Source organism: Imperialibacter sp., assembly GCF_040222385.1.
Classification (GTDB): domain Bacteria; phylum Bacteroidota; class Bacteroidia; order Cytophagales; family Cyclobacteriaceae; genus Imperialibacter.
In genome coordinates, this window is the sequence record NZ_JAVKDF010000038.1 from 1 (window position 1) to 45,323 (window position 45,323).

Consider the following 45,323-nt stretch of genomic DNA (forward strand, 5'->3'; position numbering starts at 1 on the left):
GAGACTGTTCAGAAAAGTGTGTCATAAGTATAAGTAAAAATAAAATGAGAACTTATGACAGAAATGGAATCAAAGAGACCACCTCGGAGTGAGTTGGAGCAACTTTTCGAGGAAGCATTACAGACACTTAAGTCGGGCAAAAAGCTTGAAGGTGCAGATGGCGCCATTAGCCCGATAATAAAACGTCTTCTGGAAGTTAGCCTGGAAGGTGAGATGGATAATCATCTAGCTGAAGGGCGTCCCAATCGACGTAATGGTCATGGGAAGAAGAAGTTAAAAACGAGCTTTGGTGAGGTTGATGTGGATACCCCCAGGGATCGTGATGCGACCTTTAGCCCTGAGCTGGTACCCAAACGTCAACGGAGCTTAGGCCCTAGCTTAGAGAGTAAAATTCTACACTTGTATTCGCTGGGGATGAGCTACCGGGATATTTCTAACCACATCTATGAGATGTATGGAATGGAGTTATCAGCAGCGCAGCTAACAACTATAACCGATCGCATATGGCCTGAGATAGAAGAATGGCGTAACCGGGCACTGGATCGAGTTTACCCTTTTGTTTGGTTGGATGCACTTTTCTATAAAGTCCGTCAGGATGGTCAAATACGCAGCATGGCAGCCTATTTGGTTCTAGGGATGAACAAGGAAGGCGAAAAGGATTTGTTAGGCATTTATTTGTCGGAGAGTGAGAGTTCTAAGTTTTGGATGCAAGTGCTTAGTGATCTTCAAATTCGTGGGGTAGAAGATATTATTATCGCCTGTATTGATAACCTGAAAGGGTTTAGGGAAGCCATTATGGCTATGTTTCCAAAGACGGACGTGCAGTTGTGTATTGTTCACCAGATAAGAAACTCCATCAAGTATGTGCCCGATAGCGATCGCAAAGAAGTCATTAGAGATATGAAATCGATCTACAAGGCCAATAACTATGAATCAGCAGAACAATCACTCGGGCAATTTGAGATTAAATGGGAGAAGAAATACCCAGCAATGATCCGATCCTGGAAGAACAATTGGGAAGGCTTAACAAGCTTTTATAATTATCCAGAGGAGATTAGGCATATAATGTACACTACTAACTCAATTGAAGGGTTTAATAGGCAAATAAGGAAAGCCACCAAAGCTAAGGGTGCTTTACCATCTGAAAGAGCCTTATATAAACTCCTTTATTTAGTCAGTTCAAAGGTTCAAAAGAAATGGTCCAGACCGGTATCATGGACCAAGGTGATAAGTATACTAACTATGACATATCCCGAAAGACTTGAACCCAACTTTTAAAAAATGACACACTTAACTGAACATAACCCCTTTTAATGCAATATTGAATTGGCTTAGTCCTATTCTTCAAACTAATTGTCCCACATCCGTCCAATCCCCTTTGAATGGTCATAGTATTTTGGCAATTTATATATTGATCTCAACCTGATTAATTGACTAATCAATAGATGCGACTCGCCTGCCTTACCTGCACCTTGTTTTGCCTATTCTTTTCCTTGTCCGCCCAGCCGCCTGATTTCGAATTGATCAGGAAGGATTTGGAGAAGGTGGATTCGCTGATTTTTACGCTTAATCAAGAGAAAGCATATCCCATCATCAAAAACCTGCGCAAGCAGCGCTTGTCGCATGAGGCCGGGTTGTTGCTGGATGTTTACGAAGCTCGAACACACTTTCACAACAGAGAGTTGGAGAAAGGACTGAAAATGCTCAGGACTCTGAAGGAACCGGTTGAGAGGAAAGGTGATGCTTATCTTAAAGGAAATTGGCTATTGGCTAAGGGTATTTATCATTTTAGAGAACGGGAAAATGATAGCGTTGTTGTCACTTTGAACAGGGCGGAAATAGTTTTAAGGCAGTCTTATACGGAAAAAAAGGTTCCACTTTTTTTCGCAGTTCACTACAAAGTGCTGACGTACTGGTGGCGACTTGCTAAAAGCAGAGAAGGGTTGCGGGAAGCTGAAAAACTGATGGATCTCGTTAGGTCGCATTCACCAAAATCGATTTTCTATGCCGACGCTTCCTACTCGCTCGGAACTCTCTATCAGGATAAATATGACCTTGAAAGTGCTAAATCTTGTTTTTTGGAGTCCCTCTCGATTGCTCAGAATAACCAGTGGGGTCAGCTTGTCAATGATTGCCTCGTGGCGTTGGGTAACCTCTATTACAACGCTGAACGTTTCGGTGACGCCACGGATTTTTACGAAAAAGCGATTGATCAGGAAATTGAAAGAAATGGCGTTAATAGTAGAAGTTTAATCAACTATTATAACAATTGTGCCAGTGGCTATAAAAAAGCCGGGGTGCCAGATTTGGCTTATCAGGTGCTCCAACGTGGTAAATCTTTGGCGGCCCGGGTTGCAGGACAAAAGTCTCTGGAATCGTCATGGTTTAGTTTGAATTTGGCAAATTTCTTTCTGGATCAGAAAAATTACGATTCTGCACGCTATTATTTTAACGAAAACCTATCTCTGAAGACATCCCTTGTTGGTTTAAAACACGATGATGTAGGGTGGGCATATGGCGGATTAGCTGAGTTCCATCACAAAATGAAGAATAATGATTCGGCGCTCTACTTTATTCAAAAGGCGATTGTTGCGGCCCACCCTACCTTTGAAAACTTTGGAGTTAGCGAAAATCCTCCCTTTGACACTGTGTTATATAGTAATAGCCTATTCACCTTTATGTATCGGAAAGGGGTATACCTTCACAAGAAAAGCCTCGAGAGCACAAGTGGTGTCTTAAATGATGATGTGTTTTTCTATTACAACGAATTAGAGAACTTACTCTTGTCAAGAAGAGAAATCTATTCTGGAGATATGACAAAGATGTACATGTTCAGTGACATGAAGAAGGTGTTTGAGCTGGGCCTCGACATATGTTATGCTCGCATGGCTATTGCATCTGACCGTAAACGGATGTTGGAGAGGAGTTTTAAAATACTTCAAATGAGCAAATCTGTCCAGTTATTGGAAGAAATACTTTTAGGAACAAGAAGGGAAGGAAATGGCGTCGAACCAGGCCTGCTCGACTCACTTAAAAAGTATGAAACCTTGTGGGCGACATTTGAGGACTTGTCAACAGAAAAAACTATCAACAAGCCGATGATTGTGCGAAGGCAGTTTGTAAGGAGCAAACTTGACAGTATTTCTACCGTCCTTTCATCTAACTATCCACAGTTCAGTAATATTGATTTGCAAAACAATCTTGGGAGTCTTGACCAGCTATCCAGCTTTTTATCGTCGTCTTCGTCTTACTACGCAGAGTTTTTTTGGGGGGCAAACTCCATTTATTGCATGTCTTATGATGGTGACGATTTTGTTGTAAAAAAGGTTGCTGATGTCAATCAAGTGGGCAGTGAGCTGGCCACAGTGCTGGGTATTTTGACGGCAAACAAGCAGCAACCAGAACTTTTCTCTGCATCTGCGTTTAAGTTATCCTCCATGCTATTCAATAACGCCTTTCTCGACCATCTTGAGTTTGCACAAGTTTTATATCTGGTTCCAGACGGACCCCTGGCTTTTTTGCCATTCGAGGTACTACTCACTGCTGAGCCAGGTTCAAGTGATGGATTTAACACCTTCAAGTATTTGTTGTTTGCTGCTCCAATCGCCTACTCCTTCAGTTCTCAATTGATGATCGCTTCAGGCCATGAGCGGGTGAGCGCTGAAGAAGTTGTTGGGTTGGGATACTACAATTTGTCAAAAACCCGCACCAATAATCTTCCGGGATCAAAGAAAGAGCTTGATTTAATACGACGATACTGGGAAGGCGAGTTCGTTTATGACGCATCTCGGGACGATTTGCTTAAGAATCTCAACACAAACAAAATCCTTCATGTCGCAGTACACGGAGGCACAGACACTTTATCTATTTTTGGCTCCTATCTAAGTTTTGCTAACAAAGAAGGTCGGGAATTGAAGGTTTATTCGAATCAACTACACAATGAAAAAACGAATTCCCCGCTTGTGGTGCTTAGTGCTTGTCAGAGTGGTTTTGGAAAGTCGGTTAAAGGGGAGGGTATATTAAGCTTGGGAAGGGCCTTTAGATTATCCGGGGCCAGGGCGGTAATTCAAAGTCTTTGGAGAACTGATGACGATGCTTCGGTTGAAATTATGGGTGCGTTCTATCGAGCGATGCGAACTGGCGAACCACCGCTAATGGCGCTATATGAAGCAAGAAAGAAACTGGTCTCGAAATCTGATTACAAAACAGCCCATCCGGCAAGATGGGCTTCATTTGTTTATTATGGAAATTTAGAAGAAAGGGACTCTCACCCTCTCTTTATTATGATGGCATTAGCTTTGGCAGGTCTTCTATTTTTTCTTTACATCATACGCAAGAGGTAAAACCCGCATTTTGCCGTCAAGGGGAAATCTAACCCGACCAATTTTGTATGAAACGCTATCCTTGAGCGATACTAATACGCCTGTGGACTTTAGAAACATGAGTGTTGTGTCACCAAAGGACACCATGCCGTATGGATTGGCGTTTCCATAAATCAATCCATCGGTATAGGGATCTTCAACTATCCCGAATCTGTCAGGGCTATTGTTGGTTATTATTTTTATCTCGTCAGGCAGAACGGAGTGGGGGTGCCTACATTGAGACCCATCTTCAAACTCGCAGAGATCAAAGGCAATTGTCATTGGGTGATCCTGAGCTAGCCCCTTTAGTATGGTAGTTCTCACTACCATGGAGTAGTTCTTGGTCGTAAACTGGAGATTGGGAAGATTTCCGTTGTTTATTCCGGGAAGCAGAAAAGTGTCTGCCGTCGAGTCATATGTCGTCAGTGCATACACATATTTATGTATTCTTTGAGCTGAGTCTGTGGTCGATTTTTTATCACATTTCGAGCACGGGTTATGTACCTCTCCGTTAATATGGGTTCTGCGACCTTTTTTTCTCAGGCCTTCCAGATCAAGGTCCGGGTGATAAAAGATCAGCGTGTCAACCGTGCTTTCGGAGTTATCTGTTGACTGTCGGCTGCTCCCACAACTTGCCCCAACAATTGCCAGTAAGATGATGAAAACACTGGGATTTGTAATTGAATGCTTCATAATGGTAAGTATAGGTTGAAAATAAAGTTTATATAGCCTTCAATATAGCCCGACTCCTCTCCTCATAAGCCGTGCCCGACTCAGCCAGCACCTCAAATAACTCTTTCGCTTTCTCCTCCTCTTCCAGCTTTAACCAGGCCAGGGCCAGGTACCATTGCACCTGTGTTTTGTAGTCCATAGCTTCCTTGCTCAATGGCTCCCAGATAGCCGCCGCTTTGTCGGCCTCATCCTTTGCCAGGTAGCTCATGCCGAGGTAAAACAGGGTACCTTCATCGGGCTTTTGAATACTTTCAAAGATTTCAATGGCCATGTCATAATCCTCGTCGGCATATCTCCTAAAGGCCAGGTCTTTTGCTGTGAGGCTGTCTTTCGCACTGCTGTCCCGGTAAATGGGTGCTTCCACATTGGGGTAAACCTCAAAGTATTCGGCATAAAGCGCCTGTGGTTCCGCACTTCTCAGCAAAAAGAGCCACGCAGCCACTACCATCAGCGCCACCGAGGCCGCCACCGGCAACCAAACCTTCCAGTTGAAAGTGGCCGCTCCGGTAGGTGCCGTGTCGACAATGTCGGCTTCTGCCGCCTGAATCGCCTTCCAGGCTTTCTCCAGTTCTGCTCGTTCCAGTCCTTTCTGTAAGTATCGCACATCCTCAAACAGTTGTGCGAAATCTTTTTCTGCCGCCAGCCTTTGCCGGAATTCTTCTTCCTCGCTTTCTGAAAGCTCTCCACTGAGGTACCTGTCGATTAGTGCTATGTCCTGCTCTTCCATTTACCTCTATTAAGCTAAAGCCATTTGAATCTTTTCTTTTTGCAGCAGCTCTCTTAGCTGTTGCAGGCACTTGTACTTTTTATTCTTGGCTGTTGCTTCGTTTTTGTAGCCAAACTCTTCCATCAGCTGCCTGATGCTTGCCCGGAAATAGTAAAACCGTGTAAGCATACTCTGGCACGGATCGCCCAGCTTTTCGATGGCCTTTTTGGTTGCCTCCAGCAAACTTTCTTTCAGCAGCGCTTCGTCGGTTGCTTCCTGACCTTCACCTCTGTCATCCACCCATTCCAGGGGATTGCTGCTCAAAGGTATTTTCATGTCTTCTCTCACCATCTCCTTGTACACATTGAGCCCGATACTGAATAGGTAGGGCTTTATGCTGTCGTGCATCATGGTCATTTTTCCCTTCACCACATTGTTGTAAAGCCGCAAAGTAGCTACCTGATAAATGTCCATGGCGTCGTCGTTGCTCATCTTATATTTGGCCCGGATCATGCCGATAAACTCCTGTCGGTATTTGCTGTATAATTCGCCGAGGGCCTGCATGTCTCCGTTTTTAAGCGAAGCGATCAAGGTTTCATCCATTCCGGTTGTAGTATAATGATTGAAAAGACTAAAGGTCACCTAAAATACCTAAATATAAGTAGCAGCAAAAAATTACAGATAGTGCGGTGACCTTTTCTTGGAATCGTCATAAGGTAGTGTATTAAAAATGAAACTATCATGACCGAACAAGCCAATCCATTAACGAGAAGAGAAAAGGAGATCATTGAGCAGTTGTCGTTTGGCTACAGCGCCAAGCAGATTTCGGACATCCTTTTCATTAGTGAATTAACCGTAGCCAAGCACAAAAGCAACCTGTTTATGAAGCTGAATGTGAATAATACACCGCACCTGGTGAGCCTGGCCCTAAGGGAGGGACTGATATGCTGATTTTTTCTTTGAATAGCGCAACAACGAAAACTAATACGTAGAATCTTTTAGTTAGGTACACAGATCAGTGGAAAGCCTGGGGTAGATAGCCCCGGGCTTTTTTGTGCAGACAACAATGTTTGGAAAACTGCTGGCAAGGCTTTCAGGTCACGGTACAGACACAGAAGCAGGGGCGAGATCGCTCACCAGGTACCTGGCTGAGGCGGCGCATGAGGACAGGAACCTTTCTAACTACCTGCATGAGATTGGCAGCTATTCCAGATAGTGGTAGCGGGTGCCCTTTCTCTCTCCAATCTTTAACAATAAACCTTCATTGACCAGGTAAGACATGTCTTTCTTCAGGGTGTTTCGTGAGTAGGCTTTAAATGCTTCTTCGATTTCACTCATGCGTGCTGCCTTCTGCTTTTTGATGAACTCCAGCACTGATTGCTGTCTTTCGTTCAGCTCTTTTGTCAGCTTGCTATAAACCTCATATTTTGCTTCTAAGCGCTTGATAAGTGTAGACAGACAATCCAGGAAAAATAAGATCCATCTGTCTATCTTTTCGGTTTTCTTGTACCGGTTTTTCTGGCCTTCCATCAAAGCCCTGTAGTAGTCTTCTTTCCGCTCTTCAATGATATGCTCAAAAGATACGTACTGAACGAAACCATACCCTTGTTGCAAGAGTAGCAAAGTCGTCAATAACCGTGACAACCTTCCGTTTCCGTCCTGATAGGGGTGGATGGATAAAAATTCGTATACAAAAGCGGCTGTAATCATCACCGGATGCATATCTGCTTTTGTCAGGCGTTCGTCAGCCCAGTTCAACAACTCTTCCATTTCCCTGGAAGTGGAAGATGGGTCGGTTGTTCTGAAAATTGTTCGTCGTGTTCCGTCAGGGTAGTTGGCCACTACCTGGTTAGACAGGGTTTTATACTGCCCTTTATGGCTCTGGTCTTTGGCACTGTGCTTTAGGAGCATCCCATGCAATTGATGGATATATCTTTCTGACAACGCTATGTCCGTATAATTATCCAGGATGACTTGTAGCGTTTCATAATATCCAACCACTTCTTGTTGTTCTCTGGTGGTCAGCTTCGTAATTTTTACAGATCTAAGGAGCTTTTCGACTTCTGCATCTGTCAATGTCGCTCCTTCGATTCGGGTAGATGAACCTATGCTTTCGATGGTCGCTATTTTCCTGAGTTCTTTGAGGTGTTTGCTGTGCTTTAGTTCTATTGATTGCCAGTTTCCTTTGAAGCTGTCAATAATACTTAACTGCTTCATCAGTTGTTGGAAGACATCTCCGCCGAATGCAAGTTTTTGGTTCATTGCCATCTGATTTTTATGGATATATCCAAAAAGCATCCAAATGTATCCATAAATAGTTCCTTCTCTATTATGCATTTTGAATATATCCAAAACGCATCCAAATATACCCATAAATCTTCTTAGTCAGAGGCACCAACGGATATGAGTTTACCGCTATCAACTTGCCCCTCAGGTGGGTGGGAGTTTGGACACACATTAGGAAGAAGTAGACCCTGGTTTCTATAAGAAGAAGGAAGGGAAGGTGTATCCGGTCGGCATTATTGCCCCGGAAGACCTTGTGATTACCGGGCCGGGTAACACATGCCGCATTTGGTGGGCCAGGTCTCAAGAGAAGAGCTGATATGCTGATAGTTTACTTTGAGTAAAGCAATAACGAAAACTAATACATAGAATCTTTTAGTTAGGTACACAGATCAGTGGAAAGCCTGGGGTAGATAGCCCCGGGCTTTTTTGTGGTTTTGACTAGCCGAAGTATCCTGCCTGCTATGGCCGATGGGCCGGAATATGCACCTTAGACAACTTTTTTTAGCCTATCAAATTTCATCAGGTATTCCAAAGCCTAACGCCTTCGATATACTTAAAATCCTTTAGGTTCAATGTGTAAAGTGGAAGATCATGAGTGATGGCAGTTGCGGCTATCAACCCATCACCTAGTGTTAGGTTATGACTCAAGGAGTATTTGTTCATCAACTTCATAAACATTTCACAAGTCGGCTTGTCGATATCCAAGACTTTGAGATGGGATAAATCCTGATTGATCTTGTTCAGTTCCTTTTTGTTCAAAGCGCCATACATCAGCTCTCCTGACGTAACGATGCTCAAAACGATGTTTTCCTGACCGATTTGCTTCAATGCTTCAAGAATAGTAGCATTCTCTTTATAAAATTCAATGATGATATTGGTATCGCAAAGGACTAACTGTTCCTTTTCCATGCTTTTTCCCGAAGCTGCTTAGCGTCTATTGCTCTGCCCTTCCACAGCCCTGCAGAGGCGAAAAAGTCATACTTTTTCGGCGATGTTGATTTTAATGGCTTATGCCTTTCCACCTCGACAAAATCGAGCTGTTGCAAAAAATTTACCAGATAGAGTAGTTTACTGTCGTCCTTTACGGTCAGCGTTAACTTTTCCATATATCAAAGATAAATATTTAACACTAACTTTTAGTTCATCTCAATGGATGATGTTGATAAAATTCCTCTTTCGGCCCTCTGTGTCATTCCGCAAAACTCGGAGGGAACACAATTTTAAGACATGTAGAACTGGCGTTCAATTAAAGAAGTAAGAGAAGGTGTATCAGTTAGAGATTATTGCCCAGGAAGGCCTTGCGACTGCCCGGCCGGGGAATACACACCGCACCTGGTGACTCCGGATTTTCGGGTACAACCTTGTTGTGAACGGATTCGTACAATATATTGTACAACTAATGTCAGTTGATTAACTTTGAGTCATGGAAATAACAACCTATTCAAATTTTCGTCAGAACATGAAGGCCTTTCTCGACAAGGTGCTGTCTTCTCATTCACCTCTGTTTGTTTCCCGAGCAAATGGCGAAGACGTGGTAGTGATGTCGAAAGCTGACTACGAAAGCATGGAAGAGACGATGTATCTTTTAAGTAGCTCCAAAAATGCTGAAAGACTTGCCCGTGGAATAGAGGAATACAAAGAGGGAAAAGGGTTAGAGCGGGAGCTGATTGACGAATGAAAATCGTTTTCCTCTCTCCGGGATGGGAAGATTATCTCCACTGGCAACAGACTGATAAAAAGATGCTTAGGAGAATCAATGAGTTAATCAAACAATGCCAGCGAATCCCATTTGAAGGCATCGGGAAGCCCGAGCCACTACGAAGTAATTTGGCGGGCTGGTGGTCGAGAAGGATTGATCATGAGCACAGGCTGGTGTATAAGGCTGAGGGAGACTCACTTTACATTCTTCAGTGTAGAAAGCATTATTAGCTGAGGCTATTTTAAAGATAACATAGAAGCGGACGCTTGCGTTACGGGTGCTCGCACCATTGCATAAAAAAACCGAACACCTTCCGGCGTCCGGCTTTTCGGACTTGAAAATTGGGCAAATGAAAAATCTTGGTTATTGGTAAGTAGTTGGCTTCTCTTCACCACTTACTGCTCACCTCTTACCTTCTTACTCTTTCCTTACCGACCCCGCTCCTGACCTTCTGATATCTGAGCTTGCCTCGCCCTGGTACACAATGGTGCTGGCACCGGATGCTTCGGCTTTCAGATCGACCATGGCGTTTACCTTGGCACGGGCTGCTCCCTGCGCTTTCACTTCCACATAGCGGGCTTCACTGCCAAATGCGTCGAGTGAGGCAGCGCCTTCCACATCAGCTTTTAGCTCGTTCACATTTCCCCGCAGGGTGAGTTTGCTGCCGCCGTCCATTTCTATGTCGAGCTTAGAAGCGTCGATGTCCATATCCACCTGGGCAAAGCCGGATAGGTTAATGTTAAGCTTGTTGGCCTGGAAACCGTCGACATAAGCTTCTGAAGCGCCGGACAGCTCAAGACCTTCCAGGTCGGGCGTGCTGATGTAGACGTAAATTTTGTCGCTCGACTCCCAGTTGTCACGCCAGTCCCAGTTGCGCCCACGGATGTCGAATTTCAGCACCCCGCCCGACTGGCTCACTTTTACCCTTTCCAGCCACTCATCGTCGCCAGTGATTTCGATGTCTTTGTAGTCACCCTGCTTGATGTAGAACTTGAAGATGCCGCCGGCTTCAATTTCATCATATCCTTTGAAGTCGTAAGTAAGGGGTTTTGCATCGAAGGAGCTTTTTCCTGAGCCTGAGTTATATGAGTAATAGTCGTCATCTTCCTCGCAAGTGGTGCACTTCAAGCCAGCGTCAGTAAACACCCAGGTATTGCCTTCCATTTGGCGGGTAGAGTAGCCATTTCTATAGATAGTGTTTCTCAGAATCCTGGCCAGGCTTTCGTCCATTTTGAAGGGCTGGTTGTAGGGGATGTACAGCGTGATGTCCAGGTTCTGTACCCTGAAGCGTGCGTCGTTTGTAAACTTAAGCTCTCTTGGGAAGTTGAAGATGGAATCTTGCACATTGAGATCATAAGTAACCATCTGCGCATTTTCAAGAGCTGTCGAACGGTCTCGTCCTCTTGCTTCAAAATCGAAGACGGCTTTGTACACTGAATCTTCGTGACCTCTCAGGCGAAGCTCCACGGCTTCGTATTGTCCGTTCCACTCGTCCCACTCCCGGCGGTCGCTGCCTGACAGCGTCAAGACTGCTGTTTTGCCTGCCATATCGTAGGTCTTGGTTTCAGTGTGGATGGCGTCTGTGCGGAAGTCCATGATAATGCGTGGCACTGTGTAGCTCACAAGCACCAGACTGATGATCCACAAGCCGAACAGCGTCCATCCTAAGAAGGATCCGGCCACCCATCTTTTGGCCATGATGCTGATACCACCCAGGGTGATAGCCAACGCTGGTATGAAAGCCGACAGGAACAGACCAAAGACAGCCCAGCCAGGTAGTGTCTGCTGGAAAAGCTCTACTGGCACACCGTCAACCGACACCCAGTCCCACCAACCAATGGTAAGCCCAAAGAACATGGCACATGTTATCGCAATGGCGGTCATTGTCGACAACCCGATTATGCTGAAAAGCAGGCCAATAAATACCCGGATGATATCAACGAATACGTTGGCAGCAGGGCCGATAAATTTGGCTATGCCATTGATGATCAATGCGATCAAACGGAATGGGAATAGCAGCACTTTCACGATCGGACTTTCTTCGTCTTCTTTTATGTTGAGGTTCGACTTGATGTTTGTCTCAATATTGGAAAGTGTGACAGGCTCTCCCTGCATCTGCATTTTCTCGGTAATGGTCTTTGCCAGGGGCGTGATGATCCACAGGATGATATAGACAAAGAAACCGGTACCCCCGAGGAAGATAGATAGCACAAACAAGAGCCTGATCACTGTTACATCTACTCCGAAATAGGCAGCCACCCCACTGGCCACGCCACCCAGTACCCGGTCTTCCTGACTCCGGAACATCTTCTTGATTTTCTTGTCGTCTTCAAGAGCTTTGTTGCCCGGTACCACAATCCACAGGATAATATAGGCGAGCAAAATTGCGCCACTTAAGCCTGGTAGAAAGAAGTTGAAGAACATAAGCAGAAAGAGCAAACGCACCCACATGGGGTCGATGCTGAAATAGTGGGCAAGACCACTGCACACCCCACCAACGACTTTTCTGTTGATGTCACGATAAAGTTTTTTCGAACTGGTCTTCTCTTTTTCTTCGGTCTTTTCTTCCGCTGTATCAGTAGGCTCTTCGCTGCTTGTGTCGGCTGCGGCAGCAGGTGCTGCTTTGTCCTCCACGTCTTCAATCGCCTCAAAGTCGGCAATGGTACCCATGGTGGAGATCAGCATATTGACATCTTCGATGGCCACTACCTGCTTGTTCTCTTTGTCCAGCTTCTCGAGAAAAATCTCAGCTATTCTGCTTTCGATATCGGCGATAATTTCCTTGCTGTCTTCGAAAGTCGAAAAATAGGTGGTAATGGATTCGAGATAGCCCTTTAGCCTTTCATAACCATCTTCCTCTATATGGAAGATAATGCCGCTAATATTGATGCTTATATTCTTATTCATTTCTTTTGCCCGTTTTGCTTTTTCGTTGTCATAATTTTACTGGTAGAGCCCACAAGTTCATCCCAGGTACCCTGGAGCCCATTTAAAAAAGTTGTTCCTTCATCAGTCAGGGTATAGTATTTTCGGGGTGGCCCTGAATTTGATTCAACCCATTTGTAGTCAACGAGGCCGGCCTTTCGCAGCCGGGTAAGGAGGGGGTAGAGTGTTCCTTCCACTACCATGATCTTTGCAGAAGTAAGCTCCTGCAGCATGTCGGAGGCATACACCTCGCCACGTGATATGATATGAAGGATGCAAAACTCGAGAATCCCCTTCCGCATCTGCACCTGTGTATTCTCAATGTTCATCTCGCATTTTGTTTAAGAGTTTTTGACCTTAGCACTATATACGGAAAAGTACCTTGCATGGCCAAGTACTGGCTAAGAAATATTAGTGAATAAACGATTATCATTGAATAGTTATGTTTAATGCTTCAAAAAGTACAATATTATGACGCTTTGTAGGCGTTTGGGCGTCGATTGCCACTGTCGTACTGCGTCTGTTTATTTTGCTAAACAGTTCTTAATCCCTTGACACCACTGGGTGTACCAGCGCAAACACGGACGGAAGGCGGTTGATAGCTGCATTAAAGCTGCTGTCCGACAAGTGGCCGTGTACCCGTGAATCCTTTTTCACCAGCTTCCAACAAAGACCAGCATCTTCATCTACTTTTGTCGTCTATTTGTCGAAGTATTCCAACAAGTGAGCGGGTATGTTGGTGTGGAGAATGTTATATCATTAATTTTAGGTTGAATTAGTCACTGAATGCGGATAGCGTTACTTTTTACATTGTGTTTGTTTTGCTCCGGCCTTGTTGTGGGTCAGGGAAATGCACCCAAATACAGTAATGAATTTCTTGCCATAGGAGTTGGGGCAAGGGCATTGGGCATGGGCAATACCCAGGTGGGGTTGGCCAACGATGTAACGGCGGGCTATTGGAACCCGGCGGCACTCACTCAACTGACAGAACAATACCAGATGGGGCTGATGCATGCGGCCTACTTTGCGGGCATAGCCAATTACGATTTTGCGGGGTTTGCTACACCAATAGACAGCAATACCTTCATGGGAGTCTCCGTAATTCGCTTCGGGGTGGATAATATCCCCGATACCAGGTTTCTTTACGACGCCAGCGGAGCCATCAACTACGACAATATCAGATTCTTTTCTGCTGCTGACTATGCCTTTATGTTTTCGCTTGCAAAAAAGATGGGAGGCTTGTCGCTGGGTGGCAACCTGAAGGTGATCCACCGGACGGTAGGCGATTTTGCGAATGCCTGGGGTTTTGGTCTCGATGCAGCAATGCAATACAACAGGGGAAACTGGAAAATGGGGGCGGTGTTAAGAGACGCCACCGGAACGTTCAATGCCTGGACACACAATTCGTCACTGGTGATTGATGTTTACACTCAAACGGGCAACGTGATCCCGGAAAGCAGCCTTGAAATTACGCTACCCCGCCTGTCGCTGGGGCTGGCTAATGCAGTTGTGAACAAAGGAAAATGGACAGGGCTTGTTGGTGCCGACGTTGATTTGACGTTTGACGGGCAAAGAAATACATTGATCAAAAGTAAATTAGCCAGTATCGACCCGAAAGCTGGCTTTGAGGTGAGCTATGCGCAAAAGGCCTTTTTAAGAGGTGGCGTGAGTCAGCTGCAGCAGGTCAAAGACTTTGACGGCAGCAAATCATGGACTTACCTGCCGTCGTTTGGTATTGGGCTCAACCTTCAGGGCGTGCAGATCGACTATGCTTTGACAGACATTGGAAACAGGGCGCAGTCGCCTTATAGTCACATCTTTTCATTAAGGTATGGATGGAATGCGAAATAGACTGTGGACATACAGAAGTGCTTTATTGACCGGGTTGCTATTTGTAGCAGTAATAGTGCAGGCGCAACCATGGGGCAACGAATGGATCAAACCAGGGCAATCGTACTATAAAATCAAGGTCGCCAGGGAGGGCATATTTCGTCTGACGCAGCAGCAGTTGCTGGAAAGTGGCGTACCTCTTGCCTCCATCGACGCCAGGCGACTACAGCTTTTTCACAGAGGCGTGGAGCAGGCTATTTATCTGCCAGGGCAGGAAGATGGCCGACTTGACGCCAGCGATTATATTGAGTTTTACGGGCAGCCAGCGGATGGCAAGACCGATACGGAACTGTATGTTTCTGAAGATGCCCAACCTCACACTTTATATAACCTGTTTTCTGATTCAGCTACCTATTTCCTCACCTGGCCGCTAACGGCTACCTCTGGCAAGCGGATGTCGGCACCTGTGGCCGAAAACAATGTAGGCAACTTGCCTGCGGAGCCATATTACCTCCGGGAGGTGCTCAAACTACAGGTCAACAATTACTCACAAGGGAAAACCTACCAGGGCGGCGACATCATTCTTAGTCAGTACGACCATGGCGAAGGATGGACAGGCAGTGACATTGCCAAAGGTGCCAATCAAGTGATCACTTTGACTGGATTGACCAATAGGGTTACTTCAGGGCCTGACCCCACACTCGAGGTGCTCCTGGTTGGAAGAAATAACCTGGATCACAACGTGGAAGTGTACGTCGGCCCATCTTCGGCAAGTTTGCGGCTTTTACATACAGCTGAGTTTTCGGAGCACGACCCCTATACTGTTTCTGAAACCATTTTATGGTCAGATATTTCAACTGCCGGGGAGTTGTTTGTGCGGGTGAATGTGGTTGGCATCGGCAGCGCTGCTGATCGGGCTGCAGTGTCCTATGTGAAAGTGAACTACGCAGCTAGTACCGACATGGCTGGCCAGTCGCAGAAAATTTTGACGCTAAGAGAGAACACGGGAAGTAAGTCTTTTATTCGAGTGACCGACCCTGCTGGAGCCAGCAGCCTTTTTGATGTAACCCAGCCGGATAACGTGAACAAAATTGGTGTCATCACAGGAACCAGCGATTTCACGGCAGTGGTAAACGGCACCGCTGTTCAGCGGAAACTGATTGCTACTACCGCTCCCTACACTCCTGTAAGTATTAAGCAGGTGACAATGCTATCCATCGATCCAACGGCTTTTGATTACATCATAGTCACTCACCCCGAGCTTAGAAAGGCCACTACTACAGGAACTGCCGACCCTGTGGCAGCCTACAAAGCTTTTCGTGAAAGTGCAGCTGGGGGGCAACATCAGGTGCTCATTTTAGAAATGGAGCAGATATTTGATGCCTTTAACTATGGGGAAATATCTCCCTGGGCTATTCGCAGACTGGCGGGCTACCTGCTGGCCAACGGTGCGCCTGAATACTTTTTTCTTATTGGAAAAGGAACAGGCGTGCACCGGAATTACTACAGGCAAGACCCTGCTACCACGACGCTTGTCCACTTTGTGCCCACTAACGGTGTGCCTGGAAGTGATGTCGCCATGCTGGCTGGTCTGGCTGGTACTACTTACGAATCGCCGATTGCCATCGGCAGGCTGAACGCCAGAAACCCTGACGACGTGCAAGCCTACCTGAACAAGGTCATGGAGATGGAGAATCAGCCCTTCGATCAGTTGTGGAAAAAGAACTTCATTCATTTGAGTGGAGGAGCCACGCAGGGTGAGTTGGCTACATTTCGTTCGTATGTCAATGGATTCAAGTTCATTGCGGAGGGCAAATACCTGGGAGCCAATGTAGTGACAAGTAGTAAGTCGACCAGTAATGCGGTGGAGCTCATCAACATTGCGGAGGAGGTGAATAACGGCGTGTCAATGATCACTTTTTTCGGTCACTCGGCGAGCTTTTCTACTGATATCGACATTGGTAATGTTTCTAATCCTGGTTTTGGGTACAGCAACAAAGGCAGGTATCCGGTTATTTTGGTCAACGGATGCGATGCCGGTAATATTTTTGAAACTTCGTTCACCTTTGGTGAAGACTGGACGTTGACGCCAAACCTTGGGGCTGTTGGTTTTATGGCCCATACTTACAAAGGCTTTTCCAGCGACCTGCGAAACTTTTCTGGTGTGTTTTATGAGACAGCTTTTGCCGACACCTTGTTTGTGAAGGAAACGCTTGGAAATATCAAAAATGAAGCCTCAAGGAGATACCTTGAACGATACGGCTCTTCCGAACGGAACGTCACTCAGGTACAGGAGGTGTTGCTTCAAGGGGATCCTGCGATAAAGATATTTGGAGCGGGGAAACCCGACTACCAAGTCAGTACCGATGCGCTGGAGGTTATAGATACTGAAGGAAACCCGCTGCAGGTAGCAAAGGATACATTTGCTCTCAAGTTTGTGGTGAAGAATTTTGGTATTGCCACAGAATCTGACTTGAAGATTTATGTGAGGCGAAGGCTGGAGGACGGCAGTGTAAGCCTGGATTCGCTGATCTCTCCGTATGTGCTTCGGGAGGATACCATGTACTTCGGCATTTCAAACCCGAATCTCACCGGATTGGGTAACAATACCTTTGAGGTAATCCTCGACCCAGCCGACGAAATAGATGAATTGGATGAGGGAAACAACACCGCCAGCATCGATCTTTTTTTAGCTAAAGGAACCACTATTCCTATTTTTCCTATGAAGCGGGGAATTGCCGGATCGAATGTCGACTTTGTGATTCAGGCAAGTGACTTGTTTTCACCCTCACGGGGTTTCGAACTTGAAATTGACACGTCCCCGGATTTCAATGGCGCTATGAAGCACAGGATCAGTGGCGACATGCGTGTCATCACTGTTCAGAATGTCGATCTGGCCTCGATATTTTCAATCGGCGATTCTACTGTAATTTATTGGAGAAGCCGCTTTCTGAACCCCGAACCTGAAGAGGACACCTCGTGGGTTTTGAGCCAGTTCACCATGATTAATGATAGCCCCCGTGGATATGCGATGGTGTCTGCCAACCAGTTTGCTGACGCTGAAATAAAAGGAATGTCGCTGTCAGAGTCAGGCTTTGATTGGTCTTTTCCAGAGAACAACCTGGATATCAGTATCAAAACCTTTGGCCCCAACAATCCTGGTGCAGCCGCCCGTGACTACAGCGTCAAAGCTGGTACGCTGGAGCTTTTTGTAGAAAGTGAAGGCTTCAACGTATGCCGGGCCAATACACTTAACGTTGTTGTGTTCGATAAGCAATCGACGGTGCCTTATGCGCCGTTTCCCGAATGGCAAAAGTTTGATGTAAGGCTCACCTGTGGATTGAATTCAAAACGTATTCACAACTTCACTGACGGAGAGATGTATGACCCGGCGGCTTCCAACGGAGGAGCCAGAAGGCTTTCTCAACTGCTGAATGCCGTGCCTGAGGGAGACTATGCTGTCTTTTTTAGCATAGGCACTGTTCAGTACGACAGATGGGATGCTGAGGTAAAAGAGCAGCTAAAAACCTTCGGTATACAAACAGCCACATTGAACGGTCTTGCGAATGGGCAGCCCGTGATTTTCTATGGAAAGAAAGGCCAGGCAGAAGGAACTGCGGTGGAGTTACTTTCCGATGGAAGCGGCAGCCCTGCCGATGAGCAACAGCTTGTGCTCAATGATGTAGTGGAAGGCAAGTTTTTTAGCGGTAGCGTGCTATCGGGCAGGATAGGCCCGGCCAAGTCGTGGGGCTCGCTTTATCAGGAGGTAAAGCTTGGTGCCGGGCAAACTGCCGGAAACTTCAACCTGGATATTTACGGGCTGCGCAACGATGGCATTAAAGATTTGCTGTTTGCCGATGAGAATGTATCAACGATAGACCTGACCTCTGTTGACGCTAATTTTTACCCTTATTTGCAAATAGATTACCATACGGCCGATGAGGCCAATCTGGTGCCTGCGCAATTGAAAAAATGGATCGTCACGTTCAATCAGCTACCGGAGGGCATTTTATTGAACAGCGACCCGACTGCCCGGAACAAGCTGACCAGAACTGCCAATGAAGGGGAGGAGGTTGTTGTGCCGTTTTCATACTTCAACCCTTCTCCGGTTGATTATGCCGATTCCCTGACAGTAAGATACCAACTGGTGTCAAGTGAAACCAGCACTATTCAGGAGTTTGAAATGAAACTACCGGCGCTGCCTGCGGGAGACTCGGTGCAGTTCAATGTGCCGCTAACAACCCTGGGAGCAGGTGGCAAGGAAAGCCTGCGTACCATAGTAGAAACCACAGAAAGGGAGCTGATATCTACCAACAATCAACTGACATTTAGTGACTATTTGGACGTAAATGCGGACAATGTTAATCCACTGCTTGATGTCACCTTCGATGGTACTTACATCCTCAACGGTGACATCGTTTCTCCCAACCCGCTGGTGAAAATGAGATTGTACGATGACTATGAGTATTTGCAAAAGCAAGACACGATTGGTATTGAGGTGTACCTCAAATCTCCCTGCGAAGAGTGTGACTACGTGCGGGTACCTTTTTCCGGAGGCAAGATGACATGGTCTGCCAACACCGAAAAGAAGGAGTTCAATATTGAGTTCCGACCCGGGCCGTTGGAAGATGGCATTTATGCGATGCGTGTGATAGCGACCGACGTGAGTGGAAACCAGGCTGGAACAGCCCCTTACGAGATCAGCTTTGAGGTCATCAACGAGTCGACGGTAACAAACTTCTATCCCTATCCCAATCCGTTCAGCACCAGTACCAAATTTGTGTTTACCCTCACAGGGTCAGAAATACCCGATCAGCTGAAAATACAAATCATGTCGGTGTCAGGCAGGGTGGTGAGGGAGATTACACAGGACGAAATTGGCCCGATTCGCATTGGTAATAACATTACGCAGTTTGCCTGGAACGGAACAGATGAGTATGGCGACCAGCTGGCCAATGGCGTTTACCTTTACAGAGTGCTGCTTCGCATGAATGGCCAATCGCTGGAGCACAGGGCAACGTCAGCCGACAAAGCCTTTAAGAATGGCTTTGGGAAGCTGTATATTCTGAGATAGGGAGCCTTACCAAATCTCATTGCTTTCAGTAAGAATCACTGGCTCTCCATCTGTCACGATAATGGTATGCTCGTGTTGTGCGACGAAGCCACCCTTATTTCCTACGAGCGTCCAGCCATCTTTTTGCGTCTTTGCAAAAGTAGACTTGGTGGCAATAAAAGTCTCGACGGCCACCACAGAGTTTTTCATAAACCGCTCTCTATTGAAGCGGTTGTAACAATTCAGAATCTCCTCTGGTGCTTCGTGGAGGCTTCTGCCCACTCCATGCCCTGCCAGGTTTCTTATCACAGTAAAACCATCCTTCCTCGACTCAATTTCTATGAGCCTGCCAATGTCTGCCACACGTACGCCGTCTTTTATTTCGCTGATGGCTTTCCGGAGTATTTGCCTCGATGCATTCACCAGCCTGCCATGGTTTCTATTGTCTTTCCCCAGAACAAATGAACCTCCATTGTCGGCCCAAAAGCCATTGAGCTCTGCAGAAACATCGATGTTCACCAAGTCTCCATCTCTAAGCACTTTCGTTTTTGCAGGTATTCCGTGAGCTATTTCATGGTTTAGACTGATGCACGTGTGCCCTGGAAATTTATATGTGAGGAATGGTGCAGACCGGGCACCAAACTCTTTCAGAATTCCGCCGCCATATTCGTCCAGTTCTCTGGTAGACATCCCAGGCCGGGCATACTCTCTCATCCGCTTCAAGGTGGTGCCCACCACCTGACTGATTTGCTTGATACCTGCTAATTCTGATTGAGAAGTGATCGACATGGATTGAATCTGATGGTTTTGTTTAGAGGGCGTTTACGACAGTTGCGCACTATTGGTTTGGTTCTTTGAACTGGAAAATGACGTCACCCTTTTTTGTTTGGGCGAAAAGAAAAGACGTCTCAGCGTTTCCAGTCCATGCAGGCCAATTATCACAGACAGGCCTGTCAAAATGGGCTCGTTGATTGAAAGCGTCAAAAGGAATAGCACAATAAAGACATTAGTACAGGTAACCCATAAAATAGCGCCCCACACCTTGTTTTCGGCGAGGCCGCCGTTGGCAATAGTGGCCAGAAAAATAATACTGAATAGGATCAGCTTGGGAGTGCCAGCCCATGATGGTTCCTTGTAGATATAAAAAAGCAACAAACAGAACAGCAGTAGCCCTCCAAAGCCAACAAAGGCATCGCTAAAGAACGTTCTTTGAGCCTCATGCTTTTTCAATTGCGGCAGTGGAAGACGAAGCCACTTCAAAAAAGGGATGTTATTGGTCCAGAATGGGTTTTCCGATGGAACAGCATCATTGGTGCCGAATTCAATATCAATGTCATCACGTTCTGCCTGAAATGTACCGAATAGTTTGTCCCATATCACGAAGGTACCACCACAGTTTTTATTGATGTACTCGGGGTTTTTGCCATGATGTACCCTGTGATGAGAGGGAGTGATCATGATATGCTCCAGCCAGCCACTCTTTTTCACAATCCTGTTATGGTTATAAAACTGAATGAAATAGTGGACTGAAGAAACTACGATAAAAATTTCGAGTGGCACACCTAAAATAGCCAGTGCAGCGAAGAATGGGAAGGAGGTAAGTGAAGAATACCAGGAGTTTCTGATCCCCAGCGATAGACTGAAATGCTCTCCCTCATGATGGACAACATGCACTGCCCAAAGGAGGCTGATAGCATGGTGGAGCCTGTGCAGCCAGTAGAAGCAAAAGTCCCAGGCGACAAACGCAAAGACCCATTGCAGGGCGATAGGCCACTGAGCCACCCAGCCAAAACTGAAGTGCGTCAGCAGCCAATGGAAGGCCAACACCTCCATACCCCGGAAAATCCAAAGCAGAATATGACCGGAGTTGAGGTTCATGACGATTTCTTTCCATGGGATTTTCTCCTGCAGGAAGTACCTGATGGCGATGAGCTCCAGCAGTACCAAAAGGAAAAGAAGACCTGTGCCGTATACTAGGTTCATGACTTCAAACTTAGAATCTAAATAACAGTCCACCAACGGAAAACCCAGCCGCAGTGCCAATCAATAGACAACTGTCGCCTTTTTTGAGCCGTCCTGTTTCGATGGCTTCTGTCAAAGCTAGCGGAATGGAAGCGGCTATGCAGTTGCCGTAGCTCGCCAAGTTATTGACGACTTTGTCAGTTTTGCCACCAAGGAGACTGTCAAGCAGCATCAAGCCTGACTTGCTGGCTTGGTGAGGGACGATTATATCCACCTCTCGGATTGATGAGCCAGTTTGGCAAAAGAGCTTTTCCGTAAACTCGGGCACTTTTTGCATGGCCAGTTTCAGCAGCTTTTTTCCTTCCATACTAAAGGAATGAAGTGTTGCATCGTAGGGGTGATCCTTGAAGAAGAACCTGTTTCCACCGCCTCTGATGATGGTGTGTTCGGCTCCCTCGGAATAGGTGACCAGGCTGTGTTTCACAAGGCCGCTTTCTCCGGTATCATCAAAAGAGACGATGATGGCAGCGGCGGCATCGCCAAAAAGGCTGAACGTTTCTTTGTGTTCAGGATTGAGACCCTTTGAAGCTATTTCTGCACTCACAATGGCGACGTGTCGGCAGTCGCTGTCGTTGAGCAGGCGGGAGGCATAGTCCAGTGCGGTTACAAAGCTGAGGCAGGTGGTGTCGATGTCGATGCAACCGAAATCCGTGTTGTGCCAACCCAGCTCATGCTTGATCATGCTGGCTTTGTTGGGTAGGGGATAATCATAGGTGGCTGAGGCAGCAATGAGGCAACCAAGGTCTTCCGGTTGCAGCTCGGCACTTTGCATAGCCTTTTTTAATGCCTCTGCACCAAGCCAGCTGTTACTCTCAGTGGTGGCAATGTGGCGTTTCTCCACGCCAGAATACTTGGCGATCCATCCCGGTGGAAGACTGAGCTCTTTTTCCATGTCTTCCGAATGGACAACACGAGCTGGCAAACTGGATCCAGCGCCAGTAATCTTAAATGGTCTGATGACTTTCATTCCTTATTCTTTTGAATTTGACTCCCTTTTGGAGGAGTTGCTTTTCTTCCCGGACAATAGTGACATCGGGAATACCAAAAATTTCAAATAAAGACTGAAGTGCACTTTCAGCTTTTCCGTATGCGTTTAAAAAATCTCCTTTGCTTACTTCAATAAACAGGCCAATTTTTTTCTCACTTCGCCGGATCACCACGTAATTGTCAATTGCATCGCTGCTGAAAGCCACAGCCTGGCGGATAAAATCGGGGTAAATCGTGATTGTTTTGTCATCGTGGACAAACTCAAAAACGTCGTCAGACCTGCCCTCTATTTTAGCGATTTGCATCGTTTTTAGCCCGCAACTGCATGGCTCACCTTCATGAATGATGTCGTTCAGTTCGTAACGAACAATGGGCTGGGTCGTTCTCAGAAGGTCGGTGATAATGGGGTGAAATCTCTTCTTCTCCTCGTCCAGGTACTTTTTCTCAATCAGCAGCCAATCTTCATTGAAATGCAGAAAGCCTGCCTTGCAGGTGTGAGCCAAAAATCCCTCCGTACATTGGTAGACTTGCTCTATCTTTTTTTTAAAGACCTTTTCTAAGTAGGCTTTCTGGTCATCTTCCAGTACTTCCGCCACTGAAATGACTTTTTCGAAGCGAGCAGCTATCTGCTTTTCTTCAAAATATCGGGCAATGTGCATGAGCACCGATGGCTGGCCGACCAAAATGTGAGGCCTGGAGGCTGCAACCATCTGGCAGTGCTGGGCCATATCACTTTTTATATCAAAGAATTGAAACTGGAGAAGAGAGGAGTTGACCGACTCATAAAGCGTGCTGTTGGCCCTGAGAAAAAAAGCGACTTTTCGTTTTCGCAATGAAAAACCAATGACCCTGTCTAAAATTGCAGCTACCCAAATGGCCCTCTCCGTTTGACTGGCGAGGAAGATGCCTCTGTTTCCGCTCGTTCCGGAAGAAAGCCCAATGGTAATGCCTCCAATGGTCGGAGAGTAATCTCTTGATTTTTCGCTATCGAGCCCCACTTTAAAAGCCTCTTCTTTTGTAATGCCCACCGTATTGATAAGGTCAAAATCGGCCATGAACGAGCTTTTGTCCATGATGGGAAACTGGTTGAGCGGCTGACCTGAAAGTGCTTTGTAGAAGGGTGATTTTTGGAGATTCTTTCTCCAACGCTTTTCTTTTGTGCTTCGCAGTTGGTCAAGCGACTTTTGGTTATAGCGCTTTCTTCCTTGCCAGCGGAACAAAAGAAAATACCACAAGATTTCAAGTTTGAAGCCGATCATGATGGTGAGCCGTTTAGTGCTGTCAGCGTTTCGAGGCAGTGGCAGGGGATGATCAGGGTCTCCGGGTGAGCTTTGTGATAATTGTGTACCCGATTCAGGCTGGCCTTGTACTCGGCCCATGAGTCAAAGAACAGACGGACGATAGGGTGGGGGAGCTTCAGGTCGGCATAGGCTGGTTTCAGCCAGGCTGCATCTGAGATGAGAAAGACTGGCCCTTTTTCCGTGGCGAGGAGGGCCCCCAGCTGCCCTTTGGCATGACCATCCAGCCTGGTCAAAAAAATGGTGCCATCATCAAGCAGGTCATGCAATGCCCCCAGGTGCTCGTCTTTCGATGTGCCTTTTTCGACATTAATAAAGTCGGTTCTTTTTGCAAAATCTTCAGGCAGTTGTGGGGGAAGAAATCCTTTTTTCAATGCACTCAATCCGCTTTTTGCTTTGATATCGTCATAAGCTGCCCGGTCGCAAATGAAACGGGCATTCGGGAAGTCTCTAAGCCCCCCGATGTGGTCGGCGTGAAAATGGGATACAATGATATAACGGACCTCTTCCGGCTGTATCCCCTCGGCTAACAATTGCGCAGCAGCTTCTTCCTGGGGTTTTATAAAAACGGGTGTAAATGCCCGGTACAACTTGTACGGATAGGAGCTTGTGCTTGAGAAAAACCGTTTTGTGTAGCCGGTGTCGAAGAGGATTACGCCATGCTTTGGATGTTTGATCACTGCATAGGTGGCGTAAAACCGGATGGTCTTTTTTGGCGCTCCCTTCTGTGCATGGTGCCAGCTGGCTGTACAGTAGCCAGCGGACTTCAGCTCAAAACTTACTATTGGGCCTGTTTGGTTTTGTAAGTTACTCATTGGTAGGCTGTTTTGTACCACTCGGCAAATTCGTCAATGGCCTCCCAGGTGCTTTGCTTAGGAGCATAACTGAGGTGTTTTCTGGCCGCCGAGATGTCGAGTGTCATAGAGCGGGCAAGTATGCCAACCGACTGCCGGGTCAGCACGGGCTCCTTTTCCGACTTAAGGAGTAATGCCTTCCATTCCATGACTGTGGCAGCCAGGGCGGCCACCGGGTAGGGGACTTTGCCACTGGGCGGGGGCAGGTCGAATTTGTCGAGCACATAGCTAATGGCTTCCCAAAGCCTGACTGGTTCCCCGTTGGTGATGTTGTAGGCACGTCCAGAGGCGGCTTCAGGTGCCTGGAGTGCCAACTGCACCGCCTGCACCACGTTCGATACTGCGGTTAGATCTACCACGTTTTGCCCGGATCCCACTACCTTCAGCCGCCCCTCATGGTAAGACCTGATCAGCCTGGGGAAGATGACGGTGTCGCCTCTTCCAATCAGTGCCCGTGGCCGGATCGAAATATAGCTCAAGCCGGACTTCTCAAGCAACCGCTCAGCTTGTAGTTTGGTAGCAGCGTAATTGTTCGAAGCCTTTTGGGGCAGGGGGTCACTTTCTTTTACATTGAAGCGATTTTGGAAGTTGAAGTAAATGGCCGGAGTGGAGATATAGACGTAGCGCTGTACGCCAGCTTTTTTACTGGCAGCAATCAGATTAGCCTGGGATACGATATTGGCCTGGTAGAAAGCGTCGTAGCTGCCCCAGGGTGAAGACAGGCTGGCACAGTTGACGACGACATCGATGGGTTGTTTGAACAACCCCTCTACATATCCGGTGTCCACAAGGTCACCAAGCTGGTAATTTAGCTTTTGGCTTTCAACTGTGTGAAGCGGGTCGGGCTTTCGTCCGGCAGCAACTATTCGGCTTATTTTGTCATCCAAAGCCAATGCCTCAGCTATTCTGGAACCAAGGAATCCGGTGGCGCCTGTTACAAGTACGTTCATGATAAGCCCTGGTTGTTTGACGCTCTAAATTAGTCAATCTTCCGCTCATCCGTATGGCGGCAAAAGGGAAAGAGCATTGAGCCAACGGCACAATGCTCTTACAAATCATGAGACTTAGTTAAGACTATTCGTAGGGTTGAATGCAAGTGATTTCGACGCTGTAGTGATCGCCCGGATAGGCCTGGCAGACGCCGATATCGGGATTTGGTTCGTAGTCTTCCAGTATTTTGGCACCTATATAGTACTTTGTTCCCTGGTCAGGATTGTCGGGTATTTCTACCCCGGCAGCAACGGAAACCGGCTGAAGAAGGAATGAACGGACGCCGCCAGCTTGTTCCGTTCTTAGGGCCTGAAGCCACAGGTTGCCCCAAATGCCAGCCCCGCACACAACTGAGGAAGTCTCAACAGCCCATCCACATTCGATTGACTCAGGAAGTGCAGGTACCTGCTCTGCATTCGATGTATTGACTACCCAGGCCTGAAAACCCTCGATGGGTCTGTTCCCTTCCATAATCTCAAGTAGATCAAAGGAGAGCTCTTCGGTAGGAAGTGCTTCACACAGGTCGTTATTGCTATCGTGTATCAGCGCAAAGGTGACGACGGCGGGAATGGTTGAAGAGTCAATGGTTCCGTCCCACACTAGTTTGAAGTCATGTTTTTTGCAGCCGCCCCCATACTGTACTGTTACTTTCAGTAGCGAGTCATTCAGTACAGCTTTTTTGATAACGAAGGGGTCGCCAGTCGTTTGCGAGGTGGCAGCAATAAAGGCATCGGCATTGACTTCCCAACTAGTGGCAAATCCCGATGAGGGAGTAACCGGCTCGTTTTGGCAGGAGAACACGGCCAGTGAAAAGGCCAGCACTAGCAGACTTGAAACAACAACTTTCATAGCTCAGGGGTTTGTTATAAGAAACCTTTTGCAGCCATTTGGTTGGAAGCCGTTGCTACAGTTTATGTGGAAAAAGCAAAGGCCCCATCAATGTGGAGCCTTTGATTGAGGAGGTAAGATCGGTAAGACTTAGTTCATCATGACAAAGGCACCCCAATAGTAGGGCTCGGCATATTTGGTTCTCAAGGCATTTTGAGCTTTGGCAAACGCCACCTGCTTGTCGCCCGACTTCAAAAACTCTTTGTAGAAGTTGACCATCAGTTCCTGGGTAGCTTCGTCGTTTACTTTCCACAAGCTCATGATGATTGACCCGGCTCCGGCAACCTGAAACGCCCTTTGGAGACCATACACACCTTCGCCGCCTTTGATTTCACCAAGGCCAGTTTCGCACGCACTAAGGATGACCATGTCGGTTTGTTCAAGGTTGAGGTTCAGCACTTCGTAGGCAGTAAGGATGCCGTTGTCAGCTGTATTGATCTCTTTGTTTTCGACACTGCCCGTGGTTCCTTCCACACCAGCCATAAAGAGACCCGAACGTAGTAGTGGATTTTCCTTGGCCTTGCTGATTTCCACGCCGAGTACTTTGTCGCCATCAGTGCCGGCAACGTCCTGAAGGAAGAAACCATGGGTAGCGATATGGAGAATCCTTGGGTTTTTGACCTGATCCTTTAAGAGCGCCTCTGTTGCCTGATCCTGCATGTACACATCTGCTGTGGTTCCGGAAGTCTTGGCCAGGGCGCTAATGGCCTGCACTTCCTTCTGTGTTCCCGGTAGAGGTGAAAGCGTACTTTTCGATCCATAGTTGGGGAAGCCTACAAGCACTGTGTTTTTCGAAGCACTTTTGGCGCTGGCAGTTTGGGCTAGCTGCCTCGTACTGCTCAATAACACTATTTCATGTTTGTCTTTCACATAGCTACCATCGGCGGCCTTGAGTGTGATCACGTTTATCTGGTTGTACACGCCGTCGAGCGACATATACAATTTTTTGCTGCTCGCAACCCTGCCTGCAATAGGCTTCCAAAACTGCTCGTAGGTAATAGCGTCCTCCACTTTGTTGGTCACCATGTTGCGGTAGGCTTTGGCGTATCTGGTTTCAAGGTCTTTGCCGTTGCTGATGGTGACAAGCTCTGGCGATGTAGCCCCATTTTTCACCAGCGCAAACGTGTATTTGCTGTTGTCGGTCAGCGACTTGTCAAATGAAGGATAGGTGATGATCTCAACGGCCATCTCACCGGCTTTGAGTTTAGCAGCCACATCGGCAAGTTTGACCGACGGCAGCTTGTTGGCATCAGAAAAGTCGCCACTCATTTGGTTGAGCTTTCGCTCCAGGCCGTTGGCGGAAGACTCCAGGGAGTCCAGATTGATCTTTTGCTCTTTCAGCTCATCTTTAGAGAGCGAGTAGTAACTGGCCAGCGACTCCTTCAGGTTCGTCCAGTTGAGGTAGGTGTCGATGAGTGGCTGGTTGCCGCTATTCAAAATGTTTTGACGAAGCTTGACAGAACTGCTCAGCAAAATACCCTTAGTAGACAAATGAGCTTCATACATCCTGGTGGCCAGCTCGGGCTTCTTGCTGCTGTTCTCTGCTGCAAAATTGTAAAAAGCCAGAAAGGATGGCCGTACTTTGTCCCAATACTTGCCTTTTTCGTTTTCGCTCATGGCGCCGAAATACTTTTCAAGCAGGTCCATATGTTTGGTAAGCAGGGCTCCAAAGGTGGAATCGGCCTTGTCCGTCTCGCCCTTCTTCCAGCGGGTAACGGCCATGTTTTCGAGGGTTCCGAGGTATTCCGGATGGTTGTTGCCGAAGTTTCTTTCGTAGATACCAATCACATCGCTGAAGGTAGTGACGGCCTTGTCGTACTGATCGGTGAAGTAATAGTACTTTCCAAGGTTGCGCAAAGTGGCCGCATAGGCCGGGTGATCTTCCTTCAGCTTTTTCTTATAAATCTCCACAGCGCTGGTCAGCAAGCCTTCTACCTCATCCGTTCTGCCCAGTTCCATGTACAGTCCGGCTAGCTGGTTTTGAATCTCAGCATAGTCGGGGCTGCTCTTGCCAAAGCGTTTCTCCTTCAGTTCCAATAGTTCTTTGTAAATGGCTTCGGCTTCGGTGTACTTCTTCTGGTTTTGATAAATAACAGCCAGGTTGATCTTTAGCTTCGTGAAGTCGGTCCCTTTTTCGTTGATGTGCTTAGCGGCCAGTTCAATGCTTTTGTTGAGGCTACTCACCGCCTGCTCATTCCTGCCTAGCTCAAAACGGAGAATGGCTTCATTGTTTAGTGCAACGGCATACTCCATCTGGTCGTCAGAACCATTTTTAGCCATCAGTCTAAGGCATTCAGCCATGGCTTTCTCGGCCTCGGTGTACTGCCCCAGGTCTTTGTAAAGCACGGCCAGGTTGTTGAGCACAGAAGCCATGGCCTGGCTGTTAGGGCTGATTTGTTCTTTGATCAGGGTTTCCGTTTGCTCGTAGTAACTTTTGGCGATGGTAAACTGACCTTGAGAGTGGTGGAGGATAGCCATGTTCATCATCGTTTTGGCCAGGCCGTACTTTTCCAGCAAATCAAGAGAGTTGTTGGACGTAATTACTTCCACTACCTCAAACAGGTTGTTGTCGTTGTAGGCACTGAGAATTTGATCACTCAGGTAGCTGGTGGCTAAACTGCCACCATAGTTTTCGTCGAGCAGATAGTTCAGACCGCCAAGAAAATTCATTCTTGCGCTCCACTTACTGATATTTAGTGCAATACTGCCTGAGCGGTTGGAATCAAACACCTTTTCAGCTCTGGTCAACTTCACCACATTGTTGCCGGAGTTGTCAGTGTAGTTTTTTGCCCCCAGTAAAAAGGCATTCTGGTTGTCTTCTCGGTTATCGAAAAATGACACCTTGGAGCCTTGAGAAATGGCCAGGTTGTAGAAGGTGGTGTCTTTGGTGATTTGCTTGTCTCTCGGAGATGAAGTGAGCGATTCGGTGAGATTTTTCTTGAGTTTGTTCATCAGCTGTGCACTAGCCTGAGGAGCAAACAAACCGCTAAAAAGAATTGTGACCAGCGAAAAAATTGTTTTGAATGAGAAGGTTTTCATAAGATCAATGATGGATTCAAAGTCAAAATGATTGATGGAACGGAATAGATATATTCCGGTTTCAAATATGGCGATTTTTAGAACAATGCAGAAGGATTCTCTAGTTGACTACATTTTTGATGTGGCATTTGTTGGCGCCAATAAGAGCTAAAGCAATTGAAAAAAATAAAGATGGCATCCCAAATACTCATGGTTTTCAGTGGATGTCCTAGACTGATTTTGGCTTCAGAGGTAAATATTTGTTATAGATTTTGACTATTATATACAGTGATAGAATTTTATTTTTAATAGCAATTAGCTAATTTCAATGAAAGTAATTCATTGCATATGAGGGACTTAATTTGCATTTTTCGTTGTTTTGCTTTCACTATTTTTTTAGTCAATTGCGGAATCGACGACGATTCAGACTGTAGTGCATGCACTGACTGCACAAAGTGCCCTGAATGTCCGTTGTGCACTGAGTGTGTAGAAACTGAATATTTGTTTGGAAGGGATTCGTCCTTCACAACGTATCAAATAGATACAGTCTTCACGATGACCCAAAGTTCAACTGATACTATCTTTTATGATACGCTTATAGTTCCCATTGACACCCTTACGGTGTTCGACTCTATTTTTGTAGAAGCGCCGGATTCCCTTTTCCTCGCAGACTTGGACAGCACACCAATAAGGTATGAGTATGTTGAAGTGACGTCTGAAAAACTTAACGAAATTGATTCAATGAACTATAGTTCACCTGACAGCCTATATCTATTCGATTTCGACCATATCATTCAGGTGGATAGCGTGATGACACTTGACACAGTTGCCAAGTCAGAAAGTACGAAAAGGTCGCACTTTTATTTCTGTTTGGAAGAGGCCACTCAGAAGACATTAGATTTTTACACTAAGTCGTCTGCTTTTTTGAGTTACGTCACCGGAAACTGGAGAAGTAGTGATGTTTTGAAATGTGCCATTGGAGATGATGTTTCGTCTCAGTATTCAAACTTCGTCGTAAGATTCGACGTGGTTGAATTTAATGCGACTTCAATTAGGTTAAGTTACTTGTCGGCCTTTGGGCAACCTATTTTGATGACAAAAGGCACCATCGATATTAGTGCTGACACGGATTTTTCGTCAGAAACTATTGTCGGTACAAGAGATAACGGAAAGATTATCAGGTTTGAAAACTTGGTGAACAATATTAATTCCACCACGCTAGAATGTACGCTGGAAGACGTTTTCGAATGTGGAGATGACGGTGGCCGACTATTTAGGCTTGGTACGGCCAAACTACGCTGCGATAAATTTTGAGCCGATGACAGCACAAAAGGTCTTGCTTCTTATTTTTATCACCTTGTTCACAGGTATAAAGCTTGCTGCTTGCCAGCCGTCAAAAAGTTTTAACCCTGAGACATTGGATAGAATTCAGCTATATGATTCTTTGGATTATTTCTTGTCAAAGTATGGGCAAGAATACGATGCAATTTTACGAGACAAAATTGCAAACATTGCTAATTACGAAGTGGAGGTTAGTGAAAAAGTGGACACTATTTATGTTGGTTTTTTATGGAATCTGGCCACGTTTTATTCGATTTTATTTGAACTCGAAGATGATACCATCCATTTGAACAAGGCTGTGGCGAAGTACCAAAAAATGATTGAGATTTCGTTTTCAAAAAAATCGGTTGGAGCAGCAAATCATAATTTGGCTCAAATCTATTTTTGGAGGTCAGATTACAAAAACTCAGCGACTTTTTATAAGAAGGCAATTGAGAACTTTGCCCTTGCCAGTGGTGAATGTCCTGAGTGTCATGAACGATTGATTCTGTCGAAGATAGGTCTGGCCGAGCTTTTCTTTGACGTCGAGAACCTCAAACAAGCCGATGAAATTTACACAAGTATTTCCAGTGAGAGTCTGGATGAGGAGAACAAATTAATCATTCTTATTAACCATTCCTTGGTGAAAAAAGCGTTAAAACAGCCACAAGTTGCTTTGAACAAGATTAACCTGGCCTTTGAGATTTTAGATAAGGATGTTGAGTTGCGAGAATACTACATAGACCAGATACGATTAATTAAAGCTTTTATTTTACTGGATACGAACTTATCCGATCAAAGTTTGGATGCAGTAAATAGTTTGTTAAGCGACATCGATACATTGGTATTTCAGGTTGGCGATGCTGATAAGATGTCATCTTTCTATGCTACAAAAGCTAGGTATTTTAGTGCAGTTGGCGATAATATTGAGGCACTACGATATATGAATTTGGGAATTGCATCAGCTACAAATATGGCCTATGAAAGAGATTTACTTCACGCATATAAGGATCTCTATGAGCTTTCGATATCCACAAATGTTGAGAAGCCTGAATGGCTACTTGATTCCCTGTATGTCCTTACTTTCCGTGATCTCGCCAATGTTTATAGCGTGCAGAACTCGCTGATTGACGAACAACTGAAGCTAAGTGAAATTTTGGATTCGCAACACTCCGAAAAAGAAACTTTTTTGAACATATCGATAATAGTAGGCGTGTTGATTTTGGTGTTGATTTTGGCATTGGTTTTTTTTTACAGCAAAAAAATCAGGTCATTGAAGTCTGAGCTTTTTGATATACAAACCAAATTGAGACAAGATACAGTACCTGATGAGGAATTTTAAGAAATGAGCGAAAGTATATTTTTCACCTACTTAGGAATTGTTCTGGTTGTCTTGGTGTCCTTGATATTTTTGATTCCAAGACTGACAAAAGTAAAGCAGGAAGATTTGGTTTCTGCGAAGGGTGATAACCCTATTGTTAGAATTCTTGAAGAATTTTATCAACTAAGAAATAACCAAGCGAAACTCGCTTTTAACTTCAGCATTATCTCGGCATCCCTGGGCTTTATGTTAATACTCTTCTCTCTCCTTAACTTTTTGAATACTAAGGACGAAAACTTCGATATAGATAAAGGCTACTTATCTCTACTTTCCGGCATAGTGATTGAAGCAGTGGCAGCTCTTTTTTTTAGAACACATGTAAGAGCTGATAGAGAAATTCAGAGAAATATAGACGGACTCAGAATCCATGCTCTGCTCCATGAATTCAAAAATGACAATGAAAAGGATGAAACTCGTAAGCTAATAATTGAAAATTTATTGACAAAATCTCTTGACAATAGAACGAAGCTGAAAAGTGATCAGAGTTCGTAGTTGGTGGCCAAACAAGCACATACAATTGAGTTTATAGATCTTTGCCTAATGCCTTCACCATATCATCATCGCCGCCGTTCAAATCAAAGGATCCCACTTTGATAAAGCCATTTTTTTCATAGAACCTTCTGGCCCTTGGGTTGCCGTGCTGCACACCGCCCCAAAGAATGATGTGCGTGGCACCCGACTTTTTTGCTTCATGCTCCAGCATGGTAAACATAATGTTGGCCAAGCCGGTGCCATGGTAATTTTCGTCGACGGAGGGAGCATACGTGGCATAGCGGTATTGGTCTGTGTCGATGCCGTAGCTGCGGAGGCGATCTGCATCATGCTCAAGAATGCCGGGATTTAGCAGGCAGTAGGCCACACACTTGTCGCCAGCAAAAACTGTGAAGCGAATACATGGGTCAAGATCCAGGTTGTTGCAGATCGCATTTACCGTGGCTTCGTCGAAGGGATGAGGCCCAAATCGTTTGCGGGTGAGTTCAGAAAACGCTGAAAAGTATTTGAGCAGGGCCGGTGCGTCTGTCCTTTCAAGTGGCCTTATGACCACTTCCTCACCGGAGGATAAAATGACTTTTTTCATACCACTTACTTCAGCGTTTTAACGTACGCAAGGGACTTTGCAGCCAGCGCCGGCCACTTGTTCTCGTAGTCAACCGGCACCCGAATCCAGCCTCCCATGGGTGGGCGCTCCGGCATAGGGCGAAAAACCTCACAACCGTCGAGGCTCAGGGCTTCATTCTGTGCTTCTCCTTCCAGCTTAAACACCAGATTGTCCTTCCAGGCCATAAAGGCAGCCTTGCCGTTGGGTGCTTTCACGCAAATGGCACCAAACATCTTACTCTTCTTTGCCTCCGGCAAAGACTCAGCGATTTCGTGAAAAAGCTCTTCTGTTCTGGTCATAACTTGAAAGGGACGGCTTTAAACTAAAGTAGCAAAAAGACTGGCTTTCTGCTACTTTATATGACCCAAAGAAACGCTCGTTGCTTAAGGTGTTTCGTTTTCAGCCACCAGCTTCTTACCAAAGCTGCTCACAGTAGACACGTTGAAACAGCCCACCACTTTCACACCTTCCTGAGACGGGATAATATTCGTCGGTACATTATCAATGGGTGTGGCGAAAAGCTCTCCAAAACCTCCGGGGCGATCAATTTGGATTTTCATCAGGTTAAGGAAATCGAAGGTGGCTTCAGACACGGCATGGATTTCGACATAAATGGAATCTCCGTCCAGATAAGATGGTAAAAACTTACCTGTGTCTGGATCCTCGTCGGTGCTAAGATTGATGCCAGTGCCAGACCTTACAGGTGTGATAAAGATAAGTCCATCTACCTCCGAGCCCCGGCTAAATCCGGCGTCGTAGGCTGTTAGTATTTCAGCTGGCTTGTTGAGGTATTTTCCATTTTTCCAGCCCTTGATCCAGTAAGCATTGCCTGGCCCATCTAAATCCCTGGCCCAAACTTCTGCGAACCATGTGGCAAGCGCAAAGTCGTTTTCCGGCTCAAAATTAAATGTGATGCTATCAATTTTTGGTACGCCTTGCGTGACAGAGGACGAGGTGTACTCAATGCCTTCGGTTAAAACGCTGAGTGAATACTGAACGCCAGGGAGTCCCAGTGAATCGTCGCTTTGCGAAGGATCCCACTCGTACCATCCGTCTGTATTCGACTCTGTAAATAGAAATACTCTTCCCTGATCGTCGGTGATGCTGACCTCAGCACCAGAAACACCCGCAGGCCTGTTTTTGTCAAAGTAGTATTGGGTTTTGGTTACTTTGATCACTTGCACTTTGTCCTGGCTTGTGACGAAAGCATCTATTGAAACTACAGGCTCGCTATCAGCCAGCTCGGGATAGATCACGTCCTCGCAGGCAAACAATGAAGAGACGAGAAGGGCAGCGACTATATATATGTTTGCAGATTTCATACGATTAAAACTTGAAGTTGTAAGTAATGGAAGGGAACACAGAGCCGATAATGGCAACACGAATGGCCTCGGTTGGAAGAGGTTCTCCGGATACTGGTCGGTCTCGTCCCTGGGTAAAGTAGATAGAGAACGGGTTACGTCTGTTGTACACGTTGTACACCGAAAGCACAAATTGATCAGTCACCTTTCGGGGCTTGCCGTTTCTTTTCACAGTTTTTCCGTTGAGTGTTGCGCCAATGTCGAAGCGATGGTAGTCTGGTATTCTCACGTTGTTACGGCCGTTGCCATAGTTAAAGGGCACCACGTAGTCCTGCCACTCAAACCTGTCCGTTGGGAAGGTGGTAGGCGTGCCTGTGATGTAGCTGAAGTTGGCCGAAAAAGAAAGACGGGGCGTGACATCATAAAAGGCGGCCACTTTCACATTGTGAGTTTGGTCGTAGCGGGTAGCATACCAGTTGTTGTTGTTAATGCCGTCTACCTTCAGCTCGGTTCTTCCGAGCGTATAACTCACCCATCCGTTCAATTTCCCTTTCTTTTTCTGCACGTATAGTTCTAGTCCGTAGGCCCTTCCAATACCACTCAACACATCACCCTCCAAAAAGGGGTTGATCAGTAGGTCGGCACCGTCGATGTAGTCGATCTGGTTTTTGGTGCGACGGTAATAGACTTCGGCCGAGGCTTCGATCATGTTGTCATTGAAATTCCTGAAATACCCCAACGCCACTTGCTGCCCGGTTTGCGGCTCAATATTGTTTGTGCTCGGTGTCCATACATCCAGCGGATTGCTAGCTACCGTGTTCGAAATCAAGTGAACATACTGGGCTGTTCTGTTGTAGCTACCTTTGACGGAACTCTGAGGATCGACTAACAAAGAGAACGATGCCCGGGGCTCAAAATTAAAGTAGGTTTGAATGGTTTCGAGATTGTCTGCCTCCGAAACCGACGTTACGTTTCTTCTCACACCGGGCTCTGGTGAGTCATATTCAAAATATTTGCCAGGCCCCATATAGCTAAACGATGAAAGGCGAAGACCATAGTTGATAGTGAGTGCCGACGACAGTTTCTGTTCGTTGCCTGCGTATACGGCACTCTCCAGCCCAAACTTTTTATCGAGACTGATGTTGCTTACTTCTCCGTTGCTCACACCGAGGGCGTTGGCGGGGTCAAACTGATATACAGTGGCATCGCCACCAAAGCTCAACTCGTTGTTCGTATTGATGAAGTAGCTAAACTCCGGCTTGAAGTTGAACGTGGTTATTTCTGATGTCCACTCAAATTTATCCAGGTCATTTTCTCCGAAGGCCAAAGAATAGTCGTAGTTGCTATAAAACGCTGTGAAGTTTGAAAACAACCGGTCGTTGAACAGGTGGTTCCAACGGATAGTGGCCGTTTTGTTGCCCCAGTCAAATCCCTGCCGGGCATCGAATAAGAACTTATCTCTTCCGAAATAGCCGGAGGCAAATACCCTGTTCTTTTCGTTGATGTTGAAGTTGGTTTTCACCGTCAGGTCGTAGAAATAGAGCTGGGCACCATCGTCCAACACGTCGGTAAATGGCTTCGCCAGCACGTCGGCATAGGAGCGACGCCCTGCTATGATGAAAGAAGACTTTTCCTTTTTGATAGGGCCCTCTACCGCCAGACGGCTGAAGATGGTGCCTACTCCTCCCGCTACATCATAAGATTTGTTGTTACCCTCTTTCATCCTTATATCAAGGATAGAGGAAATTCTGCCTCCGTAGCGGGAAGGTATAGCGCCTTTGTAAAGCTTAATGTCCTTCACTGCATCTGGGTTAAACACGGAAAAGAAACCCAGTAGGTGAGAAGAGTTAAACACTGGAGCTTCATCGAGCAGCACAAGGTTTTGCCCAACCGAGCCACCACGCACATTGAAGCCCGAAGCACCCTCGCCAACGGTACTTACACCCGGAAGCAGCTGTATCGTTTTCAGCACGTCGACCTCACCAGCAAAGGCAGGCACTTTGGTGATGGTTTGCATGTCGAGCTTGGCGACGCTCATTTCAATGCTGGTCACATTGGCATCCTCTCTTTCAGCAGACACCACTACTTCCTGCAACTGCTGCTGCTCGGAACGTATTTCCACGTCCATGCGAACATTTGCCTTTAGTTCTACCGTCTTCACCGTCGTTTCATATCCTACATAGCGGTATTCGAGAGTGTAGGTGCCCGGTGGCAGCGTAATGGAATAAAAACCATAAAAATTGGTCACGGCTCCGTCGCCGATTTCTTTCACAAGCACATTGGCCCCGAAAAGGTCTTCCCCGTTGGCAGCGTCTTTCACATAGCCATTTACGGTGACCTTTTCCTGTGCGAATGTTTGGAAGGCACTAAAAATCAGGCAGAGCCCGAGCAATAAAGTTTTTTTCATTGAGTTGTTGAGATTGATCTGAATAAATTCACTTAGCCAGTTACGATAGTTTAAAGCAGGGGTTGGGAGTTGTTGAAAAAATAATGTAACGATAACCTGGAAGAGCCCGAACAAGTATTGACCCAACGTGTAGATTCATTTTGTAGTTAATAGTTTAGTTTGCTTAGTAGTAAACTTAAACCATTAGTACCCCTATGTGTTTTGGAATTACTTAAGAAAAAAATATTAATAGTGCAGAATAAACTCCTGATCATTCATTTACAACCATGGCCAGCTTGTCTCCTTTGGGGCCAACGGCCAGTCGGGTGATGCCTTTCAATTGGAAAGTGCTGGCAAGATCAGCTATTTCTGTCCATGCCTTCGTAGATGCCGACCAAGTGAAGAGCTTGCTGCCCTGACCCATGATGATTTTGCCATCTGGTGTCCAGACCATGTCTTGCGAATCGGCAAGGACTTCACATATTGTTTCAATTTTTCCAGTTTCTGTGTCCAGCGACTGGATAAGCGCCGGCTGCCCTTCTCTGTTCTGCAGAAAGCTGATGAGTTGGCTACCTGGGATGTTGTGAATAGATCGGCCAATATTGCTTGCGACAATTGTATTCGTTTTGGCAGAAAGATCCGAGATCTGAAGCGTTTGAGGTTCGCCCAGCACAAACGACACCAGCGTGTTGTCATCTCTCCAGGCGTGATAACCAATCACAAGGTCGGGCACTACAATCACCGGCTCACCCTTCTTCAACGGAAACTTCCACAGTAGCTGTGTGCCATCTACCTCTCTGATGCAGGAGATGTATTTCCCATCGGGTGTGAGGGTAGGGGAGTATTCGTTGGAGGCGTTGTTCGAAAAATTTGTTTTGGTGCCCCTGGCCGGATCGTAAATGAAAATGTCGATCTGCGGAGAGGCATCCTGCGACACGAAAAAGAGCTCGCCAGTCTTTTTGGAGAAGGAGGGCTGGTTGTCGTAGCGGCCGGGGTTGGCCGATACGTTAATGGGGTTGGAGACGCTGATCGTTTCGCCGTTGGCTTCCAGGTCGAAAAGGTAAACCTCGGTGCTGGGCTGGGCAATGGCTGATAGTGAGAGGAGGGAGGCCAATGCGAAGAGGAGAGAGGCTGGTTTCATATTGCTAAAGGTTTGTGCTGGCAATATACTATTTGAGGAAATAGGAGCCAGCTAACTTTGAGATACTTAATTCAGGAGTTTTATCGTTCTGAGGCGAGAAAGAAGGTGAGAATGCCAGGCAATTACCAAGCGGCATGAACGCCCGGCTATCGTGCGTGGGGGTTTTTAATGTAGTTCAGTTCCAATAGCACTTAGCCCCGCCCGACTGAACGTCGTTCGGGCGGGCACGCCGATGATAAATTTGTACTTTGTGGCGGAGAATCCAAGCGAGCCACCGTCAGTTTAACCGGCGAGCCCCCATTCGCTCTGTGTTGTTGCCCTTTTTCATTGTCTGGCAGCGCCATCAGCAGGACAGCCTTCCTTGCGTTGCAGTTGTCCATGGCCTTGCAGACTGACTGTCTACTGTAGGTGCGATGGCCGTGCGGGCGTGAATCGCCGGTGAAAGGGGATTGTGCGTAAGCGGCGTGGGCGAAAAACAGAGTGGGGGTATTGCGGCCTTAGTCCTGTCATTTACATTTACTTAGCCACAACAGAATTTAAATTGCTGAGAAAAATAGTCAAGCATTCAAATCATTCATGGATTAAAGTTTCCTTTTATTGAAACTTTAAATAGCTTTGCTATGTATTAATTCATGTTGATTTAGTGGAGAAAAAGTTTGAAATCAAGTTGCTGGAAGAGGCTTTCGAATTCATCAAAAGCCAAAATGATAAAGTTCAGGACAAGATATTCTACAATATCCGAAAGGCGCAGATTCTAAATGATCCGAAACTTTTCAAAAAGCTAAATCAAAACATTTGGGAATTCCGAACCAAATATACCGGACTTCAATATCGGATTCTCGCCTTTTGGGATAAGGAAAATAACGAAATGACGCTGGTTTGCGGTACACATGGATTTATCAAAAAAACTGATAAAGTAAGCCCTCAGGAAATTGAAAAAGCCGAACAGATCAGGGTTGAATACTTTGAACAGAAAAAGAAGGGAATATGAAAAAGTATAGTTTAGACGAAGCACAGGATTTACTAATTGGCAAGATAGGAACACCTCGAAGAGATCAGTTTGAATTTGAGTTGAAACTTGAACTCATTGGTGATATGATCAAGACAGCTCGCAAGGAACGTCACCTAACGCAAGAACAGCTTGGCGACCTGATTGGCGTTAGAAAATCCCAAATTTCTAAACTTGAAAACAATGCCAAAAATGTGACTATCGAGACTATCTTGAAAGTATTTGAAGCTTTGAAAGCAAAAGTCAATTTCAAAGTTGAACTTCTGAATAGCGAAATGAATATTGCATAAAGTTGGTTAACAAAATGTAAGAAATTATTTCCACACAAACCCTTCTCACAAACCAAAGCTTCGATTCTTATGTAAACTGAGTGCGCTGGCCGAGTCGGAAGTTGTCATCAAAGAGGGGGCTAAGTATTGGCCGATTGGGCGTGATCAGGATGAGGGGTTGTATGCTTGCACAGAAGATTTATACCGAGCGGCTTGAAACGAGAGCTTTTTGCCCGCCAGTTGAAGACCACAAACGCTTCGAATCACAAGAGCCCAAAGTCTGAAAAAAACCAATGAGCTACAACGCCCAACTATCATCCGTAAGCTGGACTTTTCAAATATCTATAAAAGTATCTCATCCCAAAAGCCTTTGCAAATAGCTCAGTTAGCTTATGGATGATAGTGTTTGTTACTTGCCGTTCTTTTTTCCCTTTGATTTCTGTTCCTCCAAGCGTTTTTTATATTCAGCTTCTTTCCTAGGTCTTGATATTTCTGTAGCGATCTCGCTGATCTTTCTGCTAATCATATTCAGTTCATCAGGAACTTTTTTATAGGCAGCTATTTCCTCATTTGGATAGCTTAATGTTTTACGAAAAGATGAAATATCAATAGTTGACGTGTTTTTATATCTGTTCAGGAATGTGTCCTTTCGACCGATATTGAATTTAACTGATACTTGATGGATCAATTGTTCATCTTTAAAATTGCCAAAGTAAGATGCACCTCCAAGGGCAATTACTAGTTCATTGTTCGGAGCAAGAGCAGTGTATTTTAGTTGGTTGTATTCCTCTTGATCTTTTTCATGATAAAACCTGACCAATGGGTTTTCAGTAAAATCTATTTGGACATTGTAAGCGGTCATTTTACCAATGTTCTTGACTACTAATGTTAGAAGATTGTACCGTTTGTTGTCTGTAACCTCAACGAGGACATCAGGAAGTTTTGAGTCAAGAACTTGATTTAAAGTTATCCCGGCTGTTACCAACGAAAAAACAGAAATTAGTAACGCCGTGCCTTCGATTTTTTTATCCGTTTGTGTCAAAAGCCATATAGCTACCACTGTTAGGAGAAGGAGGCTTAAATAAATTGATGCAGTTCGTAATCTCCTCATAGAAGGTATGGAATGTTATTAATCGTTGCTTTTCTTTCCTACAAGTTCAGGATTTCTATATATCAAGTTAATGATTTCTTTAGATGCCTGAGTAAGACCCCCATTAAAGTTTCCCGCTCTGAATTCTGGGACAATCGTGTTATCAATGATTTGCTTGGCTATCTCATCTTTGATAATGAGTTCAAGGCCATACCCAACTTCGATACGTATCTTTCTATCCTTAATGGCAAGCATTATGAGAATTCCATCATCATAGTTGGCTCTTCCAATTTGCCAGTTCTCAGCTACTTGAATCGAATACTCTTCAATTGTTAGTTCGCCAAGTGAGTCGAGAGTTAAAATAACTAATTGAGACCCGATGGAGTCCTCCAATGATTTAAGTAGTTCGCCTAAGTTGGCTTCTTGATCATCGGTCAACACATCTGCAAAGTCGTTAACTCGTTCATATGAATCATAGATGTATTCACTCCTATTTGATTGGGAGTTGCACCCAAAGGTTGTTAAAAGAGTTAGGAGCAGAATATATTGAAAGTTCCTCATAAAATTAGCTAGGAGCGATTATGGCAAGTAACGCCTGCCTAAAATGAGTGGGGGAGTTTAATGCAGCTCCGCATCCGACACCACTTAGCCACGCCGATGATAAAATTAACTTTTGTGGCGGACAATCCAAGCCAGCAACGCTCAGCTTACCTGAACAGCCCACATTCATTTTTAGGCCTGTGTTACCTTCATTTTTCCCCTTGGTTGGTAGCAGCTCTCCAGTGATTGACAACGTATTTTGACAGGCCGTCGTCTTTGAAGGTGTCATTTACGACTTGTATTATTTGCGCCATTTGATGGTGTTCGGGAACTAGCCAAGTGCCTCGTTCCGAGTCCCAGAACCGCTTCTCAATCAAACCGGCCGGGTCAACGTAGCTAAATGACCTAAACCCTTCTTCTGAGAGTAATTCAACCACATAAGCTGATACATCAGAGCCAGTCAGTTTTTCGATCTGTTCCTCTGTCAGCCTGTACGTTCTACCGTCCTTGACAAACTTCGCAGTCACTTCGCTTTGAGACTTGAGTGTCAAGACTCCAAGAGAGTCCAATTTGTCCCAAAGGCGTTCAAGGTTTGGAGTGGGGTTCAGTTCGGGTATTGCAACAAGGCTATCTTGCCAGTCAATGAAAGCTCTTCGAAAGTTCCATCGCCCATCTTGACTAAGACTTACTTGAGTAACCGTCGAATAGAGCCAGGCACTGAGTGTCCAAAGTCTTACCTCAAATCGGATGCTGTCATAGTCTGGAGGAGCAAGCAATAGCTTACTTATGTCGGCTGAGTCTGGCTCAAAATCGAACTGTGCCCACGTCAGACGAGGAGCTATTGAAAGTGCCAACGCTATGATTAAGATCTTCGCCACTGCAATTGAAGGTAACGCCTCGGTAAAATGAGTGTGGGAGTTTTATGCAGCTCCGCTTCCACTACATCTTAGCCACGCCGATGATAAAATTATAATTTGTGGCGGACAATCCAAGCCAACTTACCTACGACAACCAATGAAGCCCACATTCATTCTTAGCGTCGTGTTACCCTCATTTTCTAGCCAGTTCGTCCGTCAAGGTCACTGTAACGCCCTGTGTCTGAAGTGCCGAAATCGTCAGAAGCAGTTTGGAGTAGTCTGACTTGGACTGTAATTCAAACCGAATTGTTTTTTCATCGTCAATAGTCCGTACAGCCAAACAATTGTCTACACCGTGAGAATAGAAGTTTCTGTATCCACTGATTGTTATATCTAAACTGGAAATATCCGCTGTCCTACAAGTATAATTACCAATTTGTATTTCGTCATGCCCGATTCTTAGGTCAAGAAGCAGTCGCCCACTGAGCGCCTTTTTACTGCTAGGGAATCGACAGTAAGTAAGGAATCCAAGTAACGGAACAAACACCAGTACAATGGTAACAAAATAGGCTTTGAGAGTTGGGTCGGCTGCTATCTGTTCGTCCGTATAGGCATTAGTTATCAATATCAGCGCTGGTATTGCCACAATTGAAGTAATCCATGTGATCTTGCAGACACTAGGTCGGTTTGACTTAGCTGGAATTTCGTCTGGATAATATACGTTAGCGTCGAACATCATTGAGGGTAACGCCTCAGTAAAGTGAGTGTGGGAGTTTTATGCAGCTCCGCTTCCACTGGCACTTAGCCACGGCGATGTTAAAATTAACCCTTGTGGCGGACATTCCAAGCCAATGGCCCTATGACATCTGGTGAAGCCCACATTCACTTTACTGTTGTGTTAGCATTATTTCATTTCCGCATTTAGCTGATCTCTAACCGCCATTAGCGCAAAGCCCAGAAGGTTCAAACCTTTCCATTTGGGAGGAACCGATGCAAACTCGTCAGCTGCGTCCAGACCAATCCCCCAGATCTTATCCACCGGGCTAGCTTCTACCAATATCCGATTCTTAGTGTTGACAAGGAATGCTCCGAGTTCTGGGTTTTGGCTGAACTTGTGGTAGTTACCCTTTACAACTATGTCAAATCTTTTCTCATCCCAGATGTCTTGATTAAATCCGACAACCTCTCTTCCTAGCTGTTTCGCCTTACCTGGAGAACCCGCTTTTAGCACTTCGTCCACCACTCGAGAGTCGGCAAATAGCCTTGCCTTTTCAGCCATCATCCAGTGTTCAGTAGTCGGATAGGTCACGCCGTCGACATGAAACTTGCTCGGCCACCATTGGCTGAAGCATGATCCGGTAACTTCACCACTTGGGTGTTTCTGGTGTCCCCAGAAGAATAGAAACTTAAGCTTCTTACCAGCCTGATAGGCTTTTTCAATCTCCTTTTTCGAGTAGTCCATCTTTTAGTGCAATGCGCTGTGTTAGCCTAGCTTTTCAAATTCGATAGCCGTATGGGCGGACAACGAAAAAATCAAAATAGAATGGAGTAGACTTGACCACGGTCTCGTCATCTCCAACGTCAAATTCCTTAACCAGCCCCTCGATACGATTTGGCCCCAGTTTGTTCGGAACAAACCAAAAGGAAGCCGATCTATTTTGAACCGAAAGTATAGCTGTCGTGTCCAAAAGAATCAGACTATCTAAATGCCCAAGAAATACGGAGAGACTGTCGAACTGAGTATCGTAGAGAGTCATTGCGAAACCCACGGTATCCCCAAGCGCAACTGTATCTCGATTATCTTCAAATGAGTATTTAATGCTAAGGTATTTGTTGTCTTCCCCGTCAGGCTTCCGCTCATTTTCGGTCTTGCAGGATAGAGCCAACACAGCAATTAATACAACCAAACCAAGTAGTCTCATTTCGCTCTACAATTAATGCTAACGCCTCGGTAAAATGAGTGTGGGAGTTTTATGCAGCTCCGCTTCCACTACATCTTAGCCACGCCGATGATAAAATTATAATTTGTGGCGGACAATCCAAGCCAATTAACCCATGATAACTGGTGAAGCCTGCATTCATTTTTACCGCTGTGTTAGCATTATTTCATTTCGGCATTTAGCAGATCTCTGACCGCCATTAGTGCAAAGCCGAGCAGATTTAACCCTTTCCATTTAGGTGGAATTGAGGCAAATTCGTCAGCTGCGTCCAGCCCGATCCCCCAGATTTTATCAACCGGGCTTGCTTCCACCAGCACTCTATTCTTGGTGTTGATGAGGAATGTCCTGAGCTCCGGGTTCTGGCTAAATTTGTGGTAATTCCCGTTTACCACAATATCAAATCTCTTATCATTCCAGACGTCTTGATTAAAACCGACAACTTCTCTGCCAAGTTGTTTTGCCTTTCCTGGAGAGCCTGCTTTAAGCACTTCGTCCAGAATTTTCGAGTCGGCAAAAAGTCTAGCCTTCTCAGCCATCATCCAATGCTCTGTTGTTGGATAAGTCAGACCGTCCACTTAGAATTTACTTGGCCACCATTGACTGAAACACGAACTCGTGGTTTCTCCACTTGGATGTTTCTGGTGTCCCCAGAAGAATAGAAACTTAAGCTTCTTGCCAGCCTGATAGGCTTTTTCAATTTCCTTTTTAGTGTAGTCCATTTATTAGCGCTATAGCTCGTTACTAGCCTTGTTTTTTCAAATTCGATAGTCGAGGGGTTGGACTACAAAAAAATCAAAGTAGAATGGAGTAGACTTGACCACCGTCTCGTCATCTCCAACGTCAAATTCCTTAACCAGTCCCTCGATACGATTTGGCCCCAGTTTGTTCGGCACAAACCAAAAGGAAGCCGACTTGTTTTGGACGGCAAGTATAGCCGTCGTGTCCAAAAGAATCAAACTATCCAAATGCCCTAGAAATACGGAGAGGCTGTCGAACTGCGTATCGTATAAGGTCATTGCGAAACCCACGGTGTCGCCAAGTTCAACAGTATCTCGATTATCGTTAAATGAGTATTTAATACTAAGATATTTGTTGTCTTCTTCATCAGGTTTCCGCACATTTTCGGTCTTGCAGGATAGAGCCAGCACGGCAATTAATACAACCAAACCAAGTAGTTTCATTTCGCTCTGCAATTAATGCTAACATTGAGGCAAGAAACGTACATCTGTCTTCAGTAACGCAGGCTGCATTTCCTTGCCAACTAAAGATAGTAAAATGCAGGGAAGATGTATGTTTTTTGCCGGGTGTTAGGTTCAGGTGCCCCGTACTGTTATGCGTTCC

41 protein-coding genes are annotated in these 45,323 nt (G+C 45.8%); 13 read left to right on the top strand and 28 right to left on the bottom strand.

The genetic code is table 11. The features are described 5' to 3' along the window. Nucleotides 1–63: 63 nt before the first annotated feature. Together RIG68_RS19590 and RIG68_RS19595 are read left to right on the top strand one after the other, a co-directional pair. Entirely contained in the window at nt 64–1,278 is a 1,215-nt protein-coding gene (locus RIG68_RS19590) for an IS256 family transposase (protein WP_502880669.1), read from the top strand. A 404-nt stretch (nt 1,279–1,682) separates the two neighbouring features. Then, the gene (locus RIG68_RS19595; protein WP_350126096.1) at nt 1,683–4,343 is read left to right on the top strand and encodes a CHAT domain-containing protein; all 2,661 of its coding nucleotides are present in this window, start codon (nt 1,683–1,685) and stop codon (nt 4,341–4,343) included. On the opposite strand, the gene RIG68_RS19600 is transcribed toward RIG68_RS19595, so the two are convergent. The 3 genes from RIG68_RS19600 to RIG68_RS19610 are packed head-to-tail and all read right to left on the bottom strand — an operon-like array spanning nt 4,311 to nt 6,402. Then, a complete protein-coding gene (locus tag RIG68_RS19600; RefSeq protein WP_152000566.1) occupies nt 4,311–5,054 on the bottom strand; it encodes a hypothetical protein in 744 nt (247 codons plus the stop codon). The genes RIG68_RS19595 and RIG68_RS19600 overlap by 33 nt on opposite strands. Nucleotides 5,055–5,082: 28 nt before the next feature. Then, nucleotides 5,083–5,820, bottom strand: coding sequence for a hypothetical protein (locus RIG68_RS19605; protein ID WP_350126099.1), 738 nt, complete (start codon nt 5,818–5,820; stop codon nt 5,083–5,085). A 9-nt stretch (nt 5,821–5,829) separates the two neighbouring features. Further along, nucleotides 5,830–6,402, bottom strand: coding sequence for an RNA polymerase sigma factor (locus RIG68_RS19610; RefSeq protein WP_350126102.1), 573 nt, complete (start codon nt 6,400–6,402; stop codon nt 5,830–5,832). Nucleotides 6,403–6,540: 138 nt separating this feature from the next. On the opposite strand from RIG68_RS19610, the gene RIG68_RS19615 reads away from it, so the two are divergent. Together RIG68_RS19615 and RIG68_RS19620 are read left to right on the top strand one after the other, a co-directional pair. Then, nucleotides 6,541–6,750, top strand: a complete 210-nt coding sequence (locus tag RIG68_RS19615; protein ID WP_152000563.1) for a response regulator transcription factor — start codon at nt 6,541–6,543, stop codon at nt 6,748–6,750. Between the two features lie 115 nt (nt 6,751–6,865). Beyond that, complete coding sequence (locus RIG68_RS19620) at nt 6,866–7,015, top strand: hypothetical protein (protein WP_350126105.1); 150 nt, start codon at nt 6,866–6,868, stop codon at nt 7,013–7,015. Here RIG68_RS19620 and RIG68_RS19625 read toward each other — a convergent pair. The 3 genes from RIG68_RS19625 to RIG68_RS19635 all read right to left on the bottom strand — a co-directional run bounded on the left by RIG68_RS19625 (nt 7,003) and on the right by RIG68_RS19635 (nt 9,191). After that, nucleotides 7,003–8,061 carry a Fic family protein gene (locus RIG68_RS19625; RefSeq protein WP_350126108.1) on the bottom strand — a complete coding sequence of 353 codons (1,059 nt, stop codon included), beginning with the start codon at nt 8,059–8,061 and terminating at the stop codon, nt 7,003–7,005. The genes RIG68_RS19620 and RIG68_RS19625 overlap by 13 nt on opposite strands. A gap of 543 nt (nt 8,062–8,604) precedes the next feature. After that, nucleotides 8,605–8,994, bottom strand: a complete 390-nt coding sequence (locus tag RIG68_RS19630; protein WP_350126111.1) for a type II toxin-antitoxin system VapC family toxin — start codon at nt 8,992–8,994, stop codon at nt 8,605–8,607. Continuing rightward, the gene (locus tag RIG68_RS19635) at nt 8,976–9,191 is read right to left on the bottom strand and encodes a hypothetical protein (protein WP_350126114.1); all 216 of its coding nucleotides are present in this window, start codon (nt 9,189–9,191) and stop codon (nt 8,976–8,978) included. Before RIG68_RS19635 ends, RIG68_RS19630 begins: the two co-directional genes overlap by 19 nt. 317 nt (nt 9,192–9,508) lie before the next feature. Between RIG68_RS19635 and RIG68_RS19640 the strand changes: the two genes are divergently transcribed. Continuing rightward, on the top strand, nt 9,509–9,763 hold the full coding sequence (locus RIG68_RS19640) for a type II toxin-antitoxin system Phd/YefM family antitoxin (protein WP_350076031.1): 255 nt from the start codon (nt 9,509–9,511) through the stop codon (nt 9,761–9,763). Continuing rightward, nucleotides 9,760–10,014: a Txe/YoeB family addiction module toxin gene (locus tag RIG68_RS19645; protein ID WP_350076029.1), complete on the top strand. Its 255-nt coding sequence runs from the start codon at nt 9,760–9,762 to the stop codon at nt 10,012–10,014. Before RIG68_RS19640 ends, RIG68_RS19645 begins: the two co-directional genes overlap by 4 nt. A 187-nt stretch (nt 10,015–10,201) precedes the next feature. Here the strand turns inward: RIG68_RS19645 and RIG68_RS19650 are convergent, their stop codons facing one another. Further along, nucleotides 10,202–12,691, bottom strand: coding sequence for a PspC domain-containing protein (locus RIG68_RS19650; RefSeq protein ID WP_350126117.1), 2,490 nt, complete (start codon nt 12,689–12,691; stop codon nt 10,202–10,204). Next, a complete protein-coding gene (locus tag RIG68_RS19655; RefSeq protein ID WP_152000559.1) occupies nt 12,688–13,038 on the bottom strand; it encodes a PadR family transcriptional regulator in 351 nt (116 codons plus the stop codon). Before RIG68_RS19655 ends, RIG68_RS19650 begins: the two co-directional genes overlap by 4 nt. Nucleotides 13,039–13,495: 457 nt before the next feature. On the opposite strand from RIG68_RS19655, the gene RIG68_RS19660 reads away from it, so the two are divergent. Beyond that, nucleotides 13,496–14,560, top strand: coding sequence for a putative type IX sorting system protein PorV2 (locus RIG68_RS19660; RefSeq protein WP_350126120.1), 1,065 nt, complete (start codon nt 13,496–13,498; stop codon nt 14,558–14,560). Then, the gene (gene porU2, locus RIG68_RS19665; RefSeq protein ID WP_350126122.1) at nt 14,550–19,613 is read left to right on the top strand and encodes a putative type IX secretion system sortase PorU2; all 5,064 of its coding nucleotides are present in this window, start codon (nt 14,550–14,552) and stop codon (nt 19,611–19,613) included. The genes RIG68_RS19660 and porU2 overlap by 11 nt, the downstream gene beginning before the upstream one ends. Nucleotides 19,614–19,619: 6 nt before the next feature. Here porU2 and map read toward each other — a convergent pair whose 3' ends face one another. The 8 genes from map to RIG68_RS19705 all read right to left on the bottom strand — a co-directional run bounded on the left by map (nt 19,620) and on the right by RIG68_RS19705 (nt 29,670). Next, a complete protein-coding gene (gene map, locus RIG68_RS19670; RefSeq protein ID WP_350126125.1) occupies nt 19,620–20,381 on the bottom strand; it encodes a type I methionyl aminopeptidase in 762 nt (253 codons plus the stop codon). A gap of 33 nt (nt 20,382–20,414) precedes the next feature. Next, nucleotides 20,415–21,575, bottom strand: a complete 1,161-nt coding sequence (locus tag RIG68_RS19675; protein ID WP_350126128.1) for a sterol desaturase family protein — start codon at nt 21,573–21,575, stop codon at nt 20,415–20,417. Nucleotides 21,576–21,585: 10 nt separating this feature from the next. Continuing rightward, nucleotides 21,586–22,581, bottom strand: a complete 996-nt coding sequence (locus RIG68_RS19680) for a ketoacyl-ACP synthase III (protein WP_350126131.1) — start codon at nt 22,579–22,581, stop codon at nt 21,586–21,588. After that, nucleotides 22,559–23,860 (bottom strand): F390 synthetase-related protein, encoded by a 1,302-nt coding sequence (locus RIG68_RS19685; protein WP_350126134.1) that lies wholly within the window; start codon nt 23,858–23,860, stop codon nt 22,559–22,561. Before RIG68_RS19685 ends, RIG68_RS19680 begins: the two co-directional genes overlap by 23 nt. Then, a complete protein-coding gene (locus tag RIG68_RS19690) occupies nt 23,857–24,714 on the bottom strand; it encodes an MBL fold metallo-hydrolase (RefSeq protein ID WP_350126137.1) in 858 nt (285 codons plus the stop codon). Before RIG68_RS19690 ends, RIG68_RS19685 begins: the two co-directional genes overlap by 4 nt. Next, nucleotides 24,711–25,703 (bottom strand): NAD-dependent epimerase/dehydratase family protein, encoded by a 993-nt coding sequence (locus RIG68_RS19695; protein WP_350126140.1) that lies wholly within the window; start codon nt 25,701–25,703, stop codon nt 24,711–24,713. The genes RIG68_RS19690 and RIG68_RS19695 overlap by 4 nt, the downstream gene beginning before the upstream one ends. A 124-nt stretch (nt 25,704–25,827) precedes the next feature. Further along, nucleotides 25,828–26,592: a hypothetical protein gene (locus tag RIG68_RS19700; RefSeq protein ID WP_350126143.1), complete on the bottom strand. Its 765-nt coding sequence runs from the start codon at nt 26,590–26,592 to the stop codon at nt 25,828–25,830. 129 nt (nt 26,593–26,721) lie between these two features. Further along, nucleotides 26,722–29,670 (bottom strand): CHAT domain-containing protein, encoded by a 2,949-nt coding sequence (locus tag RIG68_RS19705; RefSeq protein WP_350126146.1) that lies wholly within the window; start codon nt 29,668–29,670, stop codon nt 26,722–26,724. A gap of 534 nt (nt 29,671–30,204) precedes the next feature. On the opposite strand from RIG68_RS19705, the gene RIG68_RS19710 reads away from it, so the two are divergent. Genes RIG68_RS19710 through RIG68_RS19720 form a run of 3 tightly spaced genes read left to right on the top strand, consistent with a single transcriptional unit; the run spans nt 30,205 to nt 32,842 of the window. After that, nucleotides 30,205–30,963, top strand: a complete 759-nt coding sequence (locus RIG68_RS19710) for a hypothetical protein (RefSeq protein WP_350126149.1) — start codon at nt 30,205–30,207, stop codon at nt 30,961–30,963. A gap of 4 nt (nt 30,964–30,967) precedes the next feature. Next, on the top strand, nt 30,968–32,311 hold the full coding sequence (locus RIG68_RS19715) for a hypothetical protein (protein ID WP_350126152.1): 1,344 nt from the start codon (nt 30,968–30,970) through the stop codon (nt 32,309–32,311). 3 nt (nt 32,312–32,314) lie between these two features. After that, entirely contained in the window at nt 32,315–32,842 is a 528-nt protein-coding gene (locus RIG68_RS19720) for a TRADD-N-associated membrane domain-containing protein (protein WP_350126155.1), read from the top strand. Between the two features lie 31 nt (nt 32,843–32,873). Here RIG68_RS19720 and RIG68_RS19725 read toward each other — a convergent pair whose 3' ends face one another. The 5 genes from RIG68_RS19725 to RIG68_RS19745 all read right to left on the bottom strand — a co-directional run bounded on the left by RIG68_RS19725 (nt 32,874) and on the right by RIG68_RS19745 (nt 38,277). Continuing rightward, a complete protein-coding gene (locus RIG68_RS19725) occupies nt 32,874–33,428 on the bottom strand; it encodes a GNAT family N-acetyltransferase (protein WP_350126158.1) in 555 nt (184 codons plus the stop codon). Between the two features lie 5 nt (nt 33,429–33,433). Beyond that, nucleotides 33,434–33,748 carry a hypothetical protein gene (locus RIG68_RS19730; protein WP_350096362.1) on the bottom strand — a complete coding sequence of 105 codons (315 nt, stop codon included), beginning with the start codon at nt 33,746–33,748 and terminating at the stop codon, nt 33,434–33,436. Nucleotides 33,749–33,832: 84 nt separating this feature from the next. Then, nucleotides 33,833–34,771, bottom strand: coding sequence for a DUF4249 domain-containing protein (locus tag RIG68_RS19735; RefSeq protein WP_350074186.1), 939 nt, complete (start codon nt 34,769–34,771; stop codon nt 33,833–33,835). Nucleotides 34,772–34,775: 4 nt separating this feature from the next. Next, nucleotides 34,776–37,157, bottom strand: coding sequence for a TonB-dependent receptor (locus RIG68_RS19740; protein ID WP_350126162.1), 2,382 nt, complete (start codon nt 37,155–37,157; stop codon nt 34,776–34,778). A 250-nt stretch (nt 37,158–37,407) separates the two neighbouring features. Then, nucleotides 37,408–38,277 (bottom strand): TolB family protein, encoded by an 870-nt coding sequence (locus tag RIG68_RS19745; RefSeq protein WP_350126165.1) that lies wholly within the window; start codon nt 38,275–38,277, stop codon nt 37,408–37,410. A gap of 643 nt (nt 38,278–38,920) precedes the next feature. On the opposite strand from RIG68_RS19745, the gene RIG68_RS19750 reads away from it, so the two are divergent. Both RIG68_RS19750 and RIG68_RS19755 read left to right on the top strand, forming a co-directional pair. Beyond that, complete coding sequence (locus tag RIG68_RS19750) at nt 38,921–39,268, top strand: type II toxin-antitoxin system RelE/ParE family toxin (RefSeq protein WP_350126167.1); 348 nt, start codon at nt 38,921–38,923, stop codon at nt 39,266–39,268. Continuing rightward, the gene (locus tag RIG68_RS19755; RefSeq protein ID WP_350126170.1) at nt 39,265–39,576 is read left to right on the top strand and encodes a helix-turn-helix domain-containing protein; all 312 of its coding nucleotides are present in this window, start codon (nt 39,265–39,267) and stop codon (nt 39,574–39,576) included. The genes RIG68_RS19750 and RIG68_RS19755 overlap by 4 nt, the downstream gene beginning before the upstream one ends. Nucleotides 39,577–39,964: 388 nt before the next feature. On the opposite strand, the gene RIG68_RS19760 is transcribed toward RIG68_RS19755, so the two are convergent. From RIG68_RS19760 to RIG68_RS19790, 7 genes are all read right to left on the bottom strand, one after another. Continuing rightward, entirely contained in the window at nt 39,965–40,666 is a 702-nt protein-coding gene (locus RIG68_RS19760; RefSeq protein WP_350126173.1) for a DUF8453 domain-containing protein, read from the bottom strand. Between the two features lie 18 nt (nt 40,667–40,684). After that, nucleotides 40,685–41,206, bottom strand: coding sequence for a TPM domain-containing protein (locus RIG68_RS19765; RefSeq protein WP_350126176.1), 522 nt, complete (start codon nt 41,204–41,206; stop codon nt 40,685–40,687). Between the two features lie 188 nt (nt 41,207–41,394). After that, entirely contained in the window at nt 41,395–42,063 is a 669-nt protein-coding gene (locus tag RIG68_RS19770) for a hypothetical protein (RefSeq protein ID WP_350126179.1), read from the bottom strand. Between the two features lie 883 nt (nt 42,064–42,946). Continuing rightward, nucleotides 42,947–43,504, bottom strand: coding sequence for a riboflavin biosynthesis intermediates N-glycosidase (gene ybiA, locus RIG68_RS19775; protein WP_350126182.1), 558 nt, complete (start codon nt 43,502–43,504; stop codon nt 42,947–42,949). A gap of 34 nt (nt 43,505–43,538) precedes the next feature. Further along, a complete protein-coding gene (locus tag RIG68_RS19780; protein ID WP_350126185.1) occupies nt 43,539–43,964 on the bottom strand; it encodes a hypothetical protein in 426 nt (141 codons plus the stop codon). A 179-nt stretch (nt 43,965–44,143) separates the two neighbouring features. Beyond that, on the bottom strand, nt 44,144–44,557 hold the full coding sequence (ybiA, locus tag RIG68_RS19785; protein ID WP_350126187.1) for a riboflavin biosynthesis intermediates N-glycosidase: 414 nt from the start codon (nt 44,555–44,557) through the stop codon (nt 44,144–44,146). A 180-nt stretch (nt 44,558–44,737) separates the two neighbouring features. After that, nucleotides 44,738–45,163 (bottom strand): hypothetical protein, encoded by a 426-nt coding sequence (locus RIG68_RS19790; protein WP_350126190.1) that lies wholly within the window; start codon nt 45,161–45,163, stop codon nt 44,738–44,740. Between the last annotated feature and the right edge of the window lie 160 nt (nt 45,164–45,323).

Excerpts from the sequence above, each read along its gene's own strand:
- RIG68_RS19590 (WP_502880669.1), top strand. The coding sequence starts at position 64 with ATGGAATCAAAGAGACCACCTCGGAGTGAGTTGGAGCAACTTTTCGAG.
- RIG68_RS19600 (WP_152000566.1), bottom strand. The coding sequence starts at position 5,054 with ATGAAGCATTCAATTACAAATCCCAGTGTTTTCATCATCTTACTGGCA.
- RIG68_RS19605 (WP_350126099.1), bottom strand. The coding sequence starts at position 5,820 with ATGGAAGAGCAGGACATAGCACTAATCGACAGGTACCTCAGTGGAGAG.
- RIG68_RS19610 (WP_350126102.1), bottom strand. The coding sequence starts at position 6,402 with ATGGATGAAACCTTGATCGCTTCGCTTAAAAACGGAGACATGCAGGCC.
- RIG68_RS19615 (WP_152000563.1), top strand. The coding sequence starts at position 6,541 with ATGACCGAACAAGCCAATCCATTAACGAGAAGAGAAAAGGAGATCATT.
- RIG68_RS19620 (WP_350126105.1), top strand. The coding sequence starts at position 6,866 with ATGTTTGGAAAACTGCTGGCAAGGCTTTCAGGTCACGGTACAGACACA.
- RIG68_RS19625 (WP_350126108.1), bottom strand. The coding sequence starts at position 8,061 with ATGAACCAAAAACTTGCATTCGGCGGAGATGTCTTCCAACAACTGATG.
- RIG68_RS19630 (WP_350126111.1), bottom strand. The coding sequence starts at position 8,994 with ATGGAAAAGGAACAGTTAGTCCTTTGCGATACCAATATCATCATTGAA.
- RIG68_RS19635 (WP_350126114.1), bottom strand. The coding sequence starts at position 9,191 with ATGGAAAAGTTAACGCTGACCGTAAAGGACGACAGTAAACTACTCTAT.
- RIG68_RS19640 (WP_350076031.1), top strand. The coding sequence starts at position 9,509 with ATGGAAATAACAACCTATTCAAATTTTCGTCAGAACATGAAGGCCTTT.
- RIG68_RS19645 (WP_350076029.1), top strand. The coding sequence starts at position 9,760 with ATGAAAATCGTTTTCCTCTCTCCGGGATGGGAAGATTATCTCCACTGG.
- RIG68_RS19650 (WP_350126117.1), bottom strand. The coding sequence starts at position 12,691 with ATGAATAAGAATATAAGCATCAATATTAGCGGCATTATCTTCCATATA.
- RIG68_RS19655 (WP_152000559.1), bottom strand. The coding sequence starts at position 13,038 with ATGAACATTGAGAATACACAGGTGCAGATGCGGAAGGGGATTCTCGAG.
- RIG68_RS19660 (WP_350126120.1), top strand. The coding sequence starts at position 13,496 with ATGCGGATAGCGTTACTTTTTACATTGTGTTTGTTTTGCTCCGGCCTT.
- porU2 (WP_350126122.1), top strand. The coding sequence starts at position 14,550 with ATGCGAAATAGACTGTGGACATACAGAAGTGCTTTATTGACCGGGTTG.
- map (WP_350126125.1), bottom strand. The coding sequence starts at position 20,381 with ATGTCGATCACTTCTCAATCAGAATTAGCAGGTATCAAGCAAATCAGT.
- RIG68_RS19675 (WP_350126128.1), bottom strand. The coding sequence starts at position 21,575 with ATGAACCTAGTATACGGCACAGGTCTTCTTTTCCTTTTGGTACTGCTG.
- RIG68_RS19680 (WP_350126131.1), bottom strand. The coding sequence starts at position 22,581 with ATGAAAGTCATCAGACCATTTAAGATTACTGGCGCTGGATCCAGTTTG.
- RIG68_RS19685 (WP_350126134.1), bottom strand. The coding sequence starts at position 23,860 with ATGATCGGCTTCAAACTTGAAATCTTGTGGTATTTTCTTTTGTTCCGC.
- RIG68_RS19690 (WP_350126137.1), bottom strand. The coding sequence starts at position 24,714 with ATGAGTAACTTACAAAACCAAACAGGCCCAATAGTAAGTTTTGAGCTG.
- RIG68_RS19695 (WP_350126140.1), bottom strand. The coding sequence starts at position 25,703 with ATGAACGTACTTGTAACAGGCGCCACCGGATTCCTTGGTTCCAGAATA.
- RIG68_RS19700 (WP_350126143.1), bottom strand. The coding sequence starts at position 26,592 with ATGAAAGTTGTTGTTTCAAGTCTGCTAGTGCTGGCCTTTTCACTGGCC.
- RIG68_RS19705 (WP_350126146.1), bottom strand. The coding sequence starts at position 29,670 with ATGAAAACCTTCTCATTCAAAACAATTTTTTCGCTGGTCACAATTCTT.
- RIG68_RS19710 (WP_350126149.1), top strand. The coding sequence starts at position 30,205 with ATGACCCAAAGTTCAACTGATACTATCTTTTATGATACGCTTATAGTT.
- RIG68_RS19715 (WP_350126152.1), top strand. The coding sequence starts at position 30,968 with ATGACAGCACAAAAGGTCTTGCTTCTTATTTTTATCACCTTGTTCACA.
- RIG68_RS19720 (WP_350126155.1), top strand. The coding sequence starts at position 32,315 with ATGAGCGAAAGTATATTTTTCACCTACTTAGGAATTGTTCTGGTTGTC.
- RIG68_RS19725 (WP_350126158.1), bottom strand. The coding sequence starts at position 33,428 with ATGAAAAAAGTCATTTTATCCTCCGGTGAGGAAGTGGTCATAAGGCCA.
- RIG68_RS19730 (WP_350096362.1), bottom strand. The coding sequence starts at position 33,748 with ATGACCAGAACAGAAGAGCTTTTTCACGAAATCGCTGAGTCTTTGCCG.
- RIG68_RS19735 (WP_350074186.1), bottom strand. The coding sequence starts at position 34,771 with ATGAAATCTGCAAACATATATATAGTCGCTGCCCTTCTCGTCTCTTCA.
- RIG68_RS19740 (WP_350126162.1), bottom strand. The coding sequence starts at position 37,157 with ATGAAAAAAACTTTATTGCTCGGGCTCTGCCTGATTTTTAGTGCCTTC.
- RIG68_RS19745 (WP_350126165.1), bottom strand. The coding sequence starts at position 38,277 with ATGAAACCAGCCTCTCTCCTCTTCGCATTGGCCTCCCTCCTCTCACTA.
- RIG68_RS19755 (WP_350126170.1), top strand. The coding sequence starts at position 39,265 with ATGAAAAAGTATAGTTTAGACGAAGCACAGGATTTACTAATTGGCAAG.
- RIG68_RS19760 (WP_350126173.1), bottom strand. The coding sequence starts at position 40,666 with ATGAGGAGATTACGAACTGCATCAATTTATTTAAGCCTCCTTCTCCTA.
- RIG68_RS19765 (WP_350126176.1), bottom strand. The coding sequence starts at position 41,206 with ATGAGGAACTTTCAATATATTCTGCTCCTAACTCTTTTAACAACCTTT.
- ybiA (WP_350126182.1), bottom strand. The coding sequence starts at position 43,504 with ATGGACTACTCGAAAAAGGAGATTGAAAAAGCCTATCAGGCTGGTAAG.
- RIG68_RS19780 (WP_350126185.1), bottom strand. The coding sequence starts at position 43,964 with ATGAGACTACTTGGTTTGGTTGTATTAATTGCTGTGTTGGCTCTATCC.
- RIG68_RS19790 (WP_350126190.1), bottom strand. The coding sequence starts at position 45,163 with ATGAAACTACTTGGTTTGGTTGTATTAATTGCCGTGCTGGCTCTATCC.